The 57,303-nt window shown below is 70.6% G+C and carries 49 protein-coding genes (2 of these 49 only partly in view); 22 read left to right on the top strand and 27 right to left on the bottom strand.

Going from position 1 to position 57,303, the window contains the following annotated elements:
* Both JGR64_RS00750 and JGR64_RS00745 read left to right on the top strand, forming a co-directional pair.
* Positions 1-221 carry the 3' end of an undecaprenyl-diphosphate phosphatase gene (locus tag JGR64_RS00750; RefSeq protein WP_199374572.1) on the top strand. Its footprint begins 574 nt before the window's first position, so the window shows 221 of its 795 coding nt (coding positions 575-795); the start codon falls outside the window, past its left edge; the stop codon is at positions 219-221.
* A gap of 68 nt (positions 222-289) precedes the next feature.
* Complete coding sequence (locus JGR64_RS00745) at positions 290-1,105, top strand: META and DUF4377 domain-containing protein (RefSeq protein ID WP_199374570.1); 816 nt, start codon at positions 290-292, stop codon at positions 1,103-1,105.
* 22 nt (positions 1,106-1,127) lie between these two features.
* Here the strand turns inward: JGR64_RS00745 and JGR64_RS00740 are convergent, their stop codons facing one another.
* The 11 genes from JGR64_RS00740 to JGR64_RS00690 all read right to left on the bottom strand — a co-directional run bounded on the left by JGR64_RS00740 (position 1,128) and on the right by JGR64_RS00690 (position 10,786).
* A complete protein-coding gene (locus JGR64_RS00740) occupies positions 1,128-1,736 on the bottom strand; it encodes a YbhB/YbcL family Raf kinase inhibitor-like protein (protein WP_199374568.1) in 609 nt (202 codons plus the stop codon).
* Between the two features lie 13 nt (positions 1,737-1,749).
* Positions 1,750-3,819, bottom strand: a complete 2,070-nt coding sequence (locus JGR64_RS00735; protein WP_199374566.1) for a tetratricopeptide repeat protein — start codon at positions 3,817-3,819, stop codon at positions 1,750-1,752.
* A 56-nt stretch (positions 3,820-3,875) separates the two neighbouring features.
* Positions 3,876-4,868, bottom strand: a complete 993-nt coding sequence (locus tag JGR64_RS00730; RefSeq protein WP_234446972.1) for an alpha/beta fold hydrolase — start codon at positions 4,866-4,868, stop codon at positions 3,876-3,878.
* Positions 4,865-5,572: a lysophospholipid acyltransferase family protein gene (locus tag JGR64_RS00725; protein WP_233348322.1), complete on the bottom strand. Its 708-nt coding sequence runs from the start codon at positions 5,570-5,572 to the stop codon at positions 4,865-4,867. The genes JGR64_RS00730 and JGR64_RS00725 overlap by 4 nt, the downstream gene beginning before the upstream one ends.
* Before the next feature lie 145 nt (positions 5,573-5,717).
* The gene (locus JGR64_RS00720; RefSeq protein WP_199374562.1) at positions 5,718-6,170 is read right to left on the bottom strand and encodes a hotdog fold thioesterase; all 453 of its coding nucleotides are present in this window, start codon (positions 6,168-6,170) and stop codon (positions 5,718-5,720) included.
* A complete protein-coding gene (locus JGR64_RS00715) occupies positions 6,167-6,778 on the bottom strand; it encodes a YkvA family protein (protein WP_199374560.1) in 612 nt (203 codons plus the stop codon). The genes JGR64_RS00720 and JGR64_RS00715 overlap by 4 nt, the downstream gene beginning before the upstream one ends.
* 69 nt (positions 6,779-6,847) lie before the next feature.
* Positions 6,848-7,042, bottom strand: a complete 195-nt coding sequence (locus JGR64_RS00710; RefSeq protein ID WP_199374557.1) for a hypothetical protein — start codon at positions 7,040-7,042, stop codon at positions 6,848-6,850.
* Between the two features lie 104 nt (positions 7,043-7,146).
* Positions 7,147-9,075, bottom strand: coding sequence for a phospholipase D family protein (locus JGR64_RS00705; RefSeq protein ID WP_199374555.1), 1,929 nt, complete (start codon positions 9,073-9,075; stop codon positions 7,147-7,149).
* The gene (locus JGR64_RS00700) at positions 9,072-9,638 is read right to left on the bottom strand and encodes a YceI family protein (protein WP_199374553.1); all 567 of its coding nucleotides are present in this window, start codon (positions 9,636-9,638) and stop codon (positions 9,072-9,074) included. Before JGR64_RS00700 ends, JGR64_RS00705 begins: the two co-directional genes overlap by 4 nt.
* Positions 9,635-10,111: a histidine phosphatase family protein gene (locus JGR64_RS00695; protein ID WP_199374551.1), complete on the bottom strand. Its 477-nt coding sequence runs from the start codon at positions 10,109-10,111 to the stop codon at positions 9,635-9,637. Before JGR64_RS00695 ends, JGR64_RS00700 begins: the two co-directional genes overlap by 4 nt.
* 39 nt (positions 10,112-10,150) lie before the next feature.
* The gene (locus JGR64_RS00690) at positions 10,151-10,786 is read right to left on the bottom strand and encodes a ParA family protein (RefSeq protein WP_199374549.1); all 636 of its coding nucleotides are present in this window, start codon (positions 10,784-10,786) and stop codon (positions 10,151-10,153) included.
* A 212-nt stretch (positions 10,787-10,998) separates the two neighbouring features.
* Here JGR64_RS00690 and JGR64_RS00685 point away from each other — a divergent pair, with 212 nt between their 5' ends.
* Both JGR64_RS00685 and JGR64_RS00680 read left to right on the top strand, forming a co-directional pair.
* Complete coding sequence (locus JGR64_RS00685; RefSeq protein WP_199374547.1) at positions 10,999-12,654, top strand: Mbeg1-like protein; 1,656 nt, start codon at positions 10,999-11,001, stop codon at positions 12,652-12,654.
* 43 nt (positions 12,655-12,697) lie between these two features.
* Positions 12,698-13,486, top strand: coding sequence for an ankyrin repeat domain-containing protein (locus JGR64_RS00680; protein ID WP_199374545.1), 789 nt, complete (start codon positions 12,698-12,700; stop codon positions 13,484-13,486).
* A gap of 9 nt (positions 13,487-13,495) precedes the next feature.
* On the opposite strand, the gene JGR64_RS00675 is transcribed toward JGR64_RS00680, so the two are convergent.
* The 4 genes from JGR64_RS00675 to JGR64_RS00660 all read right to left on the bottom strand — a co-directional run bounded on the left by JGR64_RS00675 (position 13,496) and on the right by JGR64_RS00660 (position 18,946).
* Positions 13,496-14,521: a hypothetical protein gene (locus tag JGR64_RS00675; RefSeq protein WP_199374543.1), complete on the bottom strand. Its 1,026-nt coding sequence runs from the start codon at positions 14,519-14,521 to the stop codon at positions 13,496-13,498.
* Between the two features lie 91 nt (positions 14,522-14,612).
* Positions 14,613-16,337, bottom strand: a complete 1,725-nt coding sequence (gene ggt, locus JGR64_RS00670) for a gamma-glutamyltransferase (protein ID WP_199374541.1) — start codon at positions 16,335-16,337, stop codon at positions 14,613-14,615.
* Positions 16,338-16,394: 57 nt separating this feature from the next.
* Complete coding sequence (locus JGR64_RS00665) at positions 16,395-17,036, bottom strand: tetratricopeptide repeat protein (protein ID WP_199374540.1); 642 nt, start codon at positions 17,034-17,036, stop codon at positions 16,395-16,397.
* A 77-nt stretch (positions 17,037-17,113) separates the two neighbouring features.
* Positions 17,114-18,946, bottom strand: coding sequence for a GGDEF and EAL domain-containing protein (locus JGR64_RS00660; protein ID WP_199374538.1), 1,833 nt, complete (start codon positions 18,944-18,946; stop codon positions 17,114-17,116).
* Positions 18,947-19,124: 178 nt separating this feature from the next.
* Between JGR64_RS00660 and JGR64_RS00655 the strand changes: the two genes are divergently transcribed.
* The 3 genes from JGR64_RS00655 (at position 19,125) to JGR64_RS00645 (ending at position 26,352) form a co-directional block, all read left to right on the top strand.
* Entirely contained in the window at positions 19,125-22,856 is a 3,732-nt protein-coding gene (locus JGR64_RS00655; protein WP_199374536.1) for an indolepyruvate ferredoxin oxidoreductase family protein, read from the top strand.
* A 241-nt stretch (positions 22,857-23,097) separates the two neighbouring features.
* Positions 23,098-23,577, top strand: a complete 480-nt coding sequence (locus tag JGR64_RS00650; RefSeq protein ID WP_200649750.1) for a hypothetical protein — start codon at positions 23,098-23,100, stop codon at positions 23,575-23,577.
* Positions 23,578-23,631: 54 nt separating this feature from the next.
* Positions 23,632-26,352: a hypothetical protein gene (locus tag JGR64_RS00645; protein ID WP_199374532.1), complete on the top strand. Its 2,721-nt coding sequence runs from the start codon at positions 23,632-23,634 to the stop codon at positions 26,350-26,352.
* Between the two features lie 94 nt (positions 26,353-26,446).
* On the opposite strand, the gene JGR64_RS00640 is transcribed toward JGR64_RS00645, so the two are convergent.
* Positions 26,447-27,067 carry a DUF938 domain-containing protein gene (locus JGR64_RS00640; protein WP_233348288.1) on the bottom strand — a complete coding sequence of 207 codons (621 nt, stop codon included), beginning with the start codon at positions 27,065-27,067 and terminating at the stop codon, positions 26,447-26,449.
* Between the two features lie 121 nt (positions 27,068-27,188).
* Between JGR64_RS00640 and JGR64_RS00635 the strand changes: the two genes are divergently transcribed.
* Positions 27,189-28,643: an Hsp70 family protein gene (locus JGR64_RS00635; protein WP_199374528.1), complete on the top strand. Its 1,455-nt coding sequence runs from the start codon at positions 27,189-27,191 to the stop codon at positions 28,641-28,643.
* Positions 28,644-28,646: 3 nt separating this feature from the next.
* On the opposite strand, the gene JGR64_RS00630 is transcribed toward JGR64_RS00635, so the two are convergent.
* Positions 28,647-30,353 carry a M28 family metallopeptidase gene (locus JGR64_RS00630; RefSeq protein WP_199374526.1) on the bottom strand — a complete coding sequence of 569 codons (1,707 nt, stop codon included), beginning with the start codon at positions 30,351-30,353 and terminating at the stop codon, positions 28,647-28,649.
* Positions 30,354-30,492: 139 nt separating this feature from the next.
* Between JGR64_RS00630 and JGR64_RS00625 the strand changes: the two genes are divergently transcribed.
* Positions 30,493-31,110: a hypothetical protein gene (locus JGR64_RS00625; RefSeq protein WP_199374524.1), complete on the top strand. Its 618-nt coding sequence runs from the start codon at positions 30,493-30,495 to the stop codon at positions 31,108-31,110.
* A 29-nt stretch (positions 31,111-31,139) separates the two neighbouring features.
* Entirely contained in the window at positions 31,140-31,355 is a 216-nt protein-coding gene (locus tag JGR64_RS00620; RefSeq protein WP_199374522.1) for a helix-turn-helix transcriptional regulator, read from the top strand.
* Between the two features lie 57 nt (positions 31,356-31,412).
* Here JGR64_RS00620 and JGR64_RS00615 read toward each other — a convergent pair whose 3' ends face one another.
* Positions 31,413-32,639, bottom strand: coding sequence for a lytic murein transglycosylase (locus JGR64_RS00615; protein ID WP_199375124.1), 1,227 nt, complete (start codon positions 32,637-32,639; stop codon positions 31,413-31,415).
* 238 nt (positions 32,640-32,877) lie between these two features.
* Between JGR64_RS00615 and JGR64_RS00610 the strand changes: the two genes are divergently transcribed.
* From JGR64_RS00610 to JGR64_RS00595, 4 genes are all read left to right on the top strand, one after another.
* Positions 32,878-33,360: an MgtC/SapB family protein gene (locus JGR64_RS00610; RefSeq protein ID WP_199374520.1), complete on the top strand. Its 483-nt coding sequence runs from the start codon at positions 32,878-32,880 to the stop codon at positions 33,358-33,360.
* Between the two features lie 54 nt (positions 33,361-33,414).
* Positions 33,415-33,873, top strand: a complete 459-nt coding sequence (locus JGR64_RS00605) for a ribonuclease domain-containing protein (RefSeq protein ID WP_199374518.1) — start codon at positions 33,415-33,417, stop codon at positions 33,871-33,873.
* Positions 33,870-34,295 (top strand): barstar family protein, encoded by a 426-nt coding sequence (locus JGR64_RS00600; protein ID WP_199374516.1) that lies wholly within the window; start codon positions 33,870-33,872, stop codon positions 34,293-34,295. The genes JGR64_RS00605 and JGR64_RS00600 overlap by 4 nt, the downstream gene beginning before the upstream one ends.
* A gap of 69 nt (positions 34,296-34,364) precedes the next feature.
* On the top strand, positions 34,365-34,682 hold the full coding sequence (locus tag JGR64_RS00595; protein ID WP_199374514.1) for a hypothetical protein: 318 nt from the start codon (positions 34,365-34,367) through the stop codon (positions 34,680-34,682).
* Between the two features lie 53 nt (positions 34,683-34,735).
* Here JGR64_RS00595 and JGR64_RS00590 read toward each other — a convergent pair whose 3' ends face one another.
* From JGR64_RS00590 to JGR64_RS00580, 3 genes are read right to left on the bottom strand one after another with little or no spacing between them, the layout of a single operon-like run.
* Positions 34,736-35,824: a DNA topoisomerase IB gene (locus tag JGR64_RS00590; protein ID WP_199374512.1), complete on the bottom strand. Its 1,089-nt coding sequence runs from the start codon at positions 35,822-35,824 to the stop codon at positions 34,736-34,738.
* Positions 35,825-35,871: 47 nt separating this feature from the next.
* On the bottom strand, positions 35,872-36,459 hold the full coding sequence (folE, locus tag JGR64_RS00585; RefSeq protein WP_199374510.1) for a GTP cyclohydrolase I FolE: 588 nt from the start codon (positions 36,457-36,459) through the stop codon (positions 35,872-35,874).
* Between the two features lie 33 nt (positions 36,460-36,492).
* Positions 36,493-36,918 carry a hypothetical protein gene (locus JGR64_RS00580; protein WP_199374508.1) on the bottom strand — a complete coding sequence of 142 codons (426 nt, stop codon included), beginning with the start codon at positions 36,916-36,918 and terminating at the stop codon, positions 36,493-36,495.
* A gap of 213 nt (positions 36,919-37,131) precedes the next feature.
* On the opposite strand from JGR64_RS00580, the gene JGR64_RS00575 reads away from it, so the two are divergent.
* The 7 genes from JGR64_RS00575 (at position 37,132) to JGR64_RS00545 (ending at position 47,042) form a co-directional block, all read left to right on the top strand.
* Positions 37,132-39,363 (top strand): NADP-dependent isocitrate dehydrogenase, encoded by a 2,232-nt coding sequence (locus JGR64_RS00575; protein ID WP_199374506.1) that lies wholly within the window; start codon positions 37,132-37,134, stop codon positions 39,361-39,363.
* Between the two features lie 145 nt (positions 39,364-39,508).
* Entirely contained in the window at positions 39,509-41,377 is a 1,869-nt protein-coding gene (locus JGR64_RS00570) for a DUF885 domain-containing protein (RefSeq protein ID WP_199374504.1), read from the top strand.
* Positions 41,378-41,535: 158 nt separating this feature from the next.
* Entirely contained in the window at positions 41,536-41,976 is a 441-nt protein-coding gene (locus JGR64_RS00565; protein WP_199374502.1) for a DUF3597 domain-containing protein, read from the top strand.
* Between the two features lie 122 nt (positions 41,977-42,098).
* The gene (locus JGR64_RS13975) at positions 42,099-42,923 is read left to right on the top strand and encodes a type II toxin-antitoxin system RelE/ParE family toxin (RefSeq protein WP_199374500.1); all 825 of its coding nucleotides are present in this window, start codon (positions 42,099-42,101) and stop codon (positions 42,921-42,923) included.
* Positions 42,924-42,976: 53 nt separating this feature from the next.
* Positions 42,977-45,130 (top strand): peptidyl-dipeptidase Dcp, encoded by a 2,154-nt coding sequence (dcp, locus tag JGR64_RS00555; RefSeq protein WP_199374498.1) that lies wholly within the window; start codon positions 42,977-42,979, stop codon positions 45,128-45,130.
* Positions 45,131-45,254: 124 nt separating this feature from the next.
* Entirely contained in the window at positions 45,255-46,634 is a 1,380-nt protein-coding gene (locus JGR64_RS00550; RefSeq protein ID WP_199374496.1) for a hypothetical protein, read from the top strand.
* Between the two features lie 3 nt (positions 46,635-46,637).
* Positions 46,638-47,042 carry a hypothetical protein gene (locus JGR64_RS00545; protein WP_199374494.1) on the top strand — a complete coding sequence of 135 codons (405 nt, stop codon included), beginning with the start codon at positions 46,638-46,640 and terminating at the stop codon, positions 47,040-47,042.
* Between the two features lie 18 nt (positions 47,043-47,060).
* Here JGR64_RS00545 and JGR64_RS00540 read toward each other — a convergent pair whose 3' ends face one another.
* Both JGR64_RS00540 and JGR64_RS00535 read right to left on the bottom strand, forming a co-directional pair.
* The gene (locus JGR64_RS00540) at positions 47,061-47,615 is read right to left on the bottom strand and encodes a YdeI/OmpD-associated family protein (RefSeq protein ID WP_199374492.1); all 555 of its coding nucleotides are present in this window, start codon (positions 47,613-47,615) and stop codon (positions 47,061-47,063) included.
* 81 nt (positions 47,616-47,696) lie between these two features.
* Positions 47,697-50,456 carry a VIT domain-containing protein gene (locus JGR64_RS00535; protein WP_234446971.1) on the bottom strand — a complete coding sequence of 920 codons (2,760 nt, stop codon included), beginning with the start codon at positions 50,454-50,456 and terminating at the stop codon, positions 47,697-47,699.
* A gap of 570 nt (positions 50,457-51,026) precedes the next feature.
* On the opposite strand from JGR64_RS00535, the gene JGR64_RS00530 reads away from it, so the two are divergent.
* A complete protein-coding gene (locus JGR64_RS00530; RefSeq protein ID WP_199374488.1) occupies positions 51,027-52,463 on the top strand; it encodes an NAD(P)/FAD-dependent oxidoreductase in 1,437 nt (478 codons plus the stop codon).
* A 24-nt stretch (positions 52,464-52,487) separates the two neighbouring features.
* Here JGR64_RS00530 and JGR64_RS00525 read toward each other — a convergent pair whose 3' ends face one another.
* The 4 genes from JGR64_RS00525 to pglZ all read right to left on the bottom strand — a co-directional run.
* On the bottom strand, positions 52,488-52,706 hold the full coding sequence (locus JGR64_RS00525; RefSeq protein WP_185114505.1) for a polyprenyl synthetase: 219 nt from the start codon (positions 52,704-52,706) through the stop codon (positions 52,488-52,490).
* A gap of 125 nt (positions 52,707-52,831) precedes the next feature.
* The gene (locus tag JGR64_RS00520; RefSeq protein ID WP_199374486.1) at positions 52,832-54,898 is read right to left on the bottom strand and encodes a DEAD/DEAH box helicase; all 2,067 of its coding nucleotides are present in this window, start codon (positions 54,896-54,898) and stop codon (positions 52,832-52,834) included.
* The gene (gene brxD / locus JGR64_RS00515) at positions 54,895-56,202 is read right to left on the bottom strand and encodes a BREX system ATP-binding protein BrxD (protein WP_199374484.1); all 1,308 of its coding nucleotides are present in this window, start codon (positions 56,200-56,202) and stop codon (positions 54,895-54,897) included. Before brxD ends, JGR64_RS00520 begins: the two co-directional genes overlap by 4 nt.
* Positions 56,199-57,303 carry the 3' end of a BREX-2 system phosphatase PglZ gene (gene pglZ, locus JGR64_RS00510; RefSeq protein WP_199374482.1) on the bottom strand. The gene runs 1,484 nt beyond the window's last position, so 1,105 of the gene's 2,589 nt are visible here — the last part of the coding sequence; its start codon lies off the right edge, out of view; it ends in the stop codon at positions 56,199-56,201. Before pglZ ends, brxD begins: the two co-directional genes overlap by 4 nt.

Raw genomic sequence — 57,303 nt, 5'->3', positions numbered from 1 at the left:
CGGCCAGCGCCTACACGTTCCTGGAACTCGTGCAGGACGGCGCGGTCGGCGGCGAGAACTGGGCCGACGTCGGCATCGCCTTCGCGGCCGCCACGGTGACCGGATTCCTGGTGGTGAAGTGGCTGCTCGGCTATATCGAGCACCACCGGTTCACCGGCTTCGCGGTGTACCGCATCCTGCTGGGCGCGGCCCTGCTGCTGTGGCTGCCCAGCGGGGACTGAGGGCCGCGGCGCGACCCCACACCGCGCGCCTGCGCGTTGAACACCGACCCACGTCCATGGAGCACGCCATGAAGCCACTGCTGATCCTTGTCCTGCCGCTGGCGCTCGCCGCCTGCACCCGCGCGCCCCAGGATGCGCCCCCGCCCGCCGCGCCCGTAACCGTCGGCAACGCCGCGACGCCCGCGCCCGGCCAGGCCGACGCACTCGCGGCCCATCACTGGCACCTCGACGCCGCGACCAGCGCAGACGGCGACCGCATCGCGGCGCTGTTCGCCAATCCCGACAAGCCGCTGCAGCTCGACTTCGCCGACGGCCGGATCGCGATCGGCAACACCTGCAACCGCATGGGCGGCGAGGCCACGTTCGATGGCGTCCACCTCACGGTCGGGCAGCTGGTCAGCACGCAGATGGCCTGTGCCGACGCCGCCCTGATGGCGATGGAGCGCGAGGCGGGCACGCGCCTGGCGGGCGGTCACGCGGTGACCCTGGTCGCCGGTGATCCGCCGCGCCTGGAACTGGTCAACGCCGCCGGCGACACGCTGGTCTTCATCGGCGCCGCCACGGCACGGACCCGTTTCGGCGTGGCGCCGGAGCGCGTGTTCCTCGAGGTCGCCGCCGAGCGGGTCGACTGCCACCACCCGGTGATGCCGGACTATCGCTGCCTGCAGGTCCGCGAGCTGCAGTACGACGGCGCGGGCCTGCGCACGGGCGCCGGCGACTGGGGCCCGCTGTACCAGGAGATCGAGGGCTACGACCACCAGCCGGGCACCCGCAACGTGCTGCGCCTGGACCGCTACCCGCGCAAGGACGTGCCCGCGGATGCGTCGGCGGTCGCGTACGTGCTGGACATGGTGGTGGAGTCGGAGCAGGCGTCGGCCGACTGAGGCCGCCCCGCGCGCCGCGGCATCAGGCCGCGGCGTGCAGGCTGTAGCTGCCCCAGGTGGCGGCTTCGGCCAGCACGTGGCCCTGCATGGCGCGCAGCGCATCGCCGCCGGTGTAGCGGTCTTCGACCGGCAGGCGCGCCACGTCGAGCGCGAACACGCGGAAGAAGTAGCGGTGCTCGCGCAGGTCGTTGGCCGGCGGGTACGGGCCGTCGTAGCCGAAGTAGTCACCGGCCATGTCGGCGTTGCCCGCGAACCAGCCGGTGTAGTCGTTGAGCCCCTGGCGCGCACCCGCGGGACCGGCCGGCGCGCGCTTGCCGCGGGCATCCACGCCGCCACTGCAGCTGCCGGCGGCGATGGCCTGCACTTCGGCCGGGATGTCGACCATCACCCAGTGGATGAAGTCGCCACGCGCGTGCTCCACCGGGATCTCGACACCGTCCGCCCCGACCAGCGACGCGTCGGTGGGCACGTCGGTGTCGATGCACAGCAGCGCGAAGGATCGCGTGCCCGCCGGCGCGTCGCGCCACGACAGCTGCGGATTGCGGTTGCCGCCGAAGCCGCCCGGCGCGCCGAGCGCGAATTCCGCCGGGATGGCCTGGCCGTGCGCGAAGCTTGTGCTGTCGATGTGCATGGAATCCTCCGGATCAGTCGAGCGGATAGCCGAGCCGCTGCGCAACCGGATGCAGGTGCGCGAACGCGTCGGCCAACAGGTCGGAATACGCGCGCCATGTCCCGGCGGCCAGGCGCCGCCCACCGAAGAAATGCGCCGGCGGCGGCGGCAGGGTGATGTCCAGCGCCGCGCCGAGCTGCGCCGCGACCGCGACCGGGTCTTCGACGATGTCGTCGAGGCGCAGCAGGCGATGGGGCACCACGTCCTGCTCGTGCAGGGTGGCGATCTGCCCAAGCGCCTGCGCGAGCCATTCCGCGGCCTCGTCGGGCGACGTGACGCGGAAGTGCGTGGGGGCACCGAACGCCAGCCAGTCGAGCAGCATGTCGCGCGGGTCGCGAAGCGGCACCAGCAGCCGCGCCTCGGGCAGCGCGCTGCGCATCACGGCGGCGTAGGCGTTGTCCCAGATCGGCAGCCAGTCGATGACCGCGCCGTCGATGCGGCGCGACGGCAGCGCCGAACGCCAGCTCGCCACGACCTTGTCGGCGGAGAGCTCGCCGGACGCGACCGCCGCGATCGCGGGCAGGTTCTGGAACACGTCGTCCGGCGGGGTGAAGCTGAAGCGGTCGTCGCGGAAGTCCGGCACCACGGCCGCCAGCAGTTGCGCGAGGCGCTCGACAAGCGAGCCCGGCGCACCGAACAGGAAGGTGATGGCCGGGGCATCGGCTCGCGGCGCCGCTTGTTCCGGCCACGCGGCGGGCGGCGCGGAGTGCGCGTGCAGCGGCACACGCTCCGCCGCCGACTCGGCGTGGAGTTCGGTCCATTGCGCCAGCGCGCCCGCGCTGTCGCCGGCGCGGTGGCGCGCGAGCGCCTGCCGGGCACGCAGCATGCGGCTGTCCGCGCCGGGTGCCAGCGCGGCGATCGCCGCATCCAGGCGCTCGATGGCCCCGGTCGGCGCGGTATCGAGCATCACCTCGATCAGGCTCATCTCGGCGCCCGGATGGCCGGGCTGGCGCGCAAGGATTTCCCGCGCCAAGGCTTCGACCTGATTGACACGGCGCGCGGCCACATGGCCCAGCATCTCGGCTTCCATCGCGGCAATCGAACCCGGGCGAAGCTGGCGCCAGCGCGCGACGAGTGCGTCGGCTCCCGGGCCGCCCGGCTCGAAGGCAAGGCGTGCACGCCACAGCGCGTCGCTGGCCGGCGATGTCGCGAGCAGTGCATCCAGTGTTTGCCGCGCATCCTCCACTTCGCCGCTGCGCCGCCAGGCCGCGGTGATCGCAGCCAGGGTGGCGGGATCCCCGGGCATGGCCGCGAGCGCCACGCGCAGGTGCGGCAATGCCAGCTCGACCCGGCCGGCGGCCAGTTCGATCTCGCCGGCAAGGCGCCGCAGCCCGGGCGTGGCGGTCGCCGGATCGGCAAGCAGCGGCGCGAGCTCCGCGGCGGCATCGTCCAGCCGGCCCTGGCGAAGCGCGATCTGGGCGAGCAACGGGCGCATGCGCTGGGCGGCGGGCGATGTCGCGATCAGGTTGCGGAACGCCTGCTCGGCGAACGCCAGGTGTCCTTCGGCGAGGTAAGCGAAGCCGAGGGCGTGGTTGACCAGCACGTCGTCGGGGACGCGCCGCGCGGCCGAAGACAGCAGCGCCAGCGCTTCCTTGCTGTTGCCCCTGCGCAGCTGCAGCGTGCCCTGCACCGCCATCAGCGTGGGATGGTCCGGCGCCACGCGCGCGGCAAGTTGCACCAGACGCTCGGCCTCGTCGAGGTCGTTGCGGGCGATCGCCAGCTGGGCCTGGATGATGTAGGCCGAAAACTTGTTGGGATCGAGCCCGATGGTGGTCTCGAGCGCCGCCCGCGCGGCATCCAGGTCGCGACCGCCGAGCAGCAGCCCGGCATGGTAGAGGTGCAGGCTGGCGTCGTCCGGCGCCAGCGCCAGCGCGCGTTCGATCGCCTCGCGCGCGCCTGCGACGTCTCCTGCGGCGCGCAGGGCCAGGGCCAGCATGCGCTGCGCCTGGGGATCGTCGGGCGTGGCCGCGACCAGGTCACGGGCCTGCACGAGCGCGGCGTCGTTGTCGCCACGCCCCAGCGCGTCGAGTATCTCTTGCTGCATGGTGGATCCGTCGGCTGCGGGCGCAGGCGCCCGAAAGCGGCGATTGTAGCCCGCCCTCAATCCCGGGCCGCGAGACGCGCGGCCACCCAGCGCTCGGCATAACCGTCCAGGCGCGGGCCTTCCAGGAAGCCGCAGTGCCCGCCCCAGCGCGCGATCTCGAGCCGCGTGTCCGGCGCCAGGCTGGCCTGGCGGAAACCCGCGACCGGGATCACCGGGTCATCCGCGCTGGTCAGGATCTCCGCCGGCACCTGCAGCGCCGCCAGCCTGTCGCCGGCGATCGAGTAGCGGTCGAAGTAGGCATCGAGGCTGCCGAAATCGGTATGCCGCAGCACCAGCCACTCGGTGAGCGCGCGCATGCGCAGCCGCAGGGTGTCGCGGTCGAAGCCGACGCGGTCCGGGAAGAGTTCGCGCTTGCGCGCCAGCGAGCTGCGCCACCGGTTCTCGAAGTGGCGCATGTACAGCGGGAAGCCGCGCTCCATCGCCAGCATGGTGTCGGCCGGGTCGAGCACCGGGCAGACCGCGGCCACGGCATCGAGGCGCAGCCCGGCGGCAGGCGCGCGCAGCGCCAGGCGCAGGGCGAAGTTGCCACCCAGCGAGAAGCCTGCCGCCACCATGCGCGGCCGCGGCAGGCGTCGCGCCACGTCGGTGGCGGCGTGCACCACCTCGTCGATGCGCGCGGAATGGAAGATGTCGGGATTCAGGTGATGGGTATCGCCGTGGTCGCGGAAGTTGAGCCGCAGCACGTCGTAGCCGCGCGCCAGGAAATGCGCGGCGGTCAGGCAGATGTAGCTCGACTCGGCACTGCCCTCCCAGCCATGCAGCAGCAGCGCCATGCCGCGTGGCTCGACCCCGGGCATGCGGGTGTGCAGGCCAAGCAGGCGCACGCCGTCGCCGCCGTCGATGATCATGCTGTCGGTCTGCGCGCCGGTGGCGCCCAGCGCCACCAGGCCGCGGCGGCGGCGCATCGGGCTGGATCCCAGCACCGACTGCACGTGCGCGTTGCGCAACCAGCGCGGCGGTGTGTAGTCGCTGGCGAACGGGCCGTTCACGTCCCGCGCATGGCGTCGTCGATGCGGTCGCGCGCGATGCGGGCGATGCGCGCGCGGCCTTCGGCATCCCCCGGTGCGATCGGCTCGAGGAAGATCACGTCGGCATCCCGCGCCGGCTCACCCAGCAGGCGCAGCAGGTTCTGCATCATGTTTTCGCGCGGCGCGAACGCGACCGCGTGCTGCGCGCTGCCGCCCGCGCCGTAGCGCAGCGCGACCGGCTGCACCGGCACGCCGGCCTCGACCGCCGCGAGGAAGATGCGCGCATGGAACGGGCCGACCTCGTGGCCATCACGCGTACGGCCTTCCGGAAACACGCCGACGGAGTGCCCGCCGCGCAGCCGCGCCAGCATCGCGTCCAGCACGCCGCCGAGCGACTCCTGGCTGCCGCGCTCGTGGAAGATGGTCTCGCCCTGCTTCGCCAGCCAGCCGATCAGCGGCCAGCCGGCGATCTCGCGCTTGGCCACGAAGCCCATCATCCGCTGGCTGTGCAGCGCGCTGATGTCGATCCAGCTGACATGGTTGGCGACGAACATCGTGGCGCCTGGCGACGGCGTGCCGATCCCCCGCAGGCGGAAGCCGAACACGCGCATCAGGCCGGCCTGCCAGGCACGGATCACGCGGTGGCCGAGGGGCTCGCCGCCGACGTCGATGCGCGCAAGCGGCAGGCAGACCACCAACATGGTCAGCGGCAGGAGGACCAGCATGTGGCCGAGGAACAGCGGCGTGCGCACGGCAAGGCGACAGCCGCGCAGCAGGCGGCCACCGGCGGGCGCGGTGTGGACGATGGGGGAACGCATGCGCGCAAGATACCGGATGGCCACAGGCGCGGGTAGCGGCGCCGCGAAGCCTTCAGCTCGCTGCCACCACCGCCAGGGTGAGGCGCGACACGCAGGCCAGGCGGCCACGCGGATCCTCGATGCGTATCTCCCACACCTGGGTGCTGCGACCGATGTGCAGCGGCCGCGCCGTGCCGGTCACCAGGCCCGCACGCACGCCGCGCAGGTGGTTGGCGTTGATCTCGATGCCGACGCAGACTTCGCCCTCGCCGACACAGAGGTTGCCGGCGCTGCTGCCGAGGGTTTCCGCGAGCAGCACCGACGCGCCGCCGTGCAGGAGCCCGTAGGGCTGCAGCGTGCGCGCATCGACCGGCATCGTCGCCACCAGATGGTCGCTGCCGATCTCAGTGAAGACGATGCCCAGCGTCTCGATCGCCGTGCCGCTGGACAGTGCATTGAGCGTGGCGAGGTCCGCCGTGCGCCGGAACACCGTGGCCGGTGCGTCCGCCGCGGGGGCCTGGCTCATCGCAGCTTGAACAGGCTGGGGCGCCAGGTGCGCACGTAGCTGCTCTGGCTGCGATAGCCGCTGCTCGCGCCGTAACCGACGCCGAAATCGCGCTCCCGGCGCGCATGCATGCGTTCCACGAGCTCGTCGCGACGGCCTACGAGCCAGTCGGCGCGGCCCACGGCCGAAGGCTCGATGCCGCGCTTGTGCGCCTGGTGCTCGCGGAAATCGCAGAAGTCGTCGTAGGCGTCGAGCTCGTGCTGCAGCTCGCGGACGCTGAGTTCGATCATGATCGCGTCGTCGAGGAAGCCGAGCACCTCGATGTGGTCGGGGATCACGTCCCTGGGGTCGGCGAAGTACACCAGCACCGACATCACCCGCTGGCGGTCCTCATCGCCGAGCGCCCAGCCCTCGTCGCGGACCATCGCGATCATGTCGTCGAGCCGCAGCAGGCGCTCGCGGACGAAATCGGGCACGTGCACGCCCTGCGACGTCGAAAGCAGCGTGGCGGCCGCTGCCACGACCGCTTCCGGGGCCATGTGCGCGGCGGCGGCGCGCGCGGCGTCCATGGCCTTGGTGAAGTGCGCGAGATCGCGGTCGTTGAGCTCGATGGTCAGCGAAATGGACATGGCGGATCCCAGGCGGCGAACAGGGTGATCGCAGCCTAGGGCCGCAGGCGCGCCAGCGTCAATCGCGGTTCAGGCACAGCGGAAGCGCGGCGTGCCCTGGCTGGCCAGGTAGCGGCGGGCGGACGCGTAGCCGCTGCTGTTGCCGTAGCCGACGCCGAACTCGCGGGCACGGTCACGGGTGGGGAGGCGGGTACCGGCCAGGCGCTGGACCTGCTGGCTGCGGTCGACGACGTGGTGGGACTGGGTCTGGGTCTGGACGTTCATGGCGCGCTCCGGTGTGGTTGTGATTCGGTGTGTTGGTAGACTACAACACCTAGCGCAGCCTGCAATAGGCCGGAAGTCACTTCGCCACGGCGACCGACGAACGGTCAGAGGATGGGCGCGAGCCCCGCGCCGAAGGCGGTGAAGATCCGCGTCATCAGCGTCTTCAGGCCCATCTGCACCCCCGGGAAGTCCCCCACCGGGTCATAGCACTCGCGGAACCGCGGGTCGCTGGGCGGGATCGGCTGCGGGCAGGCCGGACTCGGCCGGAACTCGTAGCTGGTGGCGTAGCGGATCGGCCACAGGTCGAACACCGGCAGGGCCTCGGACACCTTGCCCAGCGAATAGTCCAGCCCGGAGAACACCGGCGGCTTGTCGCGCGGGGCGATGGTCCAGGCGTTGGCCGGGAGCATGTCGCGGCGGATGCTGGCCGCCAGGGTGCGCGCGAACGCCGGCTCCTCGATCACCACCGCGCTCTCGGTGTTGTAGGTATCGCCGCGCGGGTCGAAGTTGTGCGTGCCCACCACGCCGATGCGTTCGTCGATCACCAGCGACTTGGCGTGCAGGCCGAAGCGCACGCCGCCGCGTTCCAGCGGCACCGGCTCGTGGGCGGAGAATCCGGACCAGCGCAACGCCGAGTATTCGCGCGCCAGCGGCCGCGTCGCGCGCCCCCCGCCCCCCTGGCTGCCGTCGACGCCGGCCGCCCGGCCGCGGCGGCCGCCGACCACCGCGTTGCCGTTCGCGTCCCACGCGATGTCGACCGTGCCGGTGGCCTCGACATCGATCGGCGCATCCTGCGGAAACGGCTTGAACTCGTGGATCTCGAAGCCGAACTCGCGCAGGAAGCGGCGCTTGTATTTGTACGACAGCGCATAGGTGATGAACGCATCGGTCGCCGCCAGGCTGTTGGTCGACACCACCACCCGCGGCGGCGCATCGCGCAGGCGCAGCTCGCGGAACTGGGCCTGCGCTGGCGGCGAAAGCACGAGGTACGGCGTCTGCAGCAGCACTTCCTCCTTGGCGCCGTCGATCAGCTCGCGCAGGCCACGGGTGGACGGCGCCACGCCCTCGTAGTTGCGCCGGTGCTTCTGGGGCGGGTCGGCGATGAACCCGACCCCGGCCACCGGCAGCGCATACGCGGCGAGCTCTGCGACCAGGCCCTGGTCATCGGCATCGCGGGAAATGCGCTGCACGCGGTCGGGGAGGTCGAACGGTGCGTGCGGAAGCGACGGCACGCCGCCACGCAGCAGCGCGCGGCCGACGTCGGACAGTCCCGGCAGGGTGCGCGTCAGCCGCGCCACCCAGTACTGCTCGAAGTTGGCGGCCATGTCGGCGACCACCGGCCCGGCCACGAACAGGTCGCGGTCGCGGAAGTTGTAGACCGGATCCCAGTCGTAATAGCTGTTCTGGTAATTGCGGCCGCCGGTGATGCCGACCATGCCGTCCACCAGCAGCAGCTTGCTGTGCATGCGCTGGTTGAGGCGCCGCCAGCAGCAGGCCGCGGCCAGCACGTACTGCGGATAGCTGATGCGTGCGCGCCCCAGCACCGGGTTGTAGATGCGCATCTCGAAGTTGGCGTGCGCGCCGGCGAGCGCGGCCAGCGTCTCCACCCGGCGCAGCGCCGACAGCTGGTCCACCAGCACGCGCACGCGCACGCCGCGGCGCGCGGCGGCCAGCATCTCGTCCAGGAACAGGTGCCCGGCATCGTCCTCGTCGAAGATGTAGGTCTGCACGTCCAGCGTGCGCTGCGCCGAGCGGATCAGGCTCAGGCGCGCGAGCAGCGCATCCTGGCCGTAGTCGAGGATCAGTGCATGGTGGCGCGGCGCATCCGGCGTGCTGGCCGCGACAGCCTGCGTGCCGAGCTCGCGCAGCGCGGAGGTCGTGGCACAGGCGTCGTCGGCCATGCAGTCCACGACCACCGGCTGCGCCTCGACGGCAATGCGCGTCGCGGCATCCCGCTGCTCCTGCGACAGCGTCGCGCAGGCGCCCGCCGCCAGCGCTCCCGCCAGGGCCAGCACGCGGATCAGCGGATTCACGCGTCGCCACCCCGGATGCGGATGCGCAGCTCGAACCGGACCTCGGGGGCGAGCGCGAAGTTCCAGCGGTCCATGCCGTAGTCGGCACGGTCGATGACCCCGGTGGCGACCACGTCGCAGTCGCGCCCCGGTCGCGGGCACTCGGCCGGCAGGACCGTGAACGTTTCCAGCCGCTGCACGTCGCGTATCACCAGGGTGCCCATCAATACGCCGCCATCGCGCAGCAGGATATCGTCGTAGGGTTCGGACACGAATGTCACGCGCGGGTATCGCTCGGCGTCGAAGAACCCGCTGCCGCGGGTCAGCCGCGTGTAGCGGACGTTGCCGATGATCCGGACATCGGCCGCGGACAGCCACAGCCGCACCTGGCGACGCCCGTCCTCCAGGACCTTGAACTCACCTTCGTATTCCGGAAAACGACCACGCAGCGTCTGCCCCCAGCGCGTGGTCAGGGTGAAGCCGATCTCGGATGCCGACCGATCGATGCGACCGGCATGCGACGGCGCCGCCAGCAGGACGGCGGCGGCGACAGCGATCCAGGCGCGTGCAAGGGCACGCCTCACGGCCACCAGAAGTCGACAAGACTTGCCACGCCGGGCTCCACCTCGGCTTCGGCCGGCAGCCGCAGCACGGCGATCGCACCGGGCGGCATGCCGCGGTACTCGCCCGACTGGCCGCTGTGCAGCAGGGCCGCCAACCGCTCGAGCCCCGGGTTGTGGCCGACCACCAGCAGGCGGTCGACCTCGCGGTGGCGGTCGGCGACAGTCGCCAGGGTGCCCGCCGAAGCGTCATAGATTGCCGGCTCCAGGCGCTGGTCGACGTAGCCGACCACCCCCAGCACCGCTTCCAGCGTCTCGCGCGTGCGGCGCGAGGGCGAGCACAGCACGAGGTCGGGTACCAGGCCGTGGTCGCGCAGCCAGCAGCCGGCGGCCTCGGCCTCGGCCAGACCCTCCGCGGACAGCGGCCGGTCGACGTCGTTCTGGCCCGGACCCGCCTGTTCGGCGTGGGCATGGCGCAACAGCACGATTTCCCTCACGAGGCACTCCCTTGGTGGTTCACTGGCGCGGTGCCCGGTTCAGGCCTTGCGCACCCATTTCAGCAACGGATCCCAATCCTCCTGGTGATCACGCACCTGGGCGGAGTGGTAGTCGAACAGGCTCTTGCCCAGGCCGACCAGCATCACGTAGGCCTGGCTGTCGCGCAGGCTGGCGACCACCGGGTACGGCCACTGCCCGAGCAGGTCGAGCATCGCCTGCGAGGCGTTGGTCCAGGGCTTCAGCTTGTTGGCCACCAGACCGACGCGCAGCTGCCCGCGGCGGACGCGCGGGTGCCTGGCAAGCGAATCCAGGAACGGCACCGTGGCGTCCAGGTCGAGCGCCGACGGCAGCACCGGCACCACCACGGAGTCGACATGCTCCAGCCAGTTCTCGAGGTCGCCGGCCATGGCACCGGCGGGCGCGTCGATCACCACGCGCTGGGTGTCGGCGGGCAGCGAGTTCCAGGCCGCGCGCTGGCGGCTGGCGCCGGCGACCGGCAGCACGGCGCTGTCCAGGCCAACGCGGCGCTCCGCCCAGCGCGTGGACGAGCGCTGCGGGTCGGCATCGATGATCACGGTCCGCTGGCCGGACAGCGCCGCGTGCGCGGCGAGATGGGAGGCGATCGTGGTCTTGCCCACGCCGCCCTTGGAACTCGCCACCAGCACCGTCTTCATCCGTACCCCGGTCACGTTCCGCCAAGTCGGACGTCGAGGGTACACCGGCGGACCCGGCTTGGCGCACGCGCAATCATCGGACGCGAAGCCGGTGCCGCACGCGGGCGCCGGGCCGCGGGCGGCTGCTCGCGGAGCGACGCTCTAGGGTCACTCCCAGCTGGCGCCTGTACGCCCGGTGGCTAGTCTCGTGGCATCGATCCAGGGAGTCGGCCATGAGCCTCGACGTCGCCAGCCAGCAGTCCTACCTCCAGCCGTTGCGCTTCGACGACCGCCTCGCCGCCGGCCTGCTGGCACCGCCGCAGCTGCAGAAGGTGGCCGACAGCTACCCGAAGGGTGACGGCAGCTTCGCCGCAGACGTACGCGGCACCACGCCGCAGCCGGAGACCGACCTGCAGCTGGCGATGATGGCCAACGACGTCTACGCGGCCGACAACCCGAAGACGGAAGCAGCGCTCGCCGAGGCGGGCTGGACGCGGCTCGAGCCGAGCGCCGACGGCACCTCGCTGGTCGACGCGCAGGGCAACGAGATCCCGATCGACCCGGCGTTGCTCAGCACCTCCGAGGGCTTCGACGCCGCGATCTACCAGAACGCGCAGGGCGAGTACGTGGTCGCCTACCGCGGCACCGACGACTGGGGCCTGTCGCCCTCCGGCGACGCCGACGACAACGGCCTGCAGGGCCTCGGCTTCGAGACCGGCCAGTACAAGGACGCCGTGGCCCTGGGCGAGGCCGCGCTGCGCGCCTTCGGCGAGGGCAACGTGGTGTTCACCGGGCACTCGCTCGGCGGCGGCCTGGCGAGCGCCGCGGCCCTCGCCACCGGCACCGCCGGCGTGACCTTCAACGCTGCCGGCCTCAGCGACCAGACCCTCGAATCGCTGGGCTTCAACCCCAACGCGGTGCGCCAAGATGCCGCCGACAGCGGCCAGCTGCGCCGCTACATCGTCAACGGCGATCCGCTGAACGGCGCGCAGCAGGACCTGCCCATCATCCCGATCCTCGGCATGTCGCCGCCCAACGCGGTCGGCCATGAGCTGCGCGTCGACCCGCCGGCCGGGGTGGTCGACCTGGTCGGGCTGCACGGCGGTGGCGGCGATGGCGCCTCCTACGTCGACGCCCTGCAGCAGAACACCGCCTACGACCCGGCCACCCGCCCGAGCCTGTCCGAACAGGCCGGCAGCCTGGTCAACCAGGGCCTCGACGGCCTCGGCGATCTCGCCAACCGGTTCTTCACCGCGACCGGCGACCCGGCGATCGGCTGGGCCGCCGACAAACTGCTCGATGCCGGCGGCGACGTCCTCGACACCACCATCGGCGTGGGCGGCAACATCCTCCGCGACGGGGTGGAGCGCATCGGCGAGTACAGCCTCAACCAGCTCGGCAGCGTCATCCGCCAGGGCGAGAACGTGGTCGGCGACCTGTGGAGCAACGGCAGCGAGATGGTCGATGGCTTCGTGAGCACCGGCAACGGCGCGTTCGCCGAGGGCAGGCTGGTCGAAGGCAGTCTTGAAGTCGTTGGTGACGTGCTCGACTTCGCCGTCGACAGCGTCGGCGACCTGGCCGACGGCGCGCTGGGCCTGGCTGGCGACACCGTGCAGAACCTCGCCAATGCCGGCGGCGGCCTGCTGCGCGATATCGGTGACGCCACCGGCCTCGACGCGCCGCTCGACGCCGTGGCCGGCTTCGTGGAAGGCACCGGCAAAGTGGTGAGCGATGTCGCCGACACGGTCGGTGACGTGGTCGACACCGTGACCGACGTGGTCGGCGACGGCGTCGAGGTCATCGCCGACGTGGCCGGCGACGTCGGCCAGGCCGTCACCGACGGCGCGCAGTGGGTGAGCGACAAGCTCAACCCGCTGAAGTGGTTCTGATCCGGTAGACAGGGTGCGACCCCGCCGTAGTACCGTGGTCCGCATGTCCGACACTCCCCGCACGCACGCACCGCAGGTGCCTTCCCCATGGAAGGCGCCGCGCGGCATGCGCGTGCTGCTGGCCATGTCGCTGATGCTCGCCTCCACCGCCGGCTGTGCCCGGCAAGGGACAGACGTGAACCCAGGCAAGTCCTTCGCCAATCCCGGCAACGCGCAGTTCGCCGACGCCGTGCTGCGCGACGACGAAGCGCTCGCGCGCCAGTTGCTCGCCGCCGGCGCCAACCCCGACGCGGTCGACGACAACGGCCAGCCGCTGCTGCAGTGGGCGATGAAGCGCGGCGACCGCGGCGCGGTGCGCCTGCTGCTCGCGCTCGGCGCCGACCCCGCACGCGGCGACCAGGACGGGCGCACCGCGCTGCACCTGGCGGCGATGGGCAAGACCCCGGGCTGGCTGGAAGCGCTGCTGGAGCACGGCATGTCGCCGGATACGCCCAACACCGTCACCGGCGCCACGCCGCTGTTCGACGCCCTGCGCGCCGGCAGCGAAGACAACATCCGCGTGCTGCTGGGCGCCGGCGCGCGGCTGGACGTGGCCGACCGCAACGGCACCACGCCGCTGCACCAGGCGGCACTGGTGAAGGATTCCGGCGCGGTGCTGCGCTTCCTCGAGGGCGGCGCGGATCCGCGCGCCACCGACCGCACCGGCGCGACGTTCCAGGACTATCTGTACAGCGGCGACCCGAAGCTGCTCGACGTCGCCACCCGCCGCGACCTGGAGAAGATCGACGCCTGGCTGGGCGCCAAGGGCGTCGCGGTCAAGCCGCGCGGCTGACCGCGCGCGTCAGCGTCGCTGCCAGGGCGCCTGCCAGCTCGCCGGCGGTTCGGCGGGAACGCCTGCTTCGGCCAGCATTCGCCGCGCCATGGTGTCTTCGCTCGTCACCGACGTGTCGGCGAGCAGCCGCGCGAACGCGGCCGCGCCACCGGGGCCGTCGTCCTGCTTCGCAAGCTCCGCCATCTGTTCCCGGCGCCAGTCCACGCCGCGGCGGCGCGCATCGAGCGTGGCGATTTCGGCCGGGCTGGCCGCCAGCGCGCGCGCAAGCGACAGGCCGATGCGTTCGTCGAGCACCGTCTGCGGACCCGCCAGCAGCAGGCCGGCGATGTGCCGGCAGGCGTCGGCGCGGGCAGCCGCGCCCGGCGCACGGCCGGCGCAGGCGCGCAGCACCGGCTGGTAATCCGGCAGCAGCACGGAGAGCGAAGACGACCACACCGCCGCATTGACGTCGGCCGAGGGCTTCGCGCCTTCGCCGAACGCCGCCCACTCGGCAGCGGTCGGCGCATGGCGGCGCATCACGCCAGCCGCCCAGCGCTGCAACGGATACGGCTCGGGCGCGTTGCGGCTGGCGCGCGTCGCGGCATCCAGCAGCGCGTCCATGTCCAGGCCCAGGTGCATCAGCGGCGCCAGGTTGCCTGGTGACAGCGCCTGCCAGCGGCGCGCAGCGGCGTTGCCGAGCGCCTGGTCGTCGCCGACCATCGCCGCGGCCAACAGCAGCTGCTGGGTGATCAGGTCACCCGCGCCCTTGGCGGCGGCTTCCGCGTGCCAGCGCTCCGGATCCAGGCCGCTTTCGTTGGCCGCGTCGTGCGGGCGCGCCTGTGCTTCCAGCAGCGCCGCCAGCGCGAGGTCGCGCGCGCCGTCGGAGCGCCCCACCGCCTTCGCCACACGCCGCAGGTAGGCCTGCCACGCCTCCGCGCCCTGCTGCGCACGCTGCATCTCCTGTTCGCTCGGCTGCCCTGGCGCCGGTGACTGCGCGAAGGCCGGGACGGCGAGCGCCGTGGACAGCAGGACGGGCAACAGAAGTCGGATGCGCATGCGCGGCTCCATCAGCGGGATCGATGGTCCGCAGCATACCGGCGCCCGCGCAGTGCCCGCGCGAGTGCCGGCAAGGCGACGCAACGCGCGTTCAGTAGCCGGCGGCCTGCCCGTCTTTGCGTGATTCGCTGGCGCCGATCCAGCCGCCGTGCGGATTGACCATGATCGCCTGGTAGCCGCCGTAGGGGCCGTCTGCGAAGCGCACGCTGTGGCCCTTGCGCATCAGTTCGCGCACGGTCGCATACGGAAAGCCGGTCTCGAGATCCACTTCGCCGCCGTCGCTCATCACCGTCGCCTGCCCGGTCGGCTCGGTGCTGCCGTCGTGCTGGATACGCGGCGCGTCACCGGCCTCCTGCAGGTTCATGCCGAAGTCGATCATGTTGATCAGGATCTGCGCATGCCCCTGCGGCTGCATCGCGCCGCCCATCACGCCGAACGACAGCCACGGCTTGCCATCCTTCGTCACGAACGCGGGAATGATGGTGTTGAACGGGCGCTTGCCCGGCGCGTAGGCATTGGGATGCGTGGCGTCACCCAGCACGAACTGCTCGCCGCGGTCCTGCAGGATGAAGCCCAGCCCCGGCGGCGCCATGCCGCTGCCCATGCCGCGGTAGTTCGACTGGATCAGCGACACCATCATGCCGTCGGCATCGGCGACGGTCATGTAGATCGTGTCGCCTTCGTCGAGTTCGGCCGGCGTGGCCGGCTGCACCTCGCGCAGCGCGCGCTCCATCGAGATCAGCTTGCCGCGCTCGCGGGCGTAGTCCTTGGAGATGAGCTTCGCCACCGGCGCCGGATGGAACGCGGGATCGGCGTACCAGCGCGCGCGGTCGGCGAAGGCGAGCTTCTTGGCTTCCACGAACAGGTGCACGTGCTCGGGGCTGCCAAATCCGTATGACTTCAGATCGTACGGCTCCAGCAGGTTGAGGATCTGCAGCGCGGCGATGCCCTGGCCGTTGGGCGGCAGCTCCCACAGGTCGTAGCCGCGGTAGTTGGTGGATGCCGGCTCCACCCACTCGCCCACGTGCGCGGCGAGGTCCCCGTAGGCCAGGAAGCCGTCGTTGGCCGCGAAGTACGCACCGATGGTGCGCGCGATGTCGCCCTTGTAGAACGCGTCGCGGCCGCCGTCGGCGATTGCCTGCAGCGTGTCGGCCAGGTTGGGGTTCTTCCAGGTCTCGCCGGTGCGCGGCGCGCGGCGGCCTTCGCCCGGTGCACCCGCGACGGTGAACTGTTCGCTGAAGCCCGGCCACTTCGACAGCCGTGGCACCGAGCGGTCCCAGTAGTACGCGATCACCTCGTGCACCGGGTGGCCTTCGCGTGCGTAGCGGATCGCGGGCGCGAGGTTCTCGGCCATCGTGCGCTTGCCGAAGCGGCCATGCAGCGCGAACCAGCCATCGACCGTGCCGGGCACCGTCACCGGCAGCGGTCCGTGCGGGGGGATGTCCTTCAGGCCGCGGCGCTCGAACTCGGCGAAGGTGAGCGCCTTCGGCGAGCGTCCGGAGCCGTTGTAGCCGTGCAGCTTGCGCGTCTTCGGATCCCAGACGATGGCGAACAGGTCGCCGCCGATGCCGTTGCCGGTCGGCTCCATGAGCCCCAGCGCGGCGTTGGCGGCGATCGCCGCGTCCACCGCGGAGCCGCCGGCCTTCATCACGTCGAGGGCGACCTGCGTGGCCAGCGGGTGCGAGGTGGCGGCCATCGCGTGCGGCGCGTACACCTCGCTGCGCGTGGCGAAGGCCTGGCCGGTGACGCGGTCGGCGGCGGTGGCCGGCAGCACCAGGCCGACAGCGACAAGCGAGACGAACAATGGACGAAGCATGCGGCGCACCGGGAGCGAAACCGCCACTCTACGTCGCGCGGCGGGAACGGTCTCCGGTCACGGCCAGGCGGGCGGCGCCGCGCGCCATGCCGCGGCCACTTCGGCCAGCAGCGCGCGGTCTTCGTCGCGCCAGTCCGGCAGCAGCCGCGCCAGGTCCGGCGACTGCCAGAGCCCCGGCTCGGTGCGCACCGCGGCGGCATACCAGCGCACCGCCTCTTCGCGCCGATCCAGCGACCACAGCGCCAGCGCCACGGTCGGCGGCAGCCACGACGGTCCCTTCATGCGCTCCATGCCGGCCATGCGCCACTGCTCCAGCGCCGCGGCGGGGTCACCGGCGCGGTACAGGTCCCAGCCATGGTTCCAGTGCACGGCGGGCCGGGTGCGGCTGGGGCCGGCAGCCGCCAATGCCTGGGCATAGAGCGCGGCGCCGGTTTCGGTGTTGCCGGCGGCATACGACAGGTGGGCCAGCTGCGCGGTAGCGAGATCGGCCTCGCGACGGCCACGGCTGCGGCTGCGGACATCGAGCAGCTTCTGCACGGTGGCGTCGTCGTTGCCGGCATGCAGCACCAGCGGTCGCGTCACCTGCGCATCGTCCTCGAAATAGAATTCCTTCGGCTTGGGCAGCGTCTGCGCCGAAACCGCGATCGGCAGCAGCGCGAGCAGCATGGCGACCGACAGGCGTCCGATGGTGCATTTCATGGCCAGCAACCTCTGACGGGGTCCCCGTGTCCCCGCGCGCATGGTAACGGCTGCCCCGGCGGCCGACCAGCGACGTCTCAGCCGCCGAGATGCCCGCGCAGGATCAGGTCCGGCATCGCAGCCCCGAAATGGTAGCCCTGGCCACGCGTCAACCCGCAGCCCAGCAGCGCGGTGACCTGCGCCTGGTTCTCCACGCCCTCGGCCACAACGTCCAGGCCGATTTCGCGGGCGATGCCGACGATCGCGCACACGATCGCCTGGTCGCGGCGGTCGTCCGGCAGGCCGGCCACGAAGCTGCGATCGATCTTCAGGCAGTCGATCGGAAGGCGCTTCAGCCGCGCCAGCGAGGAATAGCCCGTGCCGAAGTCGTCGAGCGCGATCCGCACCCCCAGCGCCCGCAGCCGGGCCAGGGTCTCGCTGGCGACGTCGGCGTCGTGAAGCAATACGGTTTCGGTCAGCTCCAGCGTCAGCCGCACCGCCGCCAGCCCCGACACCTGCAGCGCCTGCGCCACGCTGGTCACCAGCCCGGGCTGCTCGAACTGCCGGGCCGAGACATTCACCGCCACCTGCAGGTCGGCCCCCGGCCACGCCGCCGCGGCCATGCAGGCTTCCAGCAGCACCCAGCGCCCGAGCCGGACGATCAGGCCCGAGCGCTCGGCGACGTCGATGAACTCGCTGCAGGGGCGCCAGCCACCGCGCTCGTCGCGCCAGCGCAGCAGCGCTTCGGCGCCGCGGATGCGGCCGTCCGCCAGGTCCACGACCGGCTGGTAGTGCAGGTCCAGGTGGCCCTGCTCATAGGCATCGCGCAGCGCGCGTTCCAGGCGCATGCGCACCACCAGTTCGCCGTGGCGGCCGGCGTCGAACACTTCGCAACGGTTGAGCATGCCGAGCGCGCGCGCGCGCTGGCTGGCGAGTTCGGCGTTGCGCAACAGGATGTCCGCCGAGGGCGACGCCAGGTCGCGCGAGAACGCGATGCCGGCCGCCGCGCGGGTGCCGCCGGCACCGGCCGCCTCTTCGACCAGCGACACGCAGCGGCCGGCCAAGTCGAGCGCCTCGGACTCGCGCAGCGGCCGGCGCGGCACCAGCGCGAAGCCGTCATCGCGCACCCGCGCCAGCGTGGCGTCATTGCCGAGGCCGCCGCGCAGCGCCATCGCCGCGGCCACCAGCGCGTCCTGCCGGCTGGCGCCATCGTGCTCCACCTGCACGTGGATCGCGGCCACGCTGGCCTCCTCGCCGTGCGCCGGGCGCAGTGCGCTGTGCGCGACCTCGAGCAGGTGGTCGCGGTTGGGGAGGTTGGTCTGCGCGTCGTGCAGCTCCAGGTAGCGCAGGCGGCGCTCGGCGTCGCGGCGGCGCTGGATCTCGTAGGCCATCGCCACGAAGTCGCCGATGCTGGCCGCGAACGCCTCGTCCTCGGTGCTCCAGGTGCGCGGTTTTCCGACGTGCTCGTGGCACACGACGCCAAGCAGTTCGCCCTCGCTGCGGATGGGCGCGTCGAGCAGGGAGACGACGCCGTGGCGCGTGAGGTACTCGCCGAGCACGGCGTTGGACGCCGACAGCGTCGCGTCGCGCAGCACGTCGGCGGCATCGATCACCCGCGCCGTGTCGAGCTGCGCGCCGTACTCGGAGTCGGCGTCGAAGGCTTCGTCGTAACCCGGCGGGTTGTGCACCCCGGTGACGCGGTCGTAGGCGTGCACGCAGCGCAGCACGCCCTGGCGGGCATGCAGGCGCCAGACGTTGACGCGGGCGACATCAAGGGTGGCGGCGGCGGCCTCGCAGATCTGCGCCAGCGCATTGTCGAGGCTGCACTGCTCGGTCCAGACCTGGCGCGCGAGCGAGACCAGGGCGTGGTTGAACCGGCGCGCCCATGCGCCGCTGTCCTGCCGGTAGTCGACTGCCTGGCCACTGGCCATGCCTGCCCCCGGGGCTCCGCTGTGCCGGACCACGGCACCGGAGGAGCACTGTCCGCCCGCAACTGTTAACGCTGCATCACGATTTGGCCCCACTGCTAGAATCCGCGCCGCTCCAACCCGCGCGTCCCGACGCGTTCCCCGCCTGCGGCCGCGCCGCCGCCAGCCCCCAGGGCCCGCCATGACCAGCACCGCCGAACTTTCCTCGCCCGCGTCCGCCAACCTGGGCCTGACCCACGGCGTGACCGACCACGACTACGGCCTCGAGGACAAGTACACCCGCACCAGTGGGCGTATTTATCTGTCCGGGGTCCAGGCCCTGGTTCGCCTGCCGATGATGCAGCGCCTGCGCGACCAGGCCGCCGGGCTGGACACCGCCGGGTTCATTTCCGGCTACCGCGGCAGCCCGCTGGGCGGTTTCGACCTGGAGCTGTGGCGCGCGCGCAAGCACCTGGAATCCGCGCAGGTGCGCTTCCAGCCGGGCCTCAACGAGGATCTCGGCGCCACCATGGTCTGGGGCACGCAGCAGACCAACCTGTTCCCGGGTGCCAAGGTCGAGGGCGTGTTCGGCATGTGGTACGGCAAGGGCCCGGGCGTGGACCGCTCCGGCGACGTGTTCAAGCACGCCAACGCCGCCGGCACCTCGAAGCACGGCGGCGTGCTGGCGCTGGCCGCGGACGACCATGCCTGCCGCTCGTCCACCCTGCCGCACGGCTCCGAGGGCGAGTTCAGCAGCGCGCTGATGCCGATCCTCAACCCCGCCGGCGTGCAGGACATCCTCGACATGGGCCTGGTGGGCTGGGCGATGAGCCGCTACACCGGCCGCTGGATCGGCTTCAAGACGATCGCCGAGACGGTGGAATCCTCGGCGTCGGTGGACGTGGATCCGTTCGCGCGCCAGATCATCGTTCCCGATGATTTCGAGCTGCCGCCGGGCGGGCTCAACATCCGCTGGCCGGATCCGCCGATGGACCAGGAGATGCGCCTGCACCGCTACGCGGTGAAGGCGGCGCAGGCGTTCGCGCGCGCCAACGGCATCGACCGCGTGGTGATCGATTCGTCCGCCGCGCGGCTGGGCATCGTGACCACCGGCAAGAGCTACCTCGACGTCCTGCAGGCGCTGGAATACCTGGGCCTGGATGCACGCGCCTGCGCGGAGCTCGGCATCCGCGTCTACAAGGTCGGCATGACCTGGCCGCTGGAGCCGGTGGGCATCCGCGCGTTCGCGCGTGGCCTGGAGGACATCCTGGTGGTGGAGGAGAAGCACGCCTTCATCGAAAGCCAGATGAAGGAGCTGTTCTACAACTTCGACTTCGGCCTCGACGGCGGCCGCCGGCCGAGCATCGTCGGCAAGTACGACGAGGCCGGCGAGTGGATCCTGCCGAGCACCGGCGAGCTCACGCCGGCGACGATCGCCGCGGTGATCGCGCGCCGCATCCAGCGCTTCCATGATTCCGAACACATGCGCGACGTGCTGCGCTGGATGGAAGAGAAGGAAGGCGCGCTGGCGCTGCCGCGCGCGCAGTTCCCGCGCGTGCCGCACTACTGCTCCGGCTGCCCGCACAACAGCTCCACCGTGGTGCCGGAGGGCTCGCGCGCGATGGCCGGCATCGGCTGCCATTACATGGTCACGTGGATGGACCGCAGCACCGACACCTTCACCCACATGGGTGGCGAAGGCGTCACCTGGTCGGGGCAGGCGCCGTTCACCGAAACGCCGCACGTGTTCCAGAACCTCGGCGACGGCACCTACTTCCACTCCGGCACGCTGGCCATCCGCCAGTCGATCGCCACCGGCGTCAACATCACCTACAAGATCCTCTACAACGACGCCGTGGCCATGACCGGCGGGCAGCCGGTGGACGGCACGCTGTCGGTGCCGCAGATCGCGCACCAGGTGAAGAGCGAAGGCGTGGAGGTGATCGCGCTGCTGTCCGACGAGATCGAGAAGTGGAGCGACCCCTCGATCTTCCCGGCCGGCGTCACCTTCCATGACCGCCGCGAGCTCGACGCCGTGCAGAAGCGCCTGCGCGAAGTGAAGGGCACCAGCGTGCTGATCTTCGACCAGACCTGCGCCACCGAGAAGCGCCGCCGCCGCAAGCGCGGCAAGCTGGTGGACCCGCAGAAGCGCGTGTTCGTGAACACCCTGGTGTGCGAGGGCTGCGGCGACTGCGGCAAGAAGTCGTTCTGCGTCTCGGTGCTGCCCAAGGAAACCGAGTTCGGCCGCAAGCGCGAGATCGACCAGTCCAACTGCAACAAGGACTACAGCTGCGTCGAGGGCTTCTGCCCGAGCTTCGTCACCGTGCTCGGCGGCAAGCCGCGCAAGGGCCGCAAGGTCAACGCCGCGGAGCTGCTGGCCAACCTGCCGGCGCCGGTGTTCGCCAGCGACCTCGCGCAGCCCTGGAACATCCTGATCACCGGCGTCGGCGGCACGGGCGTGGTGACCATCGGCGCGCTGATCGGCATGGCCGGGCACCTGGAAGGCCGTGGCTCCACGGTGCTCGACCAGACCGGGCTCGCCCAGAAGGGCGGCGCGGTGACCACCCACATCCGCATCGCGCAGGCGCCGGACAACATCCACGCCTCGCGCATCGCCGCCGGCGAGGCCGACCTGGTGCTGGGCTGCGACATGGTGGTGGTCAACGACTACTGGGCGCTGTCGAAGATCCGCGCCGGCCGTTCGCAGGTGGTGCTCAACAGCCATGAGGCGATGCCGGGCAGCTTCACCACGCGCCCGGACATGCAGTTCCCGGCCGCCGACATCGCCAGCGCCGTGCGCCAGGCGCTCGGTAGCGACGCCGACGAAGGCGCCGCCGCCGCCGACGCCGCACTGCACATGGTCGACGCCACCCAGCTCGCCAACGCGCTGATGGGCGACGCCATTGCCAGCAACCTGTTCATGCTGGGCTACGCCTGGCAGCGCGGCCTGGTGCCGCTGTCGTTCGAGTCGCTGATGCGCGCGGTGGAGTTGAACGGTGCCGCGGTCGAGATGAACCGCACCGCGTTCGCCTGGGGCCGCCTGGCCGCCGTCAATCCGGACGCCGTGTACGACGCCGCCGGCGTCGTGCGCAACGCGCGCACCACCGCCGAAGCCACCCCGCACGTGCTCGACGCGCTGCCGCCCGGCGACTGGGAAGGCAACGAATGGGGCGCCACCAGCGCGCCCAAGCCGGCGCGCCAGGAAGACGACCTGCGCCACCTGCCGTCGGGCGCCGACCAGGTCGCCTACCTGCCGCTCGACGACGCCCGCCTCTCGCGCTCGCTCGACGAACTGGTCGCGCGCCGCAGCGCGTTCCTCACCGGGTACCAGAACGCGAAGTACGCCCGCCGCTACACCGATTTCGTGGCCAGGGTCCGCGCCGCCGAACAGGCGCGCGCGCCCGGCGCCACCGACCTCGGCGAGGCCGTGGCCCGCTACTTCTTCAAGCTCATGGCCTACAAGGACGAGTACGAAGTGGCGCGCCTGTACACCAGCGGCGAGTTCAAGCGCCGCCTGGAGCAGCAGTTCGAGGGCGACTACAAACTCCAGTTCCACCTCGCGCCGCCGCTGCTGGCCAAGCGCAATGAAAACGGCGAGCTGCAGAAGCAGGCCTTCGGCCCGTGGATGCTGACCGCGTTCGGCGTGCTGGCCAGGCTGCGCGGCCTTCGCGGCACCGCGCTCGACGTGTTCGGCTACACCGACGAGCGGCGCATGGAACGCGCCCTGATCGACGACTACGTGCGCACCGTCGGCGGGCTGCTCGACGGCCTGGACAGCGGCAACATCGCGCTGGCCGCCGAGATCGCCTCGATCCCCGAGCACATCCGCGGCTACGGCCACGTCAAGCACGCACACCTTGAAAAGGCCAAGGCACGCGAGGCGGAGCTGCTGCGCGAATGGGCCAATCCGCTGCGGATCGTGCAGGCGGCTTGAGCGAAACATCGTCCGGCTGCTGCCATTTTCGCGCGCTTGCCAGCCGCGCCGGTGAGGGGGCGGCCCGGGTCATCGCCCCTTTGTGGCAAGTGAGCCGTTAGCACCGCCCCTGGTGGACGGCGATCGCGGCGGGGGCAATACTCGGGACGGGCAAGGCTGCCCTTGGGGAACCGTCATGGATGATCATCGACCGCTACCACCGCGGACCACGCAACGTGTCCTCACGGCTTTGGCGTTTGCCTTGGCATTGTCGCTGGCATTAGGCGCCGGCACCTGCTCGAACCACGCCACCGATACTCCGGCGGTAGACGCCTTCTTCGCCCACGTCGAGGCCCGCGATGGCGCGCGATGGCTCGAGGAGGAGGCAGACGACCACATTGCCACGCTTGCCGATAACGACGCTCTGGCCCTCGCACACCGCGCGCTCACACACGCGGATGCCGACGTGCGCCTCTACGGCCTCGGGCTGCTCTACCGCTTCGGCCTCAACGATGAAGCCGATGCCGCGGCTGCGGAGCTGCTGATCCGCGGCGACGACCTGGCCGGCCTCGGCTGGGGTTGGCTGCACTCCGGAGACCCCACCCTGCTTGAGACCCGCCTGGACGGAATCCGCGCGGCATTGGTCAGGCGCCTGCCCGCGCTGCCGGCCGAGCGGCGTCAAGCGGCCGAAGCGTTCCTTTGCACCGGCCAAGAGGCCTGTGCAGAACCACCCGGGGAGTGAACCCCGGTATCGCTGTCCCACCACGCAATTTCCAGCCACATGCAAGGAACGCACATGAGCAGGATTACCCGTTACAAAAAACGGCCGCTGGCCATGCTGGTCGCCGCGGCGATCTCCACCGCAAGCCTGTCGGCGCAAGCATTCGACGTACCCGTACACATCCGCATCACCCGCGACCAACTCGCGCCGCTGCGCGCCGAGATTGACGGCCGCGAAAAGGGCTTCAGCGAAAAGGCGCTGGAGCAGATCGCCAGCGCCAACGAGGATGTCGATTCGATCACAACCCGCTCGGCTGCGTTGTTCAAGCCCGAGCGGCACTTCACCAACGAGCAGTACGGCGCCTCGAGCCAGCGACTGCTGGCACTGCGCCAAGAGGTCATCGAGCTGGCCACCGCCGACACGCGCGCCGGCACGAAGGCGCGCGAGCGCCTAGGCCAAGCCCTGCACACGCTGCAAGACTTCTATGGCCACTCCAACTGGGTCGAGCGCGGCAATACCGGCATCAACCACGCACTAGGTACTACCACCCTGCCCAACCCGGCCGCAGCTAGCGTCAACTGCCCGGCCAACCCGAACGTACTAGGCCCGGCCGGCGGCGGCACCCTGACCTCGGCCTACTTCGTCGGTTTCACGCTTTCGCGGGAAAACTTCGGCTGCGACGTCGACGAATTGCCCGCCAACAAGTGCTTCCACGGCAACTACCGGCCCACCTGCATCGGCATCAACAAGGATCTCGACGCAACCGGCGCCGCGCAGAACAACGTCCCGATGAACCCGCACCACCCGGCGGCAGCCACGCAGGCGCGCGAGGCGACGCGGGTGTTCGTGCAGGGGATCCTCGATGACCTCGCTGGCAACGACCGCGCACTAGCCGCGCTGCTCGATGTGCGCGGCACACTGGGCTTCGTCGTCGACGACACTGGCAGCATGGGGTCCTCGATCACCGGGGTGGTCGGCACGATCAACCAGATCGTCACCGAGGTCGACGCCAACCCCGAGCTGAGCCCCGACAACTACCTGCTGGTGCGCTACGGAGATCCCGACGTGGGTTCCGCATTCGTTACCGAGGACGCCGCCGCGTTGCGCAGCGCGGTCGCAGGGCTTTCGCCAGCGGGGGGCGGCGATTGTCCGGAGCTCTCGCAATCCGCCCTGATCAACGCGATCGATGCCGCGGCGTCGGATTCGAGGATCTACCTGTTCACCGACGCTACGGCAAAGGATTCGGGCGCGATGAACCAGGTTATCGCCCGCGCCCAAGCCAAGGGCACCGAGCTCAACTACGGGCTGACCGGCAGCTGTTCGCCGATCGACCCCGCCTACGTGCGCGGCGCCGCTGAGACCGGCGGCCAGGTGTTCCGGGTGTTCCCGTCGCAGATCCCGCTGCTGTACACCGTGATCCGCCCGCAGCTCGAGGGCGACCTCAACACCATCGTCCGGCGCCGCGTCGACCTAGGCACCGGCGGCAGCGAGCACATCTTCGCACCAGTGGATTCCACCGTGACCGGCCTGCTGGTGGCGGTGACCGTGGTCGAGAACGATGTTGCCGCCGGCCACATGCTGCGCGTGTTCCGGCCTTCCGGGGCGCAGGTGTCGGCGAGCGACCCGGACGCGCACCTTGTCACTCTGGCCGGTGGCACACTGGTGCGCATCGATGCGCCCGAATCGGGCGAGTGGCGCGTTGAGGTTGAAGGCCATGGACCGTTCACCGCGACCGTCCAGGGCAACAGTTCCATCGACCTCGCGCGGGTGGACTTCGTTGCGCCCGGCGGCGATATCCACGGTGGCTTCGGGCCAATCGCGGGGCAGCCGGTGGCGGGCGTCTCCGACCTGGTCGAAGCAACCATGGCCGGTCCCTACGCGAACGCTGTTTTCCACTTTGTCGACGAAGCTGGCAACGCCCTCGGCGGGCTCGACCTCGTACAGTCATTCCCGACCGCGGACCCGTCGCATTTTTTGGGCGAGGCCGAGCTCCCCGCGGTACCGTTCCGCGTCGTAGCGACCGGCGAGGACAGCAGCAGCCTCGGCTACCGCCGCGAGTACCCCACGGTGTACCGCGCCCAGCCGCTGGCCATCGAGCTTGACGGCATCGGCCAAGTGGAACTCGTCCCCGGCGCGACGAAGACGATCGCGTTTTCCGTGACCAACCACGGCACCCGTGGCACGTACAGCGTGGTCGCAAGTGACGAGCTCGGTTTCACCACCTCGGTGCAGCCTTCCTCGCTGGCACTGGCTCCGGGCGAAGAGGCCGAGGTGCGGGTGACTGTGTCCGCGCCGGCGGATGCAGTGGACGGGGCTAGCAGCACGGTGGTGCTGACGGCGACGCGCGTGGGTCAGCCCGAGGTCTTTAATAGCGCATCGACGGTGGTCACGGTGCTCGCGAACCAAGGCCCAACCTGCCCGGCCTCGACGGCGCAGACCCTGCTGTGGCCACCGAACGGGAAGCTCCACGCGTTGTCGATCACTGATCTGGCCGGCGCGACAGATCCCGATGGCGACGCGCTCGCCTTCGTGATCGACGCCATCCTGCAGGACGAGCCTGTCCACGGGAGCGGCGATCGCACGGCACCAGATGCGTCAGGTATCGGCGGCAGCATGGCATCGGTACGCGCCGAACGCCGCGGCAACGGCGACGGCCGCGTTTATGAGGTCCGCTACACCGCCAGCGATGCCAAAGGCGGTGCCTGCAGCGGTTCGGTCATGGTCGGCGTCCCGCACAGCCGCGGCAACGAAGCCGCCATTGATAGCGGCGAACGCTTCGACTCGACCACGCAATAGGAAAGCAGACTGAGCCACCGCGGTGCCCGAGTCAGGCACCGCGGTGTTTGCCGGATCGGTCGAGCCGAGGTTCCGATTGCCGATCTGGCTGCCGTCACGCGGATGCGGGCCGGCGCCACACCAGACAGCGGTTGTTGGCCGGCATCGCCACGTCAGCGGCAAGCCGCAGGCCGGCCGCGGTGGCCAATGCGTCGACCACCTCGAAATCGCGGATGCCCGAGCGCGGGTCACGGGCCTTGAGCCACACGTCGAAATCGCGGTTGCTGTCGCTGGTGTAGGCGCCGGCGTAGTTGAACGGGCCGTAGGCCACGAGCGTGCCGCCGTGCGCGCCCGCGAGCACCCGCGCGACGCCGCGGAAGAACGCCTCCACCGCATCGACGCCCATGATGTGCAGCGAGTTGGCGGTGAACACCGCATCGGCGTCGATCGCGGGCCACGGCGACTGCAGCACGTCGAGCACGAGCGGCGGCGGCGTGTTGGGCAGGCCCGACTCGTCCAGCCAGGCACGGATGCCGGGCAGGTTGTCCGCCACGTCCGAGGCCTGCCAGGTGAGCCACGGCATGGCGGCGGCGAAATGCACCGCGTGCTGGCCGGTGCCGCTGCCGATCTCGAGCACGCGGCTGCGGTCGGCGAAGTGCTCGCGCAGGACGGCAAGGATCGGTTCGCGGTTGCGGTCGCAGGAGGGTGCGTGGGGTTTGGCGGCGTCGTGGTGCATGGCGTTGTCCATCCGGGCGCTGCCAGCATACAAACCTCGCGCCACAACGGCGGCCGACGCTCGGCATCGAGGCGCCGCGCCGTCACAATGGCGGGCGTAGATGGATGGGCAGGCGTTGGACATGCGGATCGGAATCGATTTCGGCACGAGCTATTCGGCCGCGGGGGCCGTCGTCGACGGCGAGGTGCAGCTGATCCGCTTCGGCGACCAGGCGCAGTTCCGCACCACGGCGTTCTTTCCGCAGCGGCTGCCGGACATCCACCACTTCGAGCTGACCGACGCGCTGCAGGACGAGGTGACGCGCTGGATGACCAGCGCGCGCGCCGACCAGACGCGCGAGATCGCGCGCCTCGAGCGCCTGCGGCAGTCGGCCATGGCGCTGCCTGTGCACCAGCGCGACGCCGCGCTGGCCCAGGTCCCGACCATGCGCCGGCGCGGCGACGATGAACTCCGCCGCGCGGCGATCGCCGCCGTGCGCCGCGACTGGGTGGCCGGCGAGGTCCGCCAGGCCATGGACGCCAGGGCCGACCTGGATGACGCGCTGTACGGCGACGAGGCCGTGGATGCGTTCCTCGCGGCCGGCGAAGGCCACCTGGTGGTCTCGCCGAAATCGATGCTCGGCTACAAGCTCGAGTCGCATGCGCGCGACGTGCTGCTGGGCATCGCCACGCACGTGCTGCGCCACATCCGCACCACGGCCTCGGCGCAGCTGGGCACGGACGTGCACTCGGCGGTAATGGGCCGCCCGGTGCGCTTCCGCAGTTCCATGGAGGAAGCCGGCGGCGTGCAGGCGCTGGAGATCCTCACCGATGCCGCGCACGCGGCCGGATTCGAAGCGGTCGAGTTCCTGGAGGAACCGGCCGCGGCCGCCTACGACTTCCACCGCCGCAGCGCGCGCGCCTGCCGCACCATGATCCTCGACATCGGCGGCGGCACGACCGACATGGCGCTGGCGCTGGTGGGCGGCGATGCGCCGGCGCCGGTGATCCACGGCGCGTGGGGCGAGCCGGTCGGCGGCACCGACGTGGACCTCGAGCTGAGCATGCGCGGCGTCATGCCGCTGTTCGGCAAGAACGTCACCCGCACGGCCGTGCACCGCTACTACGAGGCATCCCACGTGCAGGACCTGCAGCGGCAGGCCAACTTCCACAAGGCGATCTTCGACGAGGTGGAGGCGCCCTATGGCGCGCGCCTGATGGCGTTGCAGCAGGCCGGCAACACCGTGCGCCTGAACCGCGCGGTGGAGCGGGCGAAGATCGAACTGAGCGGCGTTGAGCAGGTGACGGTGGACCTGGACTACATCGAGGCGGGGCTGGCCTGCGACATCGACCGCACGCACCTCGCGGCCGCCGCCGAACGGCCGTTCCTTGCGCAACTGCGCGCGCTGCTGCGCGAGGCCAGCGCCGGCGCGATCGAGGCGCCCGAGGTGGTCTACCTCACCGGCGGCATGTCGCGTTCGCCGTACGTGCCGGCGCTGGTGGGCGAGGTATTCCCGGGCGTGGAGATCGTGCGCGGTGACGCGTCGCTCGGCGTGGTGACCGGCCTCGCGCGCGCGGCTGCCGCCGCCGCCGACTGAGGCTCACCTGCGCGGAGATGGCGCCGCACGTTGCGATGCGCTCCGCTCGCGCGCCTCGCGGAACTCGCTGCCGTCGTCCCACGCGGGCCACGCGCTGGTATCCGCCACCGTGCGCACCAGTCGCAGCACGACTTCGGTATCCGCGGTCGGCCCGCGCATGTCCCAGCTGGCGTCGAAGTCGTCGCCGGGCTGGTGGTAGCGCTTGGCGAAGTAGTCCGCGCGCGCCGCCTTGCCGCCTTCCACGCCGCCGTCGAGCTGGTCCATGCCAGGGCCCACGGTGATCGCGGGCACGCCGGCCTGCGCGAACGCGAAATGGTCGGCGCGGTAGAAGAAGCCGGCTTCGAGATTCGGATCCGAAGAGTACATGCGCCCTTCGACCTGCGCGGCCGCCTGCAGGTCGCGCTCCAGCGATACCTTGCCCAGCCCCCAGCTCGAGATGTCGCGCGTCGGTCCGTCCGGGCTCCACATCTCCATGTTGATCGCGGCGGCAGTGGTCGCCAGTGGCCGCGCCGGGTTGGCCGCGTACCAGGTGGCGCCGAGCAGCCCGCTCTCCTCCGCGGTCAGCGCGACGAACAGCACGCTGCGCGCCGGCGGCGGGCCGGCTTTCATGACACGCGCGATCTCGATCATCGAGGCGATGGCGGTGGCGTTGTCGACGGCGCCGTTGATGATCGCGTCGCCGCTCTCGTCCGGCGCACCGATGCCGAAGCTGTCCCAGTGCCCGGAGACGATGACGGTCTCGTCCGGCCGCGTGGCGCCGGGCAGCAGGCCGAGCACGTTGCGGCTGGTGATGCGGTCCCGCTTCACGTTGAACGCGACCGAGAGTTTCGCGTCGCCAAGCGGCTGCGCGCGGAAGCCGGGCTGCTGCGCACGGTGCTTCTCTGTGTCGAAATCGAGCCCCGCATCCGCGAACAGGCGCGTCGCGACCTCGCGCTGGATCCAGCCGCGCACCGGCAGGTGGTACGTGGCCGCATCGCTGCGCACGATGTCGAACTGCGGCGCGGCGCGGCCGTTGCGCACGGTGGTCCACGGATACGCGGCCGGCGCGGTCTCGTGCACGATCAGCACGCCCGCGGCGCCGCGCCTTGCGGCTTCGATGTACTTGTAGGCCCAACGGCCGTACCAGGTCATGGCGCGCCCGCCGAACTTGCCCGGCGCGGTCTCGAAATCCGGATCGTTGACCAGCACCACCACGATCTTGCCGCGCACATCCATGCCGGCGTAATCGTCCCAGCCGAGCTCCGGCGCGGTGATGCCGTAGCCGGCGAACACCAGCGGCACCTCGCGCATGGCCACGCTGCCGGCGGGGTGCAGGGTTTCCACCGCGATGTCGTCACCGTTGGCCAGCGCGCGGGTGCGGCCGGCGACGTTGAACGAGGCGCTGACCGGGCCATCGATCTCGCTGCGCTCCAGCGTCACCGCCTGCGTCCAGCCGCCGTTGTCGCCCGCCGGTACAAGCCCGGCCTTTTCGAACTCGGCGCTGATCCAGGCGACGGTCCTGTCCTCGCCCGGGGTATTCGGCGCACGGCCTTCGAACTCATCGGACGCCAGCGCGCGCAGGTGCGCGGCCAGGTTGTCGCTGCTGACCGCGGCGACCGGCGCGCCTGCAGCGCGCGCGTCCGCAGCGTCTGCCGCCGCGTCGCGAGGCTCGGGGACGGCGCACGCGGCAAGCGCAAGTGCGACCACCAGGAGACCAGCTACACGCGCCATGGGCGTCATCCGTTTCTGCAGAAGGCCTGCATTGTGCTCCCCGGACGGCATGGCCCGCCCGTCCGGATGTAAAAAGCATTTGACATGACGCCCACCCGATGTAAAGAATGTTTTACATCGAGCCAAGGGAGAGGGCGTTGTGAGCATCGGGCGTTGGGGATGGATCGGGCTTCTCGCGGTGGCGGGCACGGGCTTCTGGCTGCTGCTGGGCAGCGGACGGGTGTTCGGCTACGACATCGGCGGTATCGGCATGACCCTGCTGGTCGGCTGCACGTGGTTGGCGCTGTACGCGGTGTCTGCGGTTCCACGCGGCGAGTTCGAGCAGGGCGTGTCGCCCGGCGAATGGCGCGCGTGGATCGGATTCGCCTTCATGCTGGCGGCCACGCTCTACTTCGTCTCGCACGCCGAGGTGTTCCGCCTCGGCGAGCTGGCGCAGTCGCGGCGCGTGGCCACCAACCTGGTGCTGCTGCTGGTGGCGTGGAGCGTGCTGGGGCGATTGATGGCCTCGCGCTGGAAGGACCGCGTGCAGGAGGACGAGCGCGACCGCGCCATCGAGACCCGCGGCGCGGCCTGGGGGCGCCATGCGCTCATCGGCGGCGTGATCGTGGTCGCGGTGCTGCTGGGCATCTCGCCGCCGGACCGGCTGGAGTGGGCCACGCACTTCGTGATCGGCAACCTGCTGGTGCTGGTGCTGATGCTCGGCTGGCTGGTCGAGTGCGCGGCGATCGCGGTGATGTACTGGCGCGACCGGTGGTGATTCGCGCGTCGCGGGCGCGGGGCTGACGCATGGCCGGGACACCGCTAGAAAACGACATCCGCCGCCTGCGCCTGGCGCATGGCGAGATGACCCAGCAGCAGCTGGCCGATGCCTGCCAGGTCACGCGGCAGACGATCCTCGCGCTGGAAGCGGGTCGCTACGCGCCGTCGCTGGAGCTCGCGTTCCGCATCGCGCGCGCGTTCGGCGTGGGCGTGGAGGACGTGTTCCGCTGGAAGCAACCGTGAGCACGGGCCAGCGTGGTGCCGCGGCAGTCGCCGCGGCCATGCGCTGGACTCACCGGCTCAGGGCGTCGGCGGCGTCTTCTCCGCGCGCAACGCCACCAGGATGCGCAGCCCCGGGCGTCCGTCGACCGGCGTGAAGCCCAGCCGCGCCTGCTCGGCGGCAATCGCGCGCCGCGTCAGCGTGCCGACCATGCCGTCCGCCTCGCCGATCGCATGCCCGCGCGCGAGCAGCTGCTGCTGCAGTTCGCGGCGCTCGGCGCGTCCGATGCCCGGGTCATCCGTCGGCCAGGCCGTGGCGAACACGCCGCCGCCGCGCAGGCGGTCGGCGAGGTGCGCGATGGCCAGCGCGTAGCTCTCCGCCGCGTTGTACGAATAGATCGCGTCGAAGTTCTTGAACACCACGAACGCCGGCCCGCTGGTACCGGCCGGCAGCAGCACTGCGGCGCGCGCGTCCGCGGGCACGCCGTCGATGGCGCGGCCGTCGATTCGCCTGATGCCCAACGCCTGCCACTCCGACAGCGGCTTGCGGTTTGTCCGACCGGCGAGCGCGGCATTGAAGCCTTGCGGCAGCGCCACCTCGTAGCCCCAGGGCTCGCCACTGCGCCAGCCGGCGCGCTTGAGGTAGTTCGCCGTGGAACCCAGCGCGTCCGGAATGCTGCCAACCAGGTCGCGGCGTCCGTCGCCGTCGAAATCCACCGCGATGCGCTGGTAGGTCGTGGGCATGAACTGCGTGTGCCCGAACGCGCCCGCCCAGGAGCCGGTGATGCCGGGGTCCCGCAGGTCGCCCGCGGCCAGCAGCTGCAGCGTGGCGATGAACTCGCCCTGGAAAAACGCCTGCCGGCGCCCGAAGCACGACAGCGTGCCAAGCGACACCAGCAGCGGACGCTTGCCGAAGCTCTTGCCGTAATCGCTCTCCACGCCCCACACCGCGACCACCGTGGCGGGGTCCACGCCATGTGTCGCCTGCGCGCGGGCCAGCGTGGCGGCGTGTTCGGCGAGCATCGCCCGGCCATCAGCCACGCGCTGCGTGTCGACCAGCGCGGCCAGGTAGTCCCAGATCGGCGTGGTGAACTCCGGCTGCTGGTCGAGCAGCGGCAGCACGCCCATGTCCGGCGAAAGTCCCGCGGTGAGGCGGTCGAAGGCGGCGGCGTCCACGCCCTTGCCCGCGGCGCTGGCACGCAGGCCGGCCATGCAGCTGCGGAAATGTGCGAGGTCGGTTTCGCTGGCGGCAGGTTGCGCGGCAGCGGGCGCCGGTGGCGACGTCGATACGGGCTGGGGCACGACCATGGCGGCGGTTGCGCCACCCGCGGGAGGCGCGGGCTGCGCTGGCTGCGCCACCTGCGCGCACGCCGGCTGCAGGACCAGCAGCAGCGGAAGCAGTGTGGGGATGATGCGCATCGGACGCTCCGGAATGGCCTCGGCGGATTGTAGGCATCGCCACCTGTACGCCCCGCACGCGACATTCACGGCCAACCGACCCGCGCTGCGTTTCCATCACCGCTCACTCGAGCAACGAGGTCGCGCAATGGACGCCTGGGCAAGCGATGAACTGTGGATCCTGGTGCGCGTGGCCGCGGCCATGGCGCTGGGCGGCGTGCTCGGCATCGAACGCGAGATGGGCCGCCATGCGGCGGGCCTGCGCACGCACATGATGATCGCCGGCGCCGCCGCGCTGATCGTCGGGCTGGGCGACGTGGTGGCCGAACACTTCGCGCAGGAGCACTACCGCGACCTGCTGCGCATCGATCCGGGACGGCTGATCGAGTCGGTGGTGGCGGCGGTGGGCTTCGTCGGCGCCGGTGCGATCCTGCGCGCGCGCGGCGCCGACCAGGTGCACGGGCTCACCACCGCGAGCTCGCTGCTGATGGCCGCGGCCATCGGCATCGCCGCCGGTCTCGGCCATTACATCCTCGCGCTGGGCGCGTCGCTGCTGTGCGTGGTGGTGCTGGCGCTGTTCCGACGGGTGGAGACGCGCATCGGCACCGCCAGCAACGAACCGCCGCGCTGAGGGCGGCAACGCCGCGATTGCGGCATCATCGGGCCTCCCGTCGAGGAGTCGGCCATGGCTGTCAACCGCAATGCGGGCCGACACCGACGCAGTACCTGGGTGTGGCTTGCTGCAGCCCTGTGCCTGGTGGCGTTGTGGCAGGTGGTGGACCACGGTGGTCGCGAGGTCGCCGTCGACGGCATCGGCAACATGGCCACCGGCGCGCGCGACGCGCCGGCGCGCGCACCGGCGCATGCCTTCCTCCCGCCCGAAGCCTTCGACACGCTCGCCCTGATCGACCGCGGTGGACCGTTCCCGCATCGCCAGGACGGCGGCGTGTTCCAGAACCGCGAGCGTCTGCTGCCGCAGCAGCCACGCGGCCATTACCGCGAATACACCGTGGCCACCCCCGGCGCCCGCGACCGCGGCGCGCGGCGCATCGTCACAGGTGGCGACCCGCCGCGCGAGTGGTACTACACCGCCGACCACTACGGCAGCTTCCGCGCCTTCCAGCGCACCGGGGATACGCCATGACCGACGTCGAGCTCGGTGCCCTGCTCGCCGATGCCAGCCAGGCCGGCAGCTACTTCGTCGATGCCCGCGACCGCGCGGCGCTGGTCGAGGCCGCGACCGCGCTCGACTTCGCCGTGGTCGCGATCAACCTCGAAAACGCCGAGGACAAGCCCGCGCTGCTCGAGGCGATGGCCGACGGCCTGCTGTTTCCGGAGTGGTTCGGCGGAAACTGGGACGCGCTGGCCGACTGCCTGGGCGACCTGTCCTGGCTGCCAGCGCGGCACGGCATGCTGCTGCTGCTCGACCACAGCGGCGACCTTCGCGACGGCGCGCCCGGCGACTTCGCCACGCTGCTCGACATCCTCGACGAGGCGGCGAAGCAGCATGCCGCCGCAGGCGTCCCGTTCTGGGCACTGCTGCCGGTCGTCTCCACACCGTCTTAGCAATAAAACGACGCGTTGCAGACAAACGCGCCCGGATACTGGCGTCCACTTCAGTACGGGGAACCGCGCATGCCACGTCTGGCACTGACTGCCGCGATCACGGTTGCGATGTCGCTGTCGCTCGCCGCCTGCAAGGACGCGAACACCGATTACACAACCGTGGACGAAGTCCCGGCCGCAGAGTCGCCCCCGGTAAGCGAACCCGCCCCCGAACCCGCGCCGATGGTGGATCCGGCGCCCACCGACCCGATGCTGCCGCCGCCGATCGATCCCAGCCTGCCACCGGTGGTCGACCCCACCGCACCGCCGGTGGACGAGACGCAGCCGGCGCCGCCGTCCCCCGAAGATCCGATCCGCGAAACGGCGCCCCCTCCCCCGACTTCATGAGGCGCTGACGCGCCCCTCTCTCTCCAAGGGATCGAAGTCGCGTTCCCGCCCCATCAAGGGCGGGATTTTTTTGCCTTGCGTCCGCGCGCCGACTTCAGCAGGCGCAGCGTCGCCTGCTCCCACTGGCGTGCGCCGCGCGCGTCGCGCACCAGGCGCGCCAGGCGGCCGTCGCGCCAGGCGGCCAGCACCGTCGGATCCACGTAGGCCTTGCGGCATACCGACACCGTATTCCCGAGCAGCCCGGCCACTTCGGCCAGCACCCCGCTTTCGGCCGCCGCCAGCGCGCGCTCGGCCGGCGGCTTTGCGCCGCGCCCTTCGGGCGGCGGCGTGGCGGCGAACAGCCGCGTGGCGTGCAAGGTGCCACCCCAGGTGCGGAAGTCCTTGGCGGTGAAGTCGTCGCCCATCGCGGTGCGCAGGTAGTCGTTGACCAGGTCGGAGGTCACCGGCTGCGGCGCGCCGTCGTCATCGCGGTACTGGAACAGCTGCTGCCCCGGCAGCTGCTGCACGCCGCGCACCAGTCTGGCCAGGCGGCGGTCGTCAAGTTCGATGTCGTGGTCCTGGCCGCCCTTGCCGCGGAAGCGCAGCCGTGCGCGGCCGCCGGCGAGGAACGCGACATGCCTGTTGCGCAGGGTGGTCAGGCCATAGGAGCGGTTGCTGCGCGCGTAGGCGTCGTTGCCCACGCGCACCAGGGTGTCGGCCATCAGCGCGACCACGATCGCCAGCACCTTGTCGCGCGGATATCCGGGCAGGCCCAGGTCGGTGCGCAGCCGGCGCCGCAGCCGCGGCAGCGCCTCGCCGAACGCCACCACGCGCTCGAACTTGCCGTCGCCGCGCACCTCGCTCCAGCGCAGGTGGTAGCGGTACTGCTTGCGGCCGCGCGCGTCGCGCCCGGTCGCCTGCAGGTGGCCGCGCGGCGAGGCGCAGATCCAGACATCGACATAGGCCGGCGGAATCGCCAGCGCGCGGATCCGCGCCAGCGTGTCGGCATCGCGCACGGTGCGGCCGGCGGCATCGCGGTAGCTGAAGCCGCGTCCGGCGCGGCGGCGCGCGATGCCGGGTTCGGCGTCGCTGACGTGAACCAGTCCGGCGGCCTTGGCGGCGCCCGCATCGGGATTGTCGGCGGCGTCGCGGGCTGCAGGCATCCGGCGACGCTATGCGCGCCGTCGTGAGCAGCCGATCAAGACAGGCCTCAGCGGCGCATGTCGCCCACGAAACGCAGGAATTCAGCGCGCGTGCGCGCATCGTCGCGGAAGCCGCCCAGCATGGTCGAGGTGACCATGCTCACGCCGCGCTTGTGGATGCCGCGCGTGGTCATGCACTCGTGGGTGGCTTCCACCACCACGCCCACGCCGCGCGGCTGCAGCACGTCGTGGATCACCGCGGCGATCTCCGCGGTCATCTTTTCCTGCACCTGGAAGCGGCGCGCGAACGTGTCCACCACGCGCGCCAGCTTGCTGATGCCGACCACCTTGCCGTCGGGCAGGTAGCCCACGTGCGCGCGGCCGATGATCGGTGCCATGTGGTGCTCGCAATGGCTTTCGAACTCGATGTCGCGCAGCACGATCATCTCGTCGTAGCCGGCGACCTCCTCGAAGGTGCGCTCCAGGTACTCGCGCGGATCGTCGGCGTAGCCGCTGAACCAGTCGCCATAGGCATCCACCACGCGGCGCGGGGTGTCCAGCAGGCCTTCGCGCGCCGGGTTGTCGCCGGACCAGCGCAACAGCGTGCGCACGGCGTCTTCGGCCTGTTCTCGGGTGGGCTTGCTGGGGTCTGCCACGGGGGCGCTCGCTGCGACGGCGGGACCGGCATCCTAACGCACGTGGCTGTTTTCCATCTCGCGCCAGGTGTGTTCCAGCACTGGCAAGACCTCGCTCCACAGCAGCCGCGAGCCCTGCGAGTCGGTCTGCCAGTCGGCCTCCAGCGCCAGCAGGTCGGCGCGGCTGTCGAAGCGCTCGATGCCGAACCGGTAGGCCGGCGCGTAGTCGGACCACGTCATGCCGTAGATGTAGTACGGCGTGGTCTTGTAGACCTGCTCGAAATGGCCGAGGTCGCCGCGCGGGTCCAATGCCTCGGCGGTCTTGTGCCCGGCCACCGCCGCGGCCGCGCCACCGGCGACCGCACCCACGGCGGCCCCGATCGGCCCGCCGACCAGGCCACCCACCGCGGCACCGACCACACCGCCCGCGAGCGCGCCGCTACCCGCGCCCAGCACATGGTCCTTCTTCAATGTGCTCATCTCGTGGCCTCCGCTGGCCGAAAAAAGGCACGGCCGATGATTCCGACCTTAGGCGCAGCGCGGTTTGGCAGGCGTGAAGCGACGGGCTGCCGGGTGGCGCCGCGGCGGGCGCCGGCGCACGTGGTTTTGCCCCGGGGGCCGCAGGCGCGACAATGGCGGGTCACGCAGCGCCGTCGCCGGCGCGCGCGCCCCATTCCCCGGATGCGAGACGACATGCCCAAGACCCCGCAGATCATCTACACCCTGACCGACGAAGCCCCCGCGCTGGCCACCCGCTCGCTGCTGCCGATCGTGCAGGCGTTCGCCGCCACCGCCGGCATCGACGTGGCCACGCGCGACATCTCGCTCTCCGGCCGCATCCTCGCGCAGTTCCCGGAGCGGCTCGCCGCAGGCCAGGTGATCGCCGACGACCTCGCCGAGCTCGGCGCGCTGGCCACCACGCCCGACGCCAACATCATCAAGCTGCCCAACATCAGTGCCTCGGAGCCGCAGCTGCGCGCCGCGATCCGCGAACTGCAGGAGCAGGGCTTCGCCGTGCCCGAATACCCGGAGCATCCGTCCACCGACGAGGAGCGCGACATCCGCGCCCGCTACGACCGCGTCAAGGGCTCGGCGGTGAACCCGGTGCTGCGCGAGGGCAACTCCGACCGCCGCGCGCCGGCGTCGGTGAAGGGCTACGCACGCAAGCACCCGCACCGCATGGGCGCGTGGTCGGCGGAGTCGAAGTCGCATATCGCGCACATGGACGGCGGTGATTTCTACGGCAGCGAGCAGTCGGCCACCGTGGCCAAGGCCGGCGCGCTGCGCATCGAACTGCTGCAGGCCGACGGCGGCACCACGGTGCTGCGCGACCAGGTGGCGGTGCAGGCCGGGGAAGTCGTGGACGCCTCTGCGATGTCGATGGCCGCGCTGTCGCGCTTCGTGGATGCCGCGATCGAGGACGCCAAGGCCGAGGACGTGCTGTTCTCGCTGCACCTCAAGGCCACGATGATGAAGATCTCCGACCCGATCATGTTCGGGCAGGTGGTCCAGCGCTTCTTCCGCGACACCCTGGCGAAGCACGCCGGTGCACTGGAGCAGGCCGGCTTCAACGCCGACAACGGCCTCGGCGACCTGTACGCCGCGATCGCCACGCTGCCCGCCGATACCCAGGCCGCGATCCGCGCCGACCTGCAGGCCGAAGCCGCGCAGCGCCCGGGCCTGGCGATGGTCGATTCCGACAAGGGCATCACCAACCTGCACGTGCCGAGCGACGTGATCGTCGACGCCTCGATGCCGGCGATGATCCGCGACTCCGGCCGCATGTGGAACGCCGCCGGCAAGCTGCAGGACACCAAGGCGCTGATCCCCGACCGCTGCTACGCCGGCATCTACCAGGCGGTGCTCGACGACTGCCGTGCGCACGGCGCGTTCGACCCGGCGACCATGGGCAGCGTGCCCAACGTCGGCCTGATGGCGCAGAAGGCCGAGGAATACGGCTCGCACGACAAGACCTTCCGCATCGCCGCCGACGGCACCGTGCGCGTGGTCGACCAGGACGGCGGCGTGGTGTTCGAGCACGCGGTCGCCGCCGGCGACATCTGGCGCATGTGCCAGACCCGCGATGCCGCGGTGCGCGACTGGGTGAAGCTCGCGGTGAGCCGCGCGCGCCTGTCGTCCACGCCGGCGGTGTTCTGGCTGGATCCCGCGCGCGCGCACGACGTGCAGCTCAAGGCCAAGGTCGAGCAGTACCTCGGCGAACACGACGTGTCCGGCCTCGATATCCGCATCCTCGCGCCGGTCGACGCGATGAAGCTGTCGCTCGAGCGCATCCGCGCCGGCCAGGACACGATTTCGGTCACCGGCAACGTGCTGCGCGACTACCTCACCGACCTGTTCCCGATCATGGAGCTGGGCACCAGCGCCAAGATGCTGTCGGTGGTGCCGCTGATGGCCGGCGGCGGCCTGTTCGAGACCGGCGCCGGCGGCTCCGCGCCCAAGCACGTGCAGCAGTTCGTGGCCGAGGACTACCTGCGCTGGGATTCGCTGGGCGAGTTCCTGGCGCTGGCGGCTTCGCTCGAACACCTGGCGCAGCACAGCGACAACCCCGCGGCCGGCGTGCTGGCGCGCGCGCTGGACAAGGCCACCGGCGAGTTCCTCGCCAACGACAAGTCGCCGTCGCGCAAGCTGGGCGGCATCGACAACCGCGGCAGCCACTTCTATCTCACCCTGTACTGGGCACAGGCGCTGGCCGCGCAGGGCGACGACGCCAAGCTGAAGGCGACGTTCGCGCCGCTGGCCGAAGCGCTGGCGCGCGATGAAGCGGCGATCGTCGCCGAGCTGGCCGCGGTGCAGGGCCAGCCGGTCGACATCGGCGGCTACTACCGCCCCGACCAGGCCAAGGCCGCGGCCGCCATGCGCCCCAGCGCGACCTTCAACCGCGCGCTGGACGCACTGGCCGGCTGAGCCCCGCCACCGGCGCGCGGCCCTGCCGCGCGCCGAATTCGCGCCTGTGCCCCGTTCAGGCGCGGCGCCCGTGACCGATCACACGGGCGCTGCACGGGCATCCCCCGCACAATGGCCGCTCATCCTGAATGCGGAGAGCGCCCCCGTGCGAACGCCTTTCACCTGCACCGCCCTGGCCCTCGGCCTGGCCCTCGCGCTCGGCGCCTGCTCGCCGCAGCACGCCTCCGCGCCCGTTGCCGCCACCGCCACCACCCAGCAGGTCGAAGCCGAGTCCGCGCGCCTCAACGCCTGGTTCGATGCCCAGTACGAAGAGCTGCTGCAGGCCAGCCCGATGCAGCTGACCTTCCTCGGCCGCAAGGAGCACAACGACCGCCTGGACGACGTGTCCGAAGCCGCCGTGCGCACGCGCCTGGCCTGGCTGGAAAAGTCGGTGGCCGCGATGGAAGCCGGCTTCGACCGCGACCTGCTGGACACCGAGACCCGCCTGTCCTGGGACCTCTGGAAGCGCCAGTACGAAAGCATGCGCGACGGCATGCCGTTCCTGACCAACGGCTACGCGTTCGACCAGATGAACGGCATGCACAGCGGCCTGCCGACGTTCCTGATCAATTTCCACAAGGTCGACAGCGAGCAGGACTACCTGGCGTACATCTCGCGCCTGCGCGCCGTGCCCACCCTGTTCGGGCAGCTGCTCACCCAGGGCCGCGCGTCCGCCGCCAAGGGCATCGTCGCTCCGAAGTTCGCCTACGAAGGCGTGATCGAGCAGTCACGCAAGGTCGTCGCCGGCGCACCGTTCGACACCGGCGCCGACAGCGCGCTGTGGGCCGACGCGCAGGCCAAGGCCGACGCGCTTGCCAGCGCCGGCACCATCACCGCCGAACGCGCCACCGCGCTCAAGGCCGAAGCACGCACTGCACTGCTCGAGCAGGTGCAGCCCGCCTACGCCGACGTGATCGCCTGGGCCGAAGCCGCCCTGCCGACGGCGCTGGTCAACCCCGCCGGCATCGGCACCACGCAAAGCAATGGCGCCGCGTACTACGCCTACCTGCTGCGCGAAAGCACCACCACGTCCATGACCGCCGACGAAGTGCACCAGCTCGGCCTCGCCGAAGTGGCGCGCCTGCGCGGCGAGATGGAAGCGGTGAAGCAGCGCGTCGGCTACGAAGGCGACCTGCAGCAGTTCTTCACCTTCCTCGATACCGACGAACAGTTCCGCTATCCGGAGACCGATGCCGGCCGCCAGGCCTACATCGACGAAGCCACGCGCCTGATCGACAACATCGAGAAGCAGCTGCCGAAGTACTTCGGCCTGCTGCCCAAGGCGGGCCTGGAGGTGAAGCGCGTGGAAGCGTTCCGCGAGCAGCCCGGCGCCGCGCAGCACTACTACCCCGGCACGCCGGACGGCTCGCGCGACGGCGTGTACTACGCGCACCTCTCGGACATGGCGGCCATGCCCAGGACCGAGCTGGAAGTGATCGCGTACCACGAGGGCCTGCCCGGGCATCACATGCAGATCTCCATCGCGCAGGAGCTCGAGGGCGTGCCGACCTTCCGCCGCCAGCTGTTCTCCACCGCCTACACCGAGGGCTGGGGCCTGTACTCGGAATGGCTGGCCAAGGAGATCCCCGGCACCTACCAGGATCCGTACTCCGAATTCGGCCGCCTGGGCTCCGAGATCTGGCGCGCCATCCGCCTGGTGGTGGACACCGGCATGCACGCCAAGGGCTGGACCGAGCAGCAGGCGGTGGACTATTTCCGCGAGAACAGCTCGGCGCCGCTGACCGCGATCCGCTCCGAGATCCAGCGCTACCTGATCATGCCCGGGCAGGCCACCGCCTATAAGGTCGGCATGATCCGCATGCAGGCGCTGCGCGCGAAGGCGGAAGCGGAGCTGGGCGACCGCTTCGACATCCGCGGTTTCCACGACACGGTGCTCGGCGGCGGCGCGATGCCGCTGGACCTGCTGGAGCAGCGCGTGGACGGGTGGATCGCGGAGCGCAAGGCGGCGGGCTGAGGCGGGCTAGCCGGGAGGCCCCGTGGTGGCCGCAAGGGCATCGCCGGGGGACATGAGTCCTCAAGGGCCTTCGCACCCGGCGCCCCGCACCGCCTTTCATGCGGTCTTCCCCGGCGCACCCACAGACTCGCGGCTCCCGTCATTCCGGAGTGTCCTGCATGGGCCTGTTCTCCAAGATCGCCGACCGCATCTTCAATCGCAAAGCCGACACGCCGGCCTCCGCGCCGGCCAGCGGCAAACCCGCACCCGTCATCTTCGAGGGCAGCCGCAACGATCCGCAGGTGTCTCCGCCCGCGCTGCGCTCGGCATCCGCGGTGACGCCGACGGCCTCTGCCCCGGAGCCGGTCGACGTCGAGGCGGTGCTGCGCGACATGGCCCAGGCCAAGGGTGGCGACAGCGACTGGCGGCGCTCCATCGTCGACCTGCTGAAGCTGCTTGACCTCGACTCCAGCCTGGCCGCCCGCAAGGAGCTGGCCGCCGAACTCGGCATCGACGCCGGCGCGCACGGCAGCGCCGAGCAGAACATCGCCCTGCACAAGGCGGTGATGCGCAAGCTCGCGGAGAACGGCGGCAAGGTGCCGGCCGACCTGAAGGACTGAGCCGCAACCCGCGCGCCTCATGGTTCAGGCAGCAGGGGGCCGGCGCGTTACGATGCCGCCCCCCAGGTCGCACGCTGCAGATGCTTCATGCCGTTCCGCCAATCCGACGCATTCCAGGCGGCATGAGCCACGCGTCGCGCCAAGCCGATGCCGTGGCGCGGGCCCGGAGCGAGCGCCTGCAGCGTGTGACCGCCGTGGTGCTGACAGCGTTGCTGCACCTGCTGGCCCTGCTGCTGGTGCTGTCGAGGCCGCCGGTGCCCGTCGCGCCGCCCGAGGGCAGTTCGGGCGGCGGTGATGCCCTGCAGGTGACGTGGATCGACGAGGCGCCGCCGTCGCCGGCGCCTGCACCGCCCGCACCTCCCGTGGCCACCCCCGCGCCTCGCAAGGCCCTGCCCAGGCCCGCGCGCGCGCAGCCGATCCCGGTCGTGCAGGGCGAGGAGCCGGTGCAGCCCGCACCGCCCGCACCGCTGGCGGACGCCGCTGCGCCGGCCCAGGCGGCCGTCGAAAGCCCGGCTCCGCCGACGCAGCGCCCCGCCCAGCTGCGCGGCCAGCCGCCGGGCATGCGCCTGGAGGACCTCGCCCGCGCCAGCGCCGGTCCGTCCCGGCGCCCCGCCGTGAACCGCGGCCGCGGCAACGCGGCCAGGGCCTCGGGCGTCAGCCTGGAAGTGGATGGCTACCAGGTGCTGTACGAGCCGCTCGGCGAGGCCCGGCTGCGCGAATGGCGCGACCAGGGCATGACCGAGCTTTTCCTTCCGCTGCCCGGCACGCACCGGTACATGGTGTGCGCGCTGGAGATCGTGGTGCGGCGCGGGTCCGGCCCCTGCCGCATGGTCGAGCCCGATGCGCCGGAGCTGGCGACCATCGGCGATGCGCGCCAGGTCATCCTCATGCAGCGGGTCTACCGGCTGGGCGACGAGGTCTGGAGCGGACCCGGCCCTTACCGGTGAGCCGTGTCTTGGAGGATGATCCCCTGTCCCTCACCGCCCGGAGCACCACCCCGATGTTTCGCACGCTTCTGCTGTCCTCCGCGATCGCCCTGGCCCTGAGCGCCTGCGACCGCACCGCCACCGAGTCCCCGATGCCGAATACCGCCCCCGTTGCCACCGCGCCCACGCAGGGCGAAAACCCGCTGCTCGCCGCCAGCACGCTGCCGTTCCAGGCGCCCGTGTTCGACCGCATCCAGGACAGCCACTACCAGCCGGCGATCGAGGAAGGCATGCGCCAGCACCTCGCCGAAGTGCGCAAGATCGCCGACAACGCCGAAGCACCCAGCTTCGCCAACACCATCGAGGCGCTCGAGCGCAGCGGTGCGCTGCTGACCCGTGCCCGCAGCATCTTCTCGGCCATGACCTCGGCCAACACCAACCCCACGCTGCAGGCCGTCGATGAAGCGCTGGCGCCGAAGCTGGCGGAGCACGCCGACGCCATCCACCTCGACCCCGCGCTGTTCGCCCGCGTGAAGTCGCTGTACGGCCAGCGCGCGGACCTCGGCCTCACCCCCGAGCAGGTCACCGTGCTCGAGCGCACCCATGAGGACTTCGTCCGCGCCGGCGCCGAACTGGATGCCGCCAAGCAGGCCGAGCTGCGCAAGCTCAACAGCGAGGAGTCGTCGCTGACCACCGCGTTCTCCAACAAGCTGCTGGCCGCCAACAATGCCGGCGGCGTGCTGGTGGATGACGTCAAGAAGCTTGACGGCCTGTCGGAAGGCGACATCGCCGCCGCCGCCGAAGCCGCCAAGGCCGCTGGCAAGGACGGCCAGTGGCTGCTCGCGCTGCAGAACACCAGCCAGCAGCCGGTGCTCGCCTCGCTCAAGGACCGCGCCCTGCGCGAGCAGGTGATGGCCGCCTCGCTGGGCCGCGCCGAAAAGGGCGACGGCAACGACACCCGCGCCACCATCCAGCGCCTGGCCGAACTGCGCGCGCGCAAGGCGGAGCTGCTGGGCTACCCGAGCTACGCCGCCTACGCCATCGCCGACCAGATGGCCGTCACCCCCCAAGTCGCGCTCAAGCTGCTGACCGACACCGTGCCCGCGGCCACCACGCGCGCCAAGGCGGAGCTGGCGAAGATCCAGGCCGTGGTCGACGCGCAGAACGGCGGCTTCACCGCCGGCGCCGCCGACTGGGATTTCTACGCCGAGCAGGTGCGCAAGGCCGAGTACGACCTCGACGAAGCGCAGATCAAGCCCTACTTCGAGCTGGACCGCGTGCTGAAGGACGGCGTGTTCTTCGCCGCCGAACAGCTGTACGGCATCACCGCGAAGGAACGCACGGACCTGCCCGTCTACCACCCCGACGTGCGCGTGTTCGACATCTTCGATGCCGACGGCAAGCAGCTGGCGCTGTTCTACCTCGATCCGTTCAAGCGCGAGAGCAAGCAGGGCGGCGCGTGGATGGGCAACTTCGTCGAGCAGAACGGCCTGACCGGCGACATCCCGGTGATCTACAACGTCGAGAACTACACCAAGCCCGCTGCCGGCCAGCCGGCGCTGCTGAGCTGGGACGACGTGACCACGCTGTTCCACGAGTACGGCCACGCCCTGCACGGCATCTTCTCCAAGACCACCTACCCGAGCGTGGCCGGCACCAACACGCCGCGCGACTTCGTGGAGTTCCCCTCGCAGTTCAACGAGCACTGGGCGCTCGACCCGAAGGTGTTCGCCAACTACGCCAAGCACCACCAGACCGGCGAAGCGATGCCGCAGGCGCTGGTGGACAAGATCGTCAAGGCGCGCACCTTCAACCAGGGCTACGCGACCACCGAATACCTGTCCGCCGCACTGCTCGACATGGCGTGGCACACGCTGCCGTCCGGTGACGCGAAGAAGGACGTGGACACGTTCGAACGCGAGGCGCTGGCGAAGTACAAAGTGGACATAGCCGCGGTGCCGCCGCGCTACCGCACCAACTACTTCAGCCACATCTGGGGCGGCGGCTATGCGGCCGGCTACTACGCGTACTTCGGCGCGGAGGTGCTGGACCACGACGCGTTCCAGTGGTTCCGCGAGAACGGCGGCCTGACGCGCGCGAACGGCCAGGTGTTCCGCGACAAGATCCTGTCGATCGGGCAGTCGCGCGACCTGGGCACGGCGTACCGCGAGTTCCGCGGCAAGGAGCCGAGCGTGGAGCCGCTGCTGGAGCATCGCGGGCTGAAGTAAGCCGCGGTTTCCACCGTCGCACCGAGTAACGAAGGCCCGCGATCGCGGGCCTTCGTTCTTTCAGGCGAGGCGGGCCGCACGCCCGTCTCGCCGCGGATAAACTGCCGCGACACAGGGGAACGCGATGAGCGACGAGACCGTACCGCAGCCCGGCCACGACAGCCCGCCGCCGGGCAGCCGCATCGCCTTCGAGCGCCTGCGCGAGCGCACCGACGAGCTCGAGCTGATCATCTCCGGCCTGCTGGCCTTCGCCCTGCTCACCGTGCCCGGGCGCATCTTCGACAGCTGGGCGACCAACGCCATCCACGTCGAAGGCCTGTTCGAGTACGCGCTGCAGTTCGGCTTCCTCGTCAGCGCCGGGCTCAGCTACGCGCTGGCCTTCGCCTTCATCATCCACCTCGCGATCCGCGGCTACTGGATCGGCCTGATCGGCCTGAAGTCCACCTTCCCCGCAGGCATCCGCTGGGAGCGCGTGCCGTTCATGGGTACGGTGGCGCGCGCGTTCCACCAGGAGCGCGTCGGCGACCTCGGCAGCACCATCGACCGCGCGGACCGCGCCGCGTCGATCCTGTTCGCCATGACCATCCTGATCGCGCTGACCATCGCCTGGGTGGGCGTGCTGGCGGTCGTGCTGATCCTGCTGGGCGGCCTGATGGGCTCGGCGTTCCACGGCGGGCAGCGTGCGATCCGCGTCATCCTGGTGGCGGCCTACGTGCTGTTCCTGCTGGCCAGCCTGGCGCCGGTGGTGCTCGAACGGCTCATCGCCCGCAGGGAGGCCGCCGGCAAGGCGTCGCCGGGCCTGCAGCGCACGGTGCGCGGACTGCTGCGCTTCCTCGGCATCGTGATCCCGCAGCGCCTGATCGCGCCCGTCCAGCTCACGCTGCAGAGCAACCTCAACGGCCGCGGCTTCATGGCGGTGTACGTGGTGGTGATCGCGCTGGCCATGCTGATCGGCAGCGTGCAGGTGGTGAACTCGGCGATGTTCTCGATGATCAACCGCTACGACGTGCTGACCGGCGAAGCCGTCGACCACGGCATGCTCAGCGCGCACTACGAATCGCTGCGGTCCGAACACGACCTGCTGCTGCGCTACCCGATGATTCCCGCCGACCGCATCGCCGAGGCGCACCTGCGGCTGTTCATCCCGCACCAGCCCAAGCGCGACAACCCGCTCGCGCGCGAGCGCTGCCCGGCGCTGCCCGAGGGCCGCAACAGCGCGGAAGGCCCCGCTGCCGCCACGCTGGCACACGCCTGCATCGCGTCGTTCTGGCGCGTGACGCTGGATGGAAAGGCGCTGCCGCTGGACGACTTCGTGCCCATCGAGCGCCGTGACCTGGGCATGCGCGGACTGGTCGGCTACGTGCCCATCGGCGCGCTGCCCCCGGGCCGGCATGACCTCTACCTGGCGTGGAACGCCGACGGGGAGAAGGAGGGTCCGCTGCGCCGCCGCGAATACCGGATCCCGTTCTGGTTCACGCCGGGGGTCGAGCAGGGCGTGCGCTGAGCGATGGCCCTGCTCTTTTTCCTCGTGCTGGTGGCGCTGGCCTGGGGGCTCGGCGCCCTGTTGCTGTGGCCGCGCACGCGCCGGATCGGCGCGGTGTTGCCCTGGCTGGGAGGCGCACTGGCGCTGGGCGTGGTGGCCTGCCTGGCCTGGGGCTTCGTGGGCATCCTGCGCCATGCGGACTGGCAGGCGCTGTCGAATGCGCAGGCCGTGCACCGGCTGTTCGGCGACGGGACCCTGTGGTTCATCGGCACCGGCTGGCCGCTGCTCGACCGGGTCGCGAACATCTATCTCTCGCTCGACGTCGCCTTGACGCTGCTGGCGCTGTGCGCCGCCACGCTGCGTGGCTGGGTGTTCTGGGCCGGCGTGGCCGAACGCCGCAGGCAGGCGCGCGTGCGCCGGGGGCGCTGACGCGGCCGTAGCGCGGAGTCAGTCCGCCGCTTCGGGCGGCCCGAGCCTGCCGCGGCTGTACATGCCGGAGCGGTCGAAGCAGCAGGCGCGGCGCTGGCCCGACGCCAGCTTGTCGCAGGCGGTGGCGATGCGCTTCACGCGGGTCTCGGCCTTCTTGCCCGAGGTGACCCACTGGATCCAGTCGCGGCGGGCGATCGGGGTGATGTCGTCCCAGGTGGCCTTGGCGGCGGGCTGGGCGGACAGCGCGGCGCGGAGGTCGGGCGGCACCTTGGGCTCGGGCTCCCTAGCGACCGGTGCGATTTCCAATGCGACCGTGTCGCCCGCCTGCACGCCGGCGGCTTCGAGCAGCGCTTTGTCGACTTTCAGCCAGTGGCTGCCTTGGCCGTCGGGCTCCAGGGTGGCCTGGAATGGCGCCGTGGCGAAGGTGCCCTCCACCGTGACCTGGCTGCGGGTTGGCAGCCTGGCGCTCGCGGCTTGGGGCAGGACAAGGAAGGCCCAGCTGGCGCTCTTCGGCTGCAACGGCCGGCGAAGGCGTGCCTCGAAGCGGACGACGGCGGGCGCGTTGCTGGCCATGCGGAAACCTTAGCATCGGGCGAATTGCCGGCATCAGTGCGCGCCGCACGATGGCGCGCACCGGCCGGCGGATGTGGTGAATCAGTCCACTTCGAATTCACCGACCAGCACGGTCTCGCGCAAGTCCGTCAGCCGCAGCGTCACGGTGCGGTCGTGCTGGTTCGCCTGTCCGAAGTTGGTGGACAGCCACAGCTGCAGCGTGGTGGCGCCGGTCACGAGCTGCTGGCGGTCACCGTAGAAGTTCGCCTCGACCTTGTATGTCCCCCGCCTGGCCTTGCGAAGGGCGAATTCCTCCGGCCCGTATCCGCCGGTGAAGTCCTCCGACATGCGCCCGCCCTGGTAGGTCAGGCGGTTGCCGTAGTACGCCCGCTCGCCATCGGGATCGGTCACCCACAGGTCCATGTCGCTGTTGTCGGAGTCCCAGCTCAGCACCGTCCTGAGTGCGAGCGGCAGGTTGCGCAGCAGGCGACGGTCGACGAATGACGTGTCGAGCGGCGACCGGGCGGTGGCGACGATGGCGTTGAGCTCCGCAAGCGCGATTTCCGGTACGCCGTCGAAGCGCATGTCCCACTCGCCCTCGACCACCTCGTACAGGCGTTCGATCGCCTCCTGCGGTCGGCCGGCCGCGGCGTACGCAAGCCCGAGGTCGCGGTACGTCTGCGGCTCCTCGCCACCCATCTCCTGCACGCGCTCGAGCACGTCGACGGCGAGCCGCGGGTGCCCGGCCTGCATCAGGCGATAGCCGAGCACGCGCAGCACGTGGCGGTTCTCGAGGTCCATCTCGGCCAGGTTGGACAGCACGCGCAGCGCCAGCGCCGGCTGCTTCTTCTCGAACAGGACATCGGCGACATCCAGGTAGAACGCCGTCCCCGACGCGTTGCGCCCACGCTCGTCGAGGTAGTGCGGATACACCTGGTCGGCGGGCAGCTGGCGCAGGCGCCGCGCGGCGGGCGCGTCGGAGCGCCAGGGCGCCAGCGTGATGGTGGCGCCGGCCGCGCCCACATCGCTTTCCCGGAGCCGCGAGCCCGTGACTGCGATGCGATCGAGGCTCGCCGATGCGGGCGATGGCGGCGGGGCCGGCGACGGCGACGGCACGGACGTGTCCATCGGCGAGGGGTCGTCGAACACCACAGGCGGCTCACCGGCTGCAAGCGGCACCATCTCCCCCTGGTCCGGCCGCGAACCGCGGCCGTCCTTCGGGAACGGGGCTTCCCACCAAGCCACGCGTGCAGTCCAGGCCTCGGCGATGGCATCAAGCCGCTGCTGCCGTCCCGCCGAACGCGTGCGTTGCCGCTCGCCCTGCAGCCGCGCGAACGCCTCGCGCAGTTCCGCGGGAGGCTGGATGTCGTAGCGGGCGTAGTCCTCCACGTCGTCGAGGACCAGCAGCGAAGTCTGCGGCGTCACCATGCCGAAGTCCTTGCCCAGTCCGGCGATGGCGGCCCGGTGCCGGCGCGGGTCGGACTGGAGCGCGGCGAGCCGGTAGCTCGCCCAGACGCGCGCCGCGAGTTCGCCCTCGACGAGGGTATCGAGCGGAACGTCGACCGACCGGTGGGTGCCCGCGGCATCGGTGACCTGCAGTCGCAGCGCCGCCTGGGCGTCGACCAGGCGTCCCGCGACCCGGAACACCCCGTGGCGCGCGTGGATGGACGCGGCGACCAGGTCGGTCACGCCGCGGCCCTCCAGGGTCGTCAATCGCGGCGCGTCATGAAGGAGTTCGCGTTCGGCCGCGGCCAGTCCGGCGCCGTCGCGGATGCCGATGAAGGCGCCACCGCCGGCTTCGGCCAATGCCTGCAATCGCGCGCTGTCGCCACCGCTCCCCGCGTGTATGGCAAACAGCCGCTGCATCGCGCCGAGGCCGGGGAATCCCGACGCGCCATAGTTGAACAGGCCGTCGCCGAACAGCAGGTACTCGCCGACGCGCGGGTCCGGTTGCCAGCCATCGGCACGCGTCGCGCCGTCATACACCGTGCCTTCCAGCGCGCGACGCAATGCCGACCAGTTGCCATTGCGCACGTTGAAGCGTTCGACCGGATCCGCCACATCGCGCAGCCGGACCAGCTGCACGTCGACCGTGCCCGCCTTGCGGAAGTAGGCATCGAGCAGCGCGAACTCGAGATCGTGCGCGCGCCGCGCCCCGGACATCGAAGCATCCCAGAGCAGGCCGACCGAGCCGGGCAGCCGGCGTTCCACCGCGGCACCACCGGCGGGGACCTCGGCGACGAAGTACGTGTCGTCGCCATGCCGCTGGCTGTGGAAGCGCGGCGCGGCCGCGCCCGGGAACTGCAGCGTGATGCCCTGGCCGGCACGCGTGTTGCCGCGCGCGACCGCGATGCGGTGCTCGCCGGCACTGCTCGACACAGGCACCGGGCGCACTGTGCCGGTGACGACAGGCGCTTCGGCGGACCGCACGGTCACCTGCACCTCCGGCAGTGCGCGCGCGAACTGCAGCGGCACGGTCGTCGACCACCCCGCGCTGTCGCGCCGGAGGGCTTCGGACACAATGACCCGCACGCGGCGCTCGCCGCGCGGCGGAAGTGGATAGACCCGCATCCGGAAGAACTCGCCCTGGGTCTGCTCCAGCAGGCCCGGGTCGACCTGGCGACGCTCGATGGATTCGAACACCTGGCGGGCGCGCTCCTTTTCGACCGGCACGGCATCGCGCATCCGCCCATCGATGTCCAGTGCAAACCCGACCACGCTCTGGCCCGGCTGCAGCGGGAACTCCAGACGCCCCTCCAGCAGCCGCGCGTGGGGATTGTGGAAGGTCATGTCGATGGTGGTCTGCGCCATGCCGGCCGCGGCATCGACCTCAATGGCCGCCGAGGCGAGCCGGACGGGCACCTCGGCATGATCGGCCTGCATGACCAAGGGCGGGAGGCCACGGGCGGGCGCCTGCGCAGGCGATGCACCCGACATGCAGAGACCTGAAAGCAGGGCCACGGACAGCGCGAAAGACCGCATGGAGTTCCCCTCGCCCTCCCCGCGCCGTCGCTTGACCGCGCTCCCCTGGGTGACGCCCGTCGCAACAATAGCCGGAGCAGGCGGGACCGGCGCAAGCCGGTGGCGCGAACGTCGCGGCCGCCGCAGGGTGATGCGCGGCCCGCCACTACGCCATCCTGCGACCGGCTGCAGGGTGGCTGGGGGAAGGGGCTCGCCGCCCTGTGCTAGAATCGCCGCTGTTTCGCGCATTTCGCCGCCAATCGCTTCGTTTTCAACGACGTTTCGGCCCAGCTGGGCCGCCATTGGCGTGGCCCGCCGCGTGAACCCATGCCCGGTATCGGCAGGAACGGAGCCAGGCTCCGGTCGGAGTTCCGACGTGTTGTTCCTAGCGGTCCATCGCGCGCAGCCCGCTGCGGCCGGGCGCCTGTGCGCCTGCCTGCCGGCGCGACACACCAAGGAGATGACACCAGCATGACCCAACGAATCGCCGTCCTCGGCGCCGGCCCCAGCGGCCTGGCCCAGCTGCGCGCCTTCGACGCCGCCCGCCGCGCGGGCGCCGACGTCCCCGAGGTCGTCTGCTTCGAAAAGCAGTCCGACCTCGGCGGCATGTGGAACTACACCTGGCGCACCGGCCTGGACCAGCACGGCGAGCCGGTGCACGCCAGCATGTACCGCTACCTGTGGTCGAACGGGCCAAAGGAATGCCTGGAGTTCGCCGACTACAGCTTCGAGGAGCACTTCGGCCGCCCGATCGCCTCGTATCCGCCGCGGCCCGTGCTGCGCGACTACATCATGGGCCGCATCGAACGCAGCGGCCTGCGCGACCAGATCCGCTTCAACACCGCCGTGCACGCGGTCGAATACAGCGAAGAGACCGGCAAGTTCACCGTCACCGTGCGCGAGCTCAAGGACGACCGCATGGTGAGCGAGGAGTTCGACTGGGTGGTGGTGGCCACCGGGCATTTCTCCACGCCCAACGCGCCCGCGTTCGAAGGCCTGTCGCAGTTCCCCGGCCGCGTGCTGCACGCGCACGACTTCCGCGACGCCTGCGAGTTCACCGGCAAGGACCTGCTGCTGGTGGGCAGCAGCTATTCGGCCGAGGACATCGGCACGCAGTGCTACAAGTACGGCGCCAAGTCGGTGACCTTCAGCTACCGCAGCGCACCGATGGGCCACGACTGGCCGGAGGCCTTCAGCGAGCGCCCGCTGCTGACGCGCGTGGAAGGCAACACCGCGCACTTCGTCGACGGCAGCCGCCAGGACGTGGACGTGATCATCCTGTGCACCGGCTACCAGCACCACTTCCCGTTCCTGCCCGACGAACTGACCCTGCGCACCGCCAACCGCCTGTACCCGCGCGAGCTGTACCAGGGCGTGTTCTGGATCGACAACCCGAAGCTGGTCTACCTGGGCATGCAGGACCAGTACTACACGTTCAACATGTTCGACGCCCAGGCGTGGGTGGCGCGCGACGTGATCCTGGGCCGCACCGCGCTGCCCGACGCCGACGCCATGCGCGCCGACAGCGAAGCCTGGTTCGCGCGCGAGAACGCCTGCGCCGGCGCCAACGACGACATCGATTTCCAGACCGCCTACGTGCGCGACCTGGTCGACCGCACCGACTACCCCGAGTTCGCGATCGAGAAGGTGGCCGAGATGCTCAAGGAATGGCAGCGCGACAAGCAGGCCGGCATCCTCGACTACCGCGACAAGAGCTACCGCTCCACGATCACCGGCACGCTGGCGCCGCGGCACCACACGCCGTGGATGGAAGCGATGGACGACTCGCTGCAGGCGTTCCTGGAAGACCCGCGCGAGCTGGAGGACCAGCTTGAGGTGGAGCAGGTGCCGGTGGCTGCGGTGGGTGGAGCTGTCGGCTTTGCCGAGCCGATCCGCCGCCGCGCCTGATCGCGGCAGCTCCGGTGGCCGGCTTCAGCGCTTGAGGCCGGCCACGATCTCCGACACGTCGACGCCCAGCTCGAGCTGCACGCGCACGAACTCGCGCTCCTTGCGGGACAGGACTCGGCCGGCTTCGAGGCGCACGTCCTCCGCCTGGAGGATGCGCATGATCCGCGGCAGCGCCGAGCCGATGGCATCGGGGCCGTAACCCGCTTCTCGGAGGGCGGCGCGGAGGAGGGCTTCGACTTCCATGGGGGATCCTGGTGGTGCGGGGGCGGGGCATTGTGCGGCATGTGGGGAGTGCCGACGCGCTACCGCGGAAACTACTTCATCCACATCTGACGCGGCGGCTATGCAGCGCATGACTGTGTATGGCGCTAGCCGCCGGCATCCAGCGCCATGATTCTGCGCAGAGTCATGTCATGCACCAAACGCTCCGGCAACAGATCCGCAAACTTGGGCTTGGTTGCAGGCTCCCAGAAAGGCTCCGCTTGGAGCAGCCCCTGCCAGCCCCCATCGCGCTCAAGGGCCATGCGACTCAGCGCGAATTTCACGCTCCACGCGGTGACGGTGCCATAGGTGCCGCCAGCGGCCGCGATCCGGCCGGCCAGCAAGAGGTTTCCGGGCAGACCCGCATAGGTCCACCACATGTATCCGCCCTCGGCACGCTCAGAAGGATAGAGCCGGAGGGTGTCCTCCATCTCTTCCTGAAGGTCGGCGAGCTTCGCCTTTGCTCGATTGGTGAGGCCGGGCTCGGAATCCGGGTCGGCATCCTCGAGCAGGCTGCGCACCTGCTGCGAGAGCACTCGGGATGCTCCGCGCACAGGTCCAAGCCACCGGCTGCTCCCCTTCTCGTCGCTGGGCACAACATGGACCCGCGCGCGTGCCCAGTCCGAAGACACTACTCGCCACGAGCGCCCACCCAGTGCAAGGAACAGCGGCGAGTCCCGCTTCCCGGCCAGGCTGAGCGGATCGACATGACCTACGAGCACGGTACCGTTCATGGCTGCGAAGGTCTTTGGCGATTCAAACGACACGCAGAGCTCCGCCAGCCCCTTGCCGCTGAACTTTGCTTGCGCCTTCAGCCCCAGACCAAGCCGCATGCCGACTGTGACCAGCCATCCCCCTGACACCAGGTGATCCCGTATGTCTGCCCAGGCACCATCCAGCGCATGGGCCAGCCCGGGGACACCGGCGAACATGGACCGGAACTCCGCCTCGTCCACCTCTCCGCCGCGCTCAAATATCAAAGCAAACAGCTGCTGCACCAGCAGGTGATACGGGAGTGGCGGGGGCTGTACCGACTCGACGTATCGCTTGGTGAAAAGCTGGTTGATGGCCACCGCCTGCAGAAGGCCCTCATCGCTGGTGGCAATGAACATCATGTTTCGGCGGCTGCCGGCTCGCCTTCCGGTCCGCCCCAGCCGCTGCAAGAAGGACGCAACCGAACCTGGCGCTTCAATCTGGATCACCCGATCCAGGTCGCCGACGTCCAGTCCCAGCTCCAACGTACTCGTCGCCACGATGACGCAGTTCTGCCGCTCAGCAAACGCCTGCTCGGCCTGCCTGCGGATGTCAGCCGCCAACGCCGCGTGGGAGACGAACACGTCGACCTCAAGCGAGCGCAAAGCGAGCGCAAGCTCCTCTACCTTGGTCCGGCTGTCGCAGAACACCAGTCGTTTTTCACCGGCGTGTAGGCGGCTGATCAGGATGGCTGCATTCGCAATGCTGCCCGCGTAATCGATGGTGATCTCCGCATCCGCGGGAGGCGCCGACACCTGGACCAATGTGGTGGTCCCACCGGCGCGGCCTGCAAACCACTCCAGCAGCGCCGCGGGATCGCCCACCGTGGCTGACAGGCCGATGCGCTGCTCCAGCGGCGCGCCCAGCGCGCGCAGGCGCTCAAGCAACGCCAACAGATGCCATCCGCGATCGTCCCCTGCGAATGCGTGCAACTCATCGACAATCACGCAGCGCACGTTGCCAAGCAACCGTCGGTGATCTCGACGGCTGCCTATCAACATTCCTTCAAGGGACTCCGGTGTGGTCAGGAGGATGTCTGGAGGATCGCGCTCAGTCCGGGATTTTTCGCCAACGCTTACGTCACCGTGCCAGACCTCAACCCGACGTCCCACCATCCCCGCCAAGTACGACAGGCGCGGCTCCAGGTTGTTCAACAACGCCTTGATTGGACAGATGTAGAGCACGCCCGTGCCACGCCATTCTTCGGTCAACATTCGCGACAGCACAGGCAAGATCGCCGCCTCGGTCTTGCCGCTCGCCGTAGGCGCGATCAGTAGCGCATGGTGCCCCTCAACGAGCGGCACGACAGCTTGCTCCTGCAGAGGCCGCAAGCCGGGCCAGCCAAGCGAGTTCACCACGTGGTACTGGACCGCCGGGTGCAGTCGCTCAAATGCGCCAGTGCCGGCGGCATCACTGGTCACAGGTCGAGCTGGATGTCGTCAGGAGACAACGCGCGCCGCTCATCCAGGCTCAATTCGGAAGCCTGCACCATCAGCTGATAATCCCGCCGCGGATCAAAGTCCGGGAACTGGTCGATCCTGTCCAACACCTCGGCTACCAGCTTCTTCAGGAAAATCCTTGGCGCCACGCCCACCTTCCCGCCCAGTTTTCCGGTCACGGCCGCCGCCAGTTCCGCAAGCAGCGCGTCGTCCGCCAACAGCTGCAGTCGATCCGTCGCCCGGCCGCGCTGCAGGAACACACTTCTCACATTGCGCCCGACCTCGACGAGACGTGCCATGTCGAATGGCTGAAGTCGGATCTGCACCGCACGCGGATTGTCGAAGCGCTGGTCAGCGCCGAAATCGACGTGCAGTCTCTGCGCCAGCGGCGGCAAACGCTGTACACCCTGTGGGCCGTCGAAGAACGCCGGTGTTCCGGTGATCATCAGGTACAAGCCCGGGAATCGCCCCGCGTCGATTTCATCCATAAGCTGACGCAACGCGTTGAAGCTCTTTTCCCGGATGTCGCCACGTACCCGCTGGAGGGTCTCCACCTCGTCCAGCACCAGGACCAGCCCCGAGAAGCCACTGTCACGCAGGATCAACAGCAGACCCTGAAGAAACCCCAGCGCACCGAAATGATCGATATCGCCCTTGATGCCGGCGGCCCGCTTGACCGACGCCGCCACGTTCGGCTGGCCCGACATCCAGGCGATCAGCCCGCTGGCCAGCGCCTCGTCACCAGCCGCAACCGACCGACGGTAGGTTCGCAAGCAGGCACCGAATGCGGGCGCCTGACGCTCGATGGGTCGCAGCCGCTCGACCATCAGCGCTTCGGTTGCCTGAAGCAACTGCGCTTCGGAACAGTCGACCTCGCGCGCCAGCACTTCTTCTTCAAGCGCGTAGAACCAGCCATCGATGATGGATCGCATGGCCCCACGTGGGCCGCCTTCGGTCATCAGGTGCTCAACGAGCCGCCTGTAGACCGTCTCGAGGCGGTGCAGCGGTGTTTCCGCTTCCGAGATCTGCACTTCCGCTGTCGCAAAACCTTCCGCGCGCGCCAACCCCTGGAACCAGCGCGCGAAGAATGTCTTGCCCGTCCCGTAGTCGCCACGCACCGCCTTGAATCGCCCGCGCCCGGTGGCAGCCTGCTTGAGCTCGCCCAGCAAGGTGTCGCGATATGGCTCCAGGCCCACCGCGAATGCCTCCAGTGCAGACTCCGGCACGGTGCCCCGGCGCAGGGCATCGAGTATTTCGTCGGCGCGCGCAGGAGAGATCGGTGTCATAGCTGGAACTGCTTGCGCAGCAGGGCGGCGTCGAGCAGCACGGTACCGGTCGCCTGCTCAAGGGTCACGACAGGAAACCCGTCGAGGTTGAGCGTGCGCTGGAGGATGGCGACGACGCCAGGCATCCGCACGGCCGGCATCTCGATTGCGCGCGCCAGTTCGTCCACGCGCGCGCGCCCACCTCCCACCTCCAACGTGCTGACCAGGGCAGACAGACGCTGCGGTGTGAGGGCGACCCGGCCGAGGCGCGCCTGCTGATGGGCAAACACGCTGCTGTTGATGAGCGCACGGCCGAGACCAGCATCCGGCGGCGCGGCAAAGAGGTCCCCCGAGGCCTCGGAGGACTTGCGCCTACCCGTAGTAGCAGCGGGTACGGGTGCGGGCAATCGCGTCTGCGTGGCGCTGTCCTCCCACCATCCTGGGCGGACGAATGCAGCGGGCACATACCCCGCTTCGGGCAGTTCCAGACCCGGAGGCGTCCAGATGCCAAGCGGCACGACCAACTCCTGGCGTGACACCCCGCCGTGGTAGCCGTTCTTCTTGCTCGCGTAGCGAATGTCCTCGCGCCAAGGCACGACGATAGGTGCTCCGGTCAGCGCGCGGACACGTGGCCCATCGGCCAGCAGCTCTCCCTCCCCAGCAGGCCGGTCCGCCGCACGGAAGCGCTCGCCCGGAGTGCCCTGCACCAGCCTGGAATCGCGCTCCAACACATGCCCGTGGTCGCTCGTGAGGAGCACGGCCCTGCCTGCGCGGCGCGCCTGATCCAGCACCTCCGCCAGCAGCGGAATCGTCTCGATGTCCCACTCGATGCGCACCTGGTCGGACTTGGCCAGTGCGTCGTCGATCGCATTGATGACGAGCGCGACGACCTGGTTCGCCGCATCGGAAATTGCGGCCGATACGTCCGCACCCAGCTGGTGGGCCTGGTCCACGCCGGCCTTGTGGAACAGCAGCGGGGGATGACCCTCGCGGGTCACGCGCTTCAGGCCCGCGTGCGCGCCGAATGCCTGCGCTTCCTGGCGAGCCACGCCCCGCGAGATCTTTCCACTCAGCAGGCTGCTGCGGCTGTATTCAGTGACCGAGGGCACGGTGGCCAGCATG

This window comes from Luteimonas sp. MC1572 (assembly GCF_016615815.1).
Classification (GTDB): Bacteria; Pseudomonadota; Gammaproteobacteria; order Xanthomonadales; family Xanthomonadaceae; genus Luteimonas.
This window is presented reverse-complemented; position numbering and strand designations above follow the sequence as displayed.

Excerpts from the sequence above, each read along its gene's own strand:
- JGR64_RS00655 (WP_199374536.1), top strand. The coding sequence starts at position 19,125 with ATGACCAGCACCGCCGAACTTTCCTCGCCCGCGTCCGCCAACCTGGGC.
- JGR64_RS00600 (WP_199374516.1), top strand. The coding sequence starts at position 33,870 with ATGACCGACGTCGAGCTCGGTGCCCTGCTCGCCGATGCCAGCCAGGCC.
- dcp (WP_199374498.1), top strand. The coding sequence starts at position 42,977 with ATGTTTCGCACGCTTCTGCTGTCCTCCGCGATCGCCCTGGCCCTGAGC.
- JGR64_RS00550 (WP_199374496.1), top strand. The coding sequence starts at position 45,255 with ATGAGCGACGAGACCGTACCGCAGCCCGGCCACGACAGCCCGCCGCCG.
- JGR64_RS00575 (WP_199374506.1), top strand. The coding sequence starts at position 37,132 with ATGCCCAAGACCCCGCAGATCATCTACACCCTGACCGACGAAGCCCCC.
- JGR64_RS00630 (WP_199374526.1), bottom strand. The coding sequence starts at position 30,353 with ATGGCGCGTGTAGCTGGTCTCCTGGTGGTCGCACTTGCGCTTGCCGCG.
- brxD (WP_199374484.1), bottom strand. The coding sequence starts at position 56,202 with ATGACACCGATCTCTCCTGCGCGCGCCGACGAAATACTCGATGCCCTG.
- JGR64_RS00660 (WP_199374538.1), bottom strand. The coding sequence starts at position 18,946 with ATGGCCAGTGGCCAGGCAGTCGACTACCGGCAGGACAGCGGCGCATGG.
- JGR64_RS00610 (WP_199374520.1), top strand. The coding sequence starts at position 32,878 with ATGGACGCCTGGGCAAGCGATGAACTGTGGATCCTGGTGCGCGTGGCC.
- JGR64_RS00615 (WP_199375124.1), bottom strand. The coding sequence starts at position 32,639 with ATGGTCGTGCCCCAGCCCGTATCGACGTCGCCACCGGCGCCCGCTGCC.
- JGR64_RS13975 (WP_199374500.1), top strand. The coding sequence starts at position 42,099 with ATGAGCCACGCGTCGCGCCAAGCCGATGCCGTGGCGCGGGCCCGGAGC.
- JGR64_RS00715 (WP_199374560.1), bottom strand. The coding sequence starts at position 6,778 with ATGTCCATTTCGCTGACCATCGAGCTCAACGACCGCGATCTCGCGCAC.
- JGR64_RS00685 (WP_199374547.1), top strand. The coding sequence starts at position 10,999 with ATGAGCCTCGACGTCGCCAGCCAGCAGTCCTACCTCCAGCCGTTGCGC.
- JGR64_RS00540 (WP_199374492.1), bottom strand. The coding sequence starts at position 47,615 with ATGGCCAGCAACGCGCCCGCCGTCGTCCGCTTCGAGGCACGCCTTCGC.
- JGR64_RS00665 (WP_199374540.1), bottom strand. The coding sequence starts at position 17,036 with ATGAAATGCACCATCGGACGCCTGTCGGTCGCCATGCTGCTCGCGCTG.
- JGR64_RS00590 (WP_199374512.1), bottom strand. The coding sequence starts at position 35,824 with ATGCCTGCAGCCCGCGACGCCGCCGACAATCCCGATGCGGGCGCCGCC.
- JGR64_RS00530 (WP_199374488.1), top strand. The coding sequence starts at position 51,027 with ATGACCCAACGAATCGCCGTCCTCGGCGCCGGCCCCAGCGGCCTGGCC.
- JGR64_RS00525 (WP_185114505.1), bottom strand. The coding sequence starts at position 52,706 with ATGGAAGTCGAAGCCCTCCTCCGCGCCGCCCTCCGAGAAGCGGGTTAC.
- JGR64_RS00680 (WP_199374545.1), top strand. The coding sequence starts at position 12,698 with ATGTCCGACACTCCCCGCACGCACGCACCGCAGGTGCCTTCCCCATGG.
- JGR64_RS00645 (WP_199374532.1), top strand. The coding sequence starts at position 23,632 with ATGAGCAGGATTACCCGTTACAAAAAACGGCCGCTGGCCATGCTGGTC.
- JGR64_RS00720 (WP_199374562.1), bottom strand. The coding sequence starts at position 6,170 with ATGAGCCAGGCCCCCGCGGCGGACGCACCGGCCACGGTGTTCCGGCGC.
- JGR64_RS00635 (WP_199374528.1), top strand. The coding sequence starts at position 27,189 with ATGCGGATCGGAATCGATTTCGGCACGAGCTATTCGGCCGCGGGGGCC.
- JGR64_RS00605 (WP_199374518.1), top strand. The coding sequence starts at position 33,415 with ATGGCTGTCAACCGCAATGCGGGCCGACACCGACGCAGTACCTGGGTG.
- JGR64_RS00690 (WP_199374549.1), bottom strand. The coding sequence starts at position 10,786 with ATGAAGACGGTGCTGGTGGCGAGTTCCAAGGGCGGCGTGGGCAAGACC.
- JGR64_RS00545 (WP_199374494.1), top strand. The coding sequence starts at position 46,638 with ATGGCCCTGCTCTTTTTCCTCGTGCTGGTGGCGCTGGCCTGGGGGCTC.
- ggt (WP_199374541.1), bottom strand. The coding sequence starts at position 16,337 with ATGCTTCGTCCATTGTTCGTCTCGCTTGTCGCTGTCGGCCTGGTGCTG.
- JGR64_RS00740 (WP_199374568.1), bottom strand. The coding sequence starts at position 1,736 with ATGCACATCGACAGCACAAGCTTCGCGCACGGCCAGGCCATCCCGGCG.
- JGR64_RS00745 (WP_199374570.1), top strand. The coding sequence starts at position 290 with ATGAAGCCACTGCTGATCCTTGTCCTGCCGCTGGCGCTCGCCGCCTGC.
- JGR64_RS00565 (WP_199374502.1), top strand. The coding sequence starts at position 41,536 with ATGGGCCTGTTCTCCAAGATCGCCGACCGCATCTTCAATCGCAAAGCC.
- JGR64_RS00580 (WP_199374508.1), bottom strand. The coding sequence starts at position 36,918 with ATGAGCACATTGAAGAAGGACCATGTGCTGGGCGCGGGTAGCGGCGCG.
- JGR64_RS00675 (WP_199374543.1), bottom strand. The coding sequence starts at position 14,521 with ATGCGCATCCGACTTCTGTTGCCCGTCCTGCTGTCCACGGCGCTCGCC.
- JGR64_RS00710 (WP_199374557.1), bottom strand. The coding sequence starts at position 7,042 with ATGAACGTCCAGACCCAGACCCAGTCCCACCACGTCGTCGACCGCAGC.
- JGR64_RS00725 (WP_233348322.1), bottom strand. The coding sequence starts at position 5,572 with ATGCTGGTCCTCCTGCCGCTGACCATGTTGGTGGTCTGCCTGCCGCTT.
- JGR64_RS00640 (WP_233348288.1), bottom strand. The coding sequence starts at position 27,067 with ATGCACCACGACGCCGCCAAACCCCACGCACCCTCCTGCGACCGCAAC.
- JGR64_RS00595 (WP_199374514.1), top strand. The coding sequence starts at position 34,365 with ATGCCACGTCTGGCACTGACTGCCGCGATCACGGTTGCGATGTCGCTG.
- JGR64_RS00735 (WP_199374566.1), bottom strand. The coding sequence starts at position 3,819 with ATGCAGCAAGAGATACTCGACGCGCTGGGGCGTGGCGACAACGACGCC.
- JGR64_RS00620 (WP_199374522.1), top strand. The coding sequence starts at position 31,140 with ATGGCCGGGACACCGCTAGAAAACGACATCCGCCGCCTGCGCCTGGCG.